The sequence below is a fragment of the Psychrosphaera sp. HA2-10 genome, from assembly GCF_055693745.1.
Map to the genome: position 1 here is coordinate 1,782,408 of NZ_CM146341.1, position 57,671 is coordinate 1,840,078.

The 57,671-nt window shown below is 40.1% G+C and carries 49 protein-coding genes, 6 tRNA genes and 1 riboswitch (2 of these 56 cut by a window edge); of the genes, 14 read left to right on the forward strand and 41 right to left on the reverse strand.

Translation table 11 applies throughout. The features are described 5' to 3' along the window. The 5 genes in view from ACZ1GV_RS08240 to ACZ1GV_RS08260 are tightly spaced (at most 6 nt apart) and all read left to right on the forward strand, a layout consistent with a single transcriptional unit that may run on beyond the window. Positions 1 to 741, forward strand: partial view of an ABC transporter substrate-binding protein gene (locus ACZ1GV_RS08240; RefSeq protein WP_472673757.1) — the end only. 888 nt of this gene lie to the left of the window's left edge; 741 of the gene's 1,629 nt are visible here — the last part of the coding sequence; its start codon lies beyond the left edge, outside the window; its stop codon occupies positions 739 to 741. Next, positions 738 to 1,772: an ABC transporter permease gene (locus tag ACZ1GV_RS08245; protein WP_472675878.1), complete on the forward strand. Its 1,035-nt coding sequence runs from the start codon at positions 738 to 740 to the stop codon at positions 1,770 to 1,772. The genes ACZ1GV_RS08240 and ACZ1GV_RS08245 overlap by 4 nt, the downstream gene beginning before the upstream one ends. Further along, a complete protein-coding gene (locus ACZ1GV_RS08250) occupies positions 1,759 to 2,652 on the forward strand; it encodes an ABC transporter permease subunit (protein WP_472673758.1) in 894 nt (297 codons plus the stop codon). The genes ACZ1GV_RS08245 and ACZ1GV_RS08250 overlap by 14 nt, the downstream gene beginning before the upstream one ends. A 6-nt stretch (positions 2,653 to 2,658) precedes the next feature. Further along, a complete protein-coding gene (locus ACZ1GV_RS08255) occupies positions 2,659 to 3,654 on the forward strand; it encodes an oligopeptide/dipeptide ABC transporter ATP-binding protein (RefSeq protein WP_472673759.1) in 996 nt (331 codons plus the stop codon). Then, entirely contained in the window at positions 3,654 to 4,427 is a 774-nt protein-coding gene (locus ACZ1GV_RS08260; RefSeq protein WP_472673760.1) for an ATP-binding cassette domain-containing protein, read from the forward strand. Before ACZ1GV_RS08255 ends, ACZ1GV_RS08260 begins: the two co-directional genes overlap by 1 nt. 56 nt (positions 4,428 to 4,483) lie before the next feature. Here the strand turns inward: ACZ1GV_RS08260 and ACZ1GV_RS08265 are convergent, their stop codons facing one another. The 12 genes from ACZ1GV_RS08265 to ACZ1GV_RS08320 all read right to left on the reverse strand — a co-directional run bounded on the left by ACZ1GV_RS08265 (position 4,484) and on the right by ACZ1GV_RS08320 (position 13,539). Then, positions 4,484 to 6,349, reverse strand: coding sequence for a SurA N-terminal domain-containing protein (locus ACZ1GV_RS08265; protein ID WP_472673761.1), 1,866 nt, complete (start codon positions 6,347 to 6,349; stop codon positions 4,484 to 4,486). An 86-nt stretch (positions 6,350 to 6,435) separates the two neighbouring features. Further along, positions 6,436 to 6,512: transfer RNA gene (locus ACZ1GV_RS08270), tRNA-Asp, on the reverse strand. A 17-nt stretch (positions 6,513 to 6,529) separates the two neighbouring features. Then, on the reverse strand, positions 6,530 to 6,802 hold the full coding sequence (gene hupB, locus ACZ1GV_RS08275; RefSeq protein WP_210562206.1) for a nucleoid-associated protein HU-beta: 273 nt from the start codon (positions 6,800 to 6,802) through the stop codon (positions 6,530 to 6,532). A 200-nt stretch (positions 6,803 to 7,002) separates the two neighbouring features. Then, a complete protein-coding gene (gene lon / locus ACZ1GV_RS08280; RefSeq protein WP_472673762.1) occupies positions 7,003 to 9,354 on the reverse strand; it encodes an endopeptidase La in 2,352 nt (783 codons plus the stop codon). 123 nt (positions 9,355 to 9,477) lie between these two features. After that, complete coding sequence (gene clpX, locus ACZ1GV_RS08285) at positions 9,478 to 10,746, reverse strand: ATP-dependent protease ATP-binding subunit ClpX (RefSeq protein WP_210562204.1); 1,269 nt, start codon at positions 10,744 to 10,746, stop codon at positions 9,478 to 9,480. Between the two features lie 82 nt (positions 10,747 to 10,828). Then, complete coding sequence (gene clpP, locus ACZ1GV_RS08290) at positions 10,829 to 11,467, reverse strand: ATP-dependent Clp endopeptidase proteolytic subunit ClpP (protein ID WP_210562203.1); 639 nt, start codon at positions 11,465 to 11,467, stop codon at positions 10,829 to 10,831. Between the two features lie 92 nt (positions 11,468 to 11,559). Then, on the reverse strand, positions 11,560 to 12,867 hold the full coding sequence (gene tig, locus ACZ1GV_RS08295; RefSeq protein ID WP_472673763.1) for a trigger factor: 1,308 nt from the start codon (positions 12,865 to 12,867) through the stop codon (positions 11,560 to 11,562). 190 nt (positions 12,868 to 13,057) lie between these two features. Next, a tRNA-Pro gene (locus tag ACZ1GV_RS08300) sits at positions 13,058 to 13,134 on the reverse strand. A 22-nt stretch (positions 13,135 to 13,156) separates the two neighbouring features. Then, a tRNA-Leu gene (locus ACZ1GV_RS08305) sits at positions 13,157 to 13,241 on the reverse strand. A gap of 7 nt (positions 13,242 to 13,248) precedes the next feature. After that, positions 13,249 to 13,324, reverse strand: a tRNA-His gene (locus tag ACZ1GV_RS08310). A 28-nt stretch (positions 13,325 to 13,352) separates the two neighbouring features. Continuing rightward, positions 13,353 to 13,429 (reverse strand) — tRNA-Arg (locus ACZ1GV_RS08315). A 33-nt stretch (positions 13,430 to 13,462) separates the two neighbouring features. Further along, a tRNA-Pro gene (locus ACZ1GV_RS08320) sits at positions 13,463 to 13,539 on the reverse strand. A 280-nt stretch (positions 13,540 to 13,819) separates the two neighbouring features. On the opposite strand from ACZ1GV_RS08320, the gene folD reads away from it, so the two are divergent. Next, positions 13,820 to 14,674, forward strand: a complete 855-nt coding sequence (gene folD / locus ACZ1GV_RS08325) for a bifunctional methylenetetrahydrofolate dehydrogenase/methenyltetrahydrofolate cyclohydrolase FolD (protein WP_210562201.1) — start codon at positions 13,820 to 13,822, stop codon at positions 14,672 to 14,674. A 94-nt stretch (positions 14,675 to 14,768) separates the two neighbouring features. Here folD and purF read toward each other — a convergent pair whose 3' ends face one another. The 10 genes from purF to fabB all read right to left on the reverse strand — a co-directional run bounded on the left by purF (position 14,769) and on the right by fabB (position 28,269). Further along, positions 14,769 to 16,283, reverse strand: a complete 1,515-nt coding sequence (purF, locus tag ACZ1GV_RS08330) for an amidophosphoribosyltransferase (protein WP_472673764.1) — start codon at positions 16,281 to 16,283, stop codon at positions 14,769 to 14,771. 13 nt (positions 16,284 to 16,296) lie between these two features. Next, complete coding sequence (locus tag ACZ1GV_RS08335; protein ID WP_472675879.1) at positions 16,297 to 16,788, reverse strand: CvpA family protein; 492 nt, start codon at positions 16,786 to 16,788, stop codon at positions 16,297 to 16,299. A gap of 65 nt (positions 16,789 to 16,853) precedes the next feature. Next, positions 16,854 to 17,513 (reverse strand): SPOR domain-containing protein, encoded by a 660-nt coding sequence (locus tag ACZ1GV_RS08340; RefSeq protein ID WP_472673765.1) that lies wholly within the window; start codon positions 17,511 to 17,513, stop codon positions 16,854 to 16,856. A gap of 17 nt (positions 17,514 to 17,530) precedes the next feature. After that, entirely contained in the window at positions 17,531 to 18,832 is a 1,302-nt protein-coding gene (gene folC / locus ACZ1GV_RS08345; protein WP_472673766.1) for a bifunctional tetrahydrofolate synthase/dihydrofolate synthase, read from the reverse strand. Then, a complete protein-coding gene (accD, locus tag ACZ1GV_RS08350) occupies positions 18,832 to 19,704 on the reverse strand; it encodes an acetyl-CoA carboxylase, carboxyltransferase subunit beta (RefSeq protein WP_210562194.1) in 873 nt (290 codons plus the stop codon). The genes folC and accD overlap by 1 nt, the downstream gene beginning before the upstream one ends. A 149-nt stretch (positions 19,705 to 19,853) precedes the next feature. Then, complete coding sequence (gene truA / locus ACZ1GV_RS08355; RefSeq protein ID WP_472673767.1) at positions 19,854 to 20,633, reverse strand: tRNA pseudouridine(38-40) synthase TruA; 780 nt, start codon at positions 20,631 to 20,633, stop codon at positions 19,854 to 19,856. Between the two features lie 77 nt (positions 20,634 to 20,710). Continuing rightward, positions 20,711 to 24,535, reverse strand: coding sequence for a FimV/HubP family polar landmark protein (locus tag ACZ1GV_RS08360; protein WP_472673768.1), 3,825 nt, complete (start codon positions 24,533 to 24,535; stop codon positions 20,711 to 20,713). A 248-nt stretch (positions 24,536 to 24,783) separates the two neighbouring features. Beyond that, complete coding sequence (locus ACZ1GV_RS08365) at positions 24,784 to 25,803, reverse strand: aspartate-semialdehyde dehydrogenase (protein WP_210562191.1); 1,020 nt, start codon at positions 25,801 to 25,803, stop codon at positions 24,784 to 24,786. Positions 25,804 to 25,810: 7 nt separating this feature from the next. Then, the gene (locus ACZ1GV_RS08370) at positions 25,811 to 26,986 is read right to left on the reverse strand and encodes a 4-phosphoerythronate dehydrogenase (RefSeq protein WP_472673769.1); all 1,176 of its coding nucleotides are present in this window, start codon (positions 26,984 to 26,986) and stop codon (positions 25,811 to 25,813) included. A 74-nt stretch (positions 26,987 to 27,060) separates the two neighbouring features. Further along, the gene (gene fabB / locus ACZ1GV_RS08375; RefSeq protein ID WP_210562189.1) at positions 27,061 to 28,269 is read right to left on the reverse strand and encodes a beta-ketoacyl-ACP synthase I; all 1,209 of its coding nucleotides are present in this window, start codon (positions 28,267 to 28,269) and stop codon (positions 27,061 to 27,063) included. 186 nt (positions 28,270 to 28,455) lie between these two features. On the opposite strand from fabB, the gene mnmC2 reads away from it, so the two are divergent. Beyond that, positions 28,456 to 29,181: a tRNA (5-methylaminomethyl-2-thiouridine)(34)-methyltransferase MnmC2 gene (gene mnmC2, locus ACZ1GV_RS08380; protein ID WP_472673770.1), complete on the forward strand. Its 726-nt coding sequence runs from the start codon at positions 28,456 to 28,458 to the stop codon at positions 29,179 to 29,181. Continuing rightward, positions 29,174 to 30,481: an FAD-dependent 5-carboxymethylaminomethyl-2-thiouridine(34) oxidoreductase MnmC1 gene (gene mnmC1, locus ACZ1GV_RS08385; RefSeq protein ID WP_472673771.1), complete on the forward strand. Its 1,308-nt coding sequence runs from the start codon at positions 29,174 to 29,176 to the stop codon at positions 30,479 to 30,481. The genes mnmC2 and mnmC1 overlap by 8 nt, the downstream gene beginning before the upstream one ends. 39 nt (positions 30,482 to 30,520) lie before the next feature. On the opposite strand, the gene ACZ1GV_RS08390 is transcribed toward mnmC1, so the two are convergent. Beyond that, on the reverse strand, positions 30,521 to 31,429 hold the full coding sequence (locus ACZ1GV_RS08390; RefSeq protein ID WP_472673772.1) for a flagellar protein MotY: 909 nt from the start codon (positions 31,427 to 31,429) through the stop codon (positions 30,521 to 30,523). 164 nt (positions 31,430 to 31,593) lie between these two features. Between ACZ1GV_RS08390 and rnt the strand changes: the two genes are divergently transcribed. Further along, the gene (gene rnt, locus ACZ1GV_RS08395) at positions 31,594 to 32,292 is read left to right on the forward strand and encodes a ribonuclease T (protein ID WP_472673773.1); all 699 of its coding nucleotides are present in this window, start codon (positions 31,594 to 31,596) and stop codon (positions 32,290 to 32,292) included. 94 nt (positions 32,293 to 32,386) lie between these two features. On the opposite strand, the gene ACZ1GV_RS08400 is transcribed toward rnt, so the two are convergent. Next, a complete protein-coding gene (locus tag ACZ1GV_RS08400; RefSeq protein ID WP_472673774.1) occupies positions 32,387 to 32,809 on the reverse strand; it encodes a DUF4124 domain-containing protein in 423 nt (140 codons plus the stop codon). Positions 32,810 to 32,891: 82 nt separating this feature from the next. Between ACZ1GV_RS08400 and pssA the strand changes: the two genes are divergently transcribed. Together pssA and ACZ1GV_RS08410 are read left to right on the forward strand one after the other, a co-directional pair. Then, positions 32,892 to 33,710, forward strand: coding sequence for a CDP-diacylglycerol--serine O-phosphatidyltransferase (gene pssA / locus ACZ1GV_RS08405; protein ID WP_472673775.1), 819 nt, complete (start codon positions 32,892 to 32,894; stop codon positions 33,708 to 33,710). A gap of 68 nt (positions 33,711 to 33,778) precedes the next feature. Then, on the forward strand, positions 33,779 to 34,567 hold the full coding sequence (locus ACZ1GV_RS08410) for a chemotaxis protein CheW (RefSeq protein ID WP_472673776.1): 789 nt from the start codon (positions 33,779 to 33,781) through the stop codon (positions 34,565 to 34,567). On the opposite strand, the gene ACZ1GV_RS08415 is transcribed toward ACZ1GV_RS08410, so the two are convergent. From ACZ1GV_RS08415 to ACZ1GV_RS08460, 10 genes are all read right to left on the reverse strand, one after another. Further along, complete coding sequence (locus tag ACZ1GV_RS08415) at positions 34,568 to 35,047, reverse strand: phosphatidylglycerophosphatase A family protein (protein WP_472673777.1); 480 nt, start codon at positions 35,045 to 35,047, stop codon at positions 34,568 to 34,570. A 6-nt stretch (positions 35,048 to 35,053) separates the two neighbouring features. Next, positions 35,054 to 36,031, reverse strand: coding sequence for a thiamine-phosphate kinase (gene thiL, locus ACZ1GV_RS08420; protein WP_472673778.1), 978 nt, complete (start codon positions 36,029 to 36,031; stop codon positions 35,054 to 35,056). A 28-nt stretch (positions 36,032 to 36,059) separates the two neighbouring features. After that, the gene (nusB, locus tag ACZ1GV_RS08425) at positions 36,060 to 36,479 is read right to left on the reverse strand and encodes a transcription antitermination factor NusB (RefSeq protein WP_210562180.1); all 420 of its coding nucleotides are present in this window, start codon (positions 36,477 to 36,479) and stop codon (positions 36,060 to 36,062) included. A gap of 9 nt (positions 36,480 to 36,488) precedes the next feature. Continuing rightward, complete coding sequence (ribH, locus tag ACZ1GV_RS08430; protein ID WP_210562179.1) at positions 36,489 to 36,953, reverse strand: 6,7-dimethyl-8-ribityllumazine synthase; 465 nt, start codon at positions 36,951 to 36,953, stop codon at positions 36,489 to 36,491. Between the two features lie 90 nt (positions 36,954 to 37,043). Next, complete coding sequence (ribBA, locus tag ACZ1GV_RS08435; RefSeq protein WP_472673779.1) at positions 37,044 to 38,153, reverse strand: bifunctional 3,4-dihydroxy-2-butanone-4-phosphate synthase/GTP cyclohydrolase II; 1,110 nt, start codon at positions 38,151 to 38,153, stop codon at positions 37,044 to 37,046. A gap of 25 nt (positions 38,154 to 38,178) precedes the next feature. Then, positions 38,179 to 38,838, reverse strand: coding sequence for a riboflavin synthase (locus tag ACZ1GV_RS08440; protein WP_210562177.1), 660 nt, complete (start codon positions 38,836 to 38,838; stop codon positions 38,179 to 38,181). Between the two features lie 26 nt (positions 38,839 to 38,864). Further along, positions 38,865 to 40,064: a bifunctional diaminohydroxyphosphoribosylaminopyrimidine deaminase/5-amino-6-(5-phosphoribosylamino)uracil reductase RibD gene (gene ribD / locus ACZ1GV_RS08445; RefSeq protein WP_472673780.1), complete on the reverse strand. Its 1,200-nt coding sequence runs from the start codon at positions 40,062 to 40,064 to the stop codon at positions 38,865 to 38,867. 8 nt (positions 40,065 to 40,072) lie between these two features. After that, complete coding sequence (gene nrdR / locus ACZ1GV_RS08450; RefSeq protein WP_210562175.1) at positions 40,073 to 40,573, reverse strand: transcriptional regulator NrdR; 501 nt, start codon at positions 40,571 to 40,573, stop codon at positions 40,073 to 40,075. An 80-nt stretch (positions 40,574 to 40,653) separates the two neighbouring features. Then, positions 40,654 to 41,910, reverse strand: coding sequence for a serine hydroxymethyltransferase (gene glyA / locus ACZ1GV_RS08455; protein ID WP_472673781.1), 1,257 nt, complete (start codon positions 41,908 to 41,910; stop codon positions 40,654 to 40,656). A 147-nt stretch (positions 41,911 to 42,057) separates the two neighbouring features. After that, a complete protein-coding gene (locus ACZ1GV_RS08460) occupies positions 42,058 to 43,164 on the reverse strand; it encodes a response regulator transcription factor (protein ID WP_472673782.1) in 1,107 nt (368 codons plus the stop codon). Positions 43,165 to 43,386: 222 nt separating this feature from the next. Between ACZ1GV_RS08460 and ettA the strand changes: the two genes are divergently transcribed. After that, a complete protein-coding gene (gene ettA, locus ACZ1GV_RS08465) occupies positions 43,387 to 45,060 on the forward strand; it encodes an energy-dependent translational throttle protein EttA (protein WP_472673783.1) in 1,674 nt (557 codons plus the stop codon). 128 nt (positions 45,061 to 45,188) lie between these two features. After that, positions 45,189 to 45,551 carry a PilZ domain-containing protein gene (locus ACZ1GV_RS08470; protein WP_210562171.1) on the forward strand — a complete coding sequence of 121 codons (363 nt, stop codon included), beginning with the start codon at positions 45,189 to 45,191 and terminating at the stop codon, positions 45,549 to 45,551. A 17-nt stretch (positions 45,552 to 45,568) separates the two neighbouring features. Here ACZ1GV_RS08470 and radA read toward each other — a convergent pair whose 3' ends face one another. Next, positions 45,569 to 46,933, reverse strand: coding sequence for a DNA repair protein RadA (gene radA, locus ACZ1GV_RS08475; RefSeq protein ID WP_472673784.1), 1,365 nt, complete (start codon positions 46,931 to 46,933; stop codon positions 45,569 to 45,571). Between the two features lie 123 nt (positions 46,934 to 47,056). Between radA and ACZ1GV_RS08480 the strand changes: the two genes are divergently transcribed. Beyond that, positions 47,057 to 49,594: a PilZ domain-containing protein gene (locus ACZ1GV_RS08480; RefSeq protein WP_472673785.1), complete on the forward strand. Its 2,538-nt coding sequence runs from the start codon at positions 47,057 to 47,059 to the stop codon at positions 49,592 to 49,594. 13 nt (positions 49,595 to 49,607) lie between these two features. On the opposite strand, the gene ACZ1GV_RS08485 is transcribed toward ACZ1GV_RS08480, so the two are convergent. The 6 genes from ACZ1GV_RS08485 to pgeF form a co-directional block, all read right to left on the reverse strand. Further along, positions 49,608 to 51,425, reverse strand: a complete 1,818-nt coding sequence (locus ACZ1GV_RS08485) for a TonB-dependent receptor plug domain-containing protein (RefSeq protein ID WP_472673786.1) — start codon at positions 51,423 to 51,425, stop codon at positions 49,608 to 49,610. A 50-nt stretch (positions 51,426 to 51,475) separates the two neighbouring features. Continuing rightward, positions 51,476 to 51,599: riboswitch (cobalamin riboswitch) on the reverse strand. A 25-nt stretch (positions 51,600 to 51,624) separates the two neighbouring features. After that, a complete protein-coding gene (locus ACZ1GV_RS08490; RefSeq protein WP_472673787.1) occupies positions 51,625 to 52,503 on the reverse strand; it encodes a helical backbone metal receptor in 879 nt (292 codons plus the stop codon). A 9-nt stretch (positions 52,504 to 52,512) separates the two neighbouring features. Then, positions 52,513 to 53,547 (reverse strand): FecCD family ABC transporter permease, encoded by a 1,035-nt coding sequence (locus ACZ1GV_RS08495; RefSeq protein ID WP_472673788.1) that lies wholly within the window; start codon positions 53,545 to 53,547, stop codon positions 52,513 to 52,515. After that, entirely contained in the window at positions 53,540 to 54,379 is an 840-nt protein-coding gene (locus ACZ1GV_RS08500; protein WP_472673789.1) for an ABC transporter ATP-binding protein, read from the reverse strand. Before ACZ1GV_RS08500 ends, ACZ1GV_RS08495 begins: the two co-directional genes overlap by 8 nt. Before the next feature lie 93 nt (positions 54,380 to 54,472). After that, positions 54,473 to 57,058 (reverse strand): ATP-dependent chaperone ClpB, encoded by a 2,586-nt coding sequence (gene clpB / locus ACZ1GV_RS08505; RefSeq protein WP_472673790.1) that lies wholly within the window; start codon positions 57,056 to 57,058, stop codon positions 54,473 to 54,475. 123 nt (positions 57,059 to 57,181) lie between these two features. After that, positions 57,182 to 57,671, reverse strand: the 3' portion of a protein-coding gene (pgeF, locus tag ACZ1GV_RS08510) for a peptidoglycan editing factor PgeF (protein WP_472673791.1). Its footprint extends 272 nt past the window's final position; only the last 490 of its 762 coding nucleotides appear in the window; its start codon lies beyond the right edge, outside the window; it ends in the stop codon at positions 57,182 to 57,184.

A 57,671-nucleotide genomic window follows, 5' to 3' on the forward strand; every position in this document is an offset into this window, starting at 1 on the left:
GTGAGTTACTGGGCGTTTAATACTGAAGTTGAGCCTTTTGACAATCCCCTAGTTCGCAGGGCGTTGTCTTATGCTGTGGATCAAAACGCGATTATTGATGCCGTGTACTTTGGATTAGCCGAGCCAGCCACTAGCTTGTTACCACCGACCTCATGGGCCTACAATGGCGACTCTTACGTTAGCCGCTACAATTTACAAAAAGCCCAAACGTTACTTAACGAAGCGGGGTATTCTGACGGATTTGAAATGGACATTTGGGCAATGCCTGTTCAGCGAGTTTATAACCCAAATGCTGGAAAAATGGCGGAGATCCTGCAGCAGAGTTTAAAAGAGCTCAATATAAAGGTTAATATTGTGACTTATGACTGGGGTACGTTTAGAAAAAAACTAGCCAACGGTGAGCATGACTCAGTTCTTATTGGCTGGTTAGCCGACAATTCAGACCCTGATAACTTTTATCGCCCTCTTTTGAGTTGTGCAGCCGCATTGTCAGGTTCAAATAGAAGCCTTTGGTGTAACGACGACTTCGATAATAACGTAAAAAAAGCTCTTTCTACTGCAAATCAGGCCAAACGTAAGACCTTTTACACTAATGCAGAAAATATCATTACAAGCGAAGTTCCTTTAGTTCCAATCGCTCATGCCACAAGACACAAGGTGCATCACAACTATATTAAGAAAGTGAACATAAACCCTTATGGTGGGATTGATTTCTCAGCAACGCAAAAGGGCAAACAATAATGTTAAATTATGTGTTGCGGAAATGTTACTTACTAATCTTCGTTACCTTGGGTGTTACGATTTTTGCATTTTCATTAAATTATTTATTTCCTGGCGATGTATTGTCAAATATGACTGGAAATCTAAATATTTCTCCAGAATTACGACAGATATTGAGTGAAGAGTATCGCCTAGACCAAAATGTTATTTTCCAGTACTTCGCTTATATCCACAGGCTCACAAATGGTGATTGGGGTGTGTCTTTTATCAACGACACGAGTATATTTAATCAGGTTTTTCATGCTCTTCCAGCAACAATTGAACTCGCGGTTTATGCATTACTTTACAGCTTTATCGTTGCGCTACCGCTTGGTATTTTGGCTTCTGACTCTAACCGAGCTTGGTTAGATAAACCTATCTTGGCATTGTCATTGATTGGCTTTTCTATGCCAATATTCTGGCTTGCGCTGATTATGATTTTGATTTTCTCAATTAACTTAGGTTGGTTCCCAGTTTCTGGCAGGCTGAGCCTTATATATGATATTCCAGTGGTAACGGGATTCATGCTCGTTGATATCTGGATTTCAGAGTTGCCATATAAAATGGAGGCTATGTTAGATGCTTTAAAACATTTAATAATGCCGACCTTTGTATTAGCCGCTTATCCAACGACTGTACTTATACGAACAACACGCCAGTCAATGCAAAATGTTCTTGATACAAGTTATGTGAAAGCCGCCAAAGCTAAAGGGCTGTCAAACTTCCAGGTTTTAAAGCGACATGCGCTTCGAAACGGTTTGTTACCTGTAATACAAATGCTGGGAATTCATTTTGGTACTCTTATTACTCTTGCCATGGTTACTGAAGTTATTTTCTCCTGGCCAGGTATTGGCCTTTGGTTAGTCGACGCAATACATCAGCGAGATTACCCTGCGATTCAAGGTGGTTTGATGGTAATGTCTGGAATGGTGTTTGTCGCCACGATTATTTTCGATGTTATTTATATGGTTTTTGATCCACTGGCAAGAAGGCATGGTCATGGCAAAATTTAGATTATTTTCTTCGCCGAGCAATTATTCCCCATTAAAGCAGCTTTGGAGTTTATTCGAGCGTAACCATTTTGCTCTAGTAGCATTTTGGATATTCCTTATCATGCTGGTAATTTCAGTGTTTGGCCCATTTATCGCGCCCTACTCTCCTTATCAACAACATCCAGAAGCCCTGTTAGTGCCCCCAGCTTGGGAGCCTGAAGGACAAATTAATTATTTATTTGGAACGGATGGCCTTGGGCGCGACATTTTATCTCGAGTATTGATAGGTATTAGCTATTCATTTGGCCTGGCAATCGTCGCGGTTATTTTAGCTCTAACTGTGGGCGTGCTTATTGGCACGCTGGCAGGGTTCAGTAAAGGTATTCGTGCAAGTGTATTAAACCATGTTCTAGACATAGCATTGATTATGCCTTCGTTATTGATAGCGATTGTTATTGTGGCAATTCTTGGCCCTGGTATTTCGAATACCTTTTGGGCTGTTGTGTTAGCCATGCTTCCGCAGTTTATTCATCATGTTCGCACTGAGGTGGCTGATTTACTGAATAAAGACTTTGTTATTGCATACAAGTTAGATGGCGCGAATAAATTACAGTTATTCCAATATGCTTTGTTACCGAACCTAGTTGAAGGCATCGTTATTTTTTCTGCTATGGCTACCTCTTCGGCCATCTTAGATATTGTTGTTCTTGGTTTTATAGGTATAGGCGCACAAACCCCTGAGCCTGAGCTTGGCACTATGATTGCTGATAGTTTAGATGTATTTTATTTGAGCCCATGGACGGTAATGTTACCGGGTTTGATACTATTCATTTGTATTTTGTCTGTAAATATTGTTGGTGACGGTTTGCGCCGTGCCCTTAAAGACCGTCGCTTACAGTAGGTTATTATGCGTTTATTAGATATTAGAAACCTGAACATAGAATTACAAACGAATGACGAAGTTATTCGTGCAGTTGAGTCAGTTAATTTTGCTATGAAAATGGGGGATGTAAGTGGCTTAATCGGTGAGTCAGGATCTGGTAAAAGCTTAATAGCTAAAGCATTGGTTGGTGTTTTAAATAACCGTTGGAATGTTACCGCTGATCGCCTTCATTTTATGGGTGAAGATTTAAATAAGCTCTCTGAAACAAATAGACGTAAAATCATTAGCTCTAATATTTCGATGATTTACCAGGAGCCACGACGTTGTCTTGATCCAACTGCTGATATATTTTCTCAAATCGAAGAGTCCTTACCCGACGGTGATTACTCAGGTTGGTTTGGAGCGAAAAAAGAATTAAGAGTTAAAAAGTGCAGCAACTTACTGCACAAAGTCGGTATTAAAGATCATGTCGCTATCTTCAATAGCTACCCACACATGTTATCAGAAGGTGTATGCCAAAAAATAATGATCGCGATGGCTATTGCAAAAGAGCCTAAACTGCTCATCGCTGACGAGCCAACAACGGCGCTAGAAAGCACAACATCATTACAAGTAATAAAGCTACTAAAAAGTTTAAATCAGCTTAAAGACATGGCCGTAATCTTTATTACTCATAACCTAAACACTATTACGAGTTGGGCAGATACGATAAATGTTATGTACTGCGGCCAGCTTATTGAGAGTGGTCCAACAAAAAAATTACTTTCAGCACCTAAACACCCTTACACCAAAGCGTTATTTGATAGCGAACCCGACTTCAGTAAAGTCGATATGCATAGTAAGCAACGTTTATATACGCTAAAGGGAACCATTCCGACATTGCAACATTTGCCGGCAGGTTGTCGCTTAGGACCTCGTTGCCCAAATGCGCAAAAAGCATGTGTCATTATGCCTGAACAACAAAAAATAAAGCGACAATCGTTTAGATGTCATTATCCATTAATTGAGGAACTCAAATAGTGGAATCTATCCCGTTATTCTCAGTGAGAGAAATTAAAAAAACATATAAAGATAAATCGAACTGGTTTAAAAAAGGGCGTAATGTTGAAATCGGCCCCATTTCATTTGATTTACATCGCGGTGAAACACTAGCTATCGTCGGTGAAGCCGGCTCTGGTAAAAGTACTATTGCAAGAATTTTGGCGGGGGCAGAACTGCCTGACTCTGGTGAGTTATATCTAGGTGACGACAGAGTTAATTGGCATGATGCCAAGTTTTTTTGTCAAAACATAAGAATGATATTCCAAGATGCTCAGAAGTCACTGAATCCAACGGTGCGAATTGGTGAGCAATTAGAGCAGCCACTTCTATTCAACACACGCTTAAATAAACAACAACGCCAGGAGCGAATTAATAAGTCATTACGTAAAGTTGGCTTGCTGCCTGAACACGCGGAATATTATCCGCACATGTTTTCTGGAGGTCAGGCACAGCGAATTGGTATTGCCCGAGCTTTAATATTGGATCCACAAGTGGTTATTATTGATGAGGCTCTAGCGCCATTAGACCCTTCTTTAAGGGCTCAAGTCATTAATTTACTTTTAGAGCTACAAGAGACGCTCCAGCTCACTTATTTGCTCATATCACATCAAATGTCTTTAGTTCGCTATTTGAGTGACCGCATTATGATAATGGACCAAGGGAAAATTATAGAGGCGGGAACCATTGATGATATTTTTGAATCCCCTCAGCACCCTAAAACACAAAAACTATTAAAATCTATGGATATGTAGATACAAAAAAAGGCTCACTAAGAGCCTTTTTACCTTTTATAAAGTAACCTTGATGTTTACTCTATGTCGGCGTTCGCTTTACTCGCATCAATTAATGCTTTTACTGCTTGTTGTCCAATCACGTTAAGTACTTGGTTTGAAACAGGGGCATCTACTAATGCAGGCTTAGTCGTTACTGACGTTAATGATACAACGGCTGCATCACCATTAGGCAGCTCAACTAGGTCATACTCTGGTTGACCGTTTTCTGGCTTTGGCAACTCAAAAACAGCGTCTCTTACATTTGCATTAACTTTTGTATCAAAGCGACCAACATCAATCTGATTTGACGTCGTCACGGCCGGATCAGCATTCAATTCAGCTAACTCTGCACCCGCTTTAACTTTCTCTTCAACTTCTAATGCTTTTTTAGATGCTAATTCTGACGCTTTTTCTCGAGTAAGGGCCACTGTAATTGGCGTTCTAATTTCTTCTAGCTGCTGAACACGAGCTGGTTGGTTTTCTGTTACTCTGAACACTATTGATTTCGTATCGTTTATCTCAATCAGTTCGCTGTTTAAGCCTTCACTAATGAAGTTTTCATCAAATGCCTTTGATACTACTGAAGGGTTGCTTACGATACCTTGTAGTTGATTAGCTGTTACTAAACCTGTTGTCTTTAATTCAAGACCAGCAACCTCAGCCGCATCTTCCAGTGTATCTGGGATCTCAAAAGATATTTCAGATACTTTTGTCTGCGCTTCGATATAAAGCTCGTCTATTTTTAACTGTTGAAGTTGTGAAGCGATTTGTGCTTTAACATCTTCGAACGATGCACTTTCCGCTTTTTCGTATTCAGTCATTGTTACAATGTGGAAGCCTGACTCTGATTCAAATACAGGTGTTACATCGCCAACCTTTTCCAGGGCTAATACTGCCTGGTCAAATGTTTCGCCGAATACGCCTGCTTCAAACCACTCTAAATCGCCGCCATTTTCGGCACTGAATGTATCTTCAGAAAACTCTGCTGCTACTGAAGCAAAAGACTCACCAGAGGCTAGCTTTTCTTTAGCTTGATTAATTTTTTCTTCTGCACCTTCTTTAGCTTCCACTAAAATGTGAGCGATACGGCGTTGTTCTTGTTTTGTAAACTCTACGATATTTTGCTCGTAATATTCTTCAAGTTGCTCTGCTGATACCGCAACTGACTCTGCAAGTTTTTGCGCGTCGATCAAGATATACTCAACTGCAACTTTATCTGCGGTTTTGTACGAAAACTTATTGTTATCGTAATATGCTTGAATTTCTTCTTCTGTTAACTCTACGTTCGACTCAAGCGCTTTACTTGACACAAGGACTTGTAGGAAGGTTCTTGTTTGGTTATTCAAAGCAGCATATTGCTCTTTTTCGTGCTCTAAAACGAACTCCGAGCCCATCAAAGAAGCGGTATACTGTGAGCGAACCATTTGTTGGCGCAAATAATCTCTAAACTGCGTTGGTGTGAAACCAGCTTGACGTAACAACGCTAAATAAACTTCGTTATCAAACTGACCGTTTCGTTGAAACTCAGGCATAGCAACAATTGCTTTTTTAATTTGCTCATCGCTTACACGAATACCTAAGTCTTTTGCTTGTTGGCGCTGTAACTCTTCAACAACAAGTTTATCTACGATACCTTGTCTAAAGTTTGCAACATAACTTTCATCTGCCATTAACTGCTCAACAACATCACCAAACTGCTGTTTCATACGATTACGCTCGTTTTGAAACGCTTCTTCTACTGCAGTTTGTGTTATTTCGACACCATTTACTGTTTTTACAGCAGTATCAGCTTTGCTGTTGATGTAACTACCTATACCACTAATGGCAAATGTAAGTATCACCAAGCCAAGGATAACTTTGGCTGCGATTCCTTGAGAACCTTCTCTAATTCTTTCTAGCATTATTACTTCTCTTTGCTGAGTTTGAAATTGTTTAGTAAAAAAAAACGCATCTTAACAGATGCGCTTTAATGCTTGAACTTTTTTATTGGCGGAACGGACGAGACTCGAACTCGCGACCCCCGGCGTGACAGGCCGGTATTCTAACCAACTGAACTACCGCTCCCCATCAAAAAGTTTTAATTAGTTACACGCGTCTTTAAGCGCTTTACCCGCTTTAAATGCTGGAACTTTTGCAGCTGCAATTTCAATAGTCGCACCAGTCTGTGGATTACGACCTGTACGCGCTGCACGGTCACGTACTGAGAAAGTACCAAAACCAACTAGTGCAACTGAATCACCATCTTTAAGAGCACCAGTTACTGACTCAATAAATGAGTCTAATGCACGACCTGCAGAAGCTTTTGAAATGTCAGCACCTTCAGCGATTTTTTCGATTAATTGAGACTTGTTCACAATTTCATCCCCTATATTGTTTTTTTATTTATCTGAGCCCTTATTATTTTTGTTAGGCTCACATTCATTCCGTTTTAATAAACGATAGAAATCAATTTTAATAGTGAAGGTAGGCGCACCAACCCTCCTAGCCCCAATAAACTAGCACAGTCGGCGCTTTTGAAAAGCCTTTTTTTTAAAATTTATAAAAAAAACTTCACTTATGCACAATTTTCAGTCGAAATTCGCTCAATTGGCTGACTTAAAGCGACATCTAAAACTTCATCAATCCACTTTACAGGCTTAATAATCAAGTCTTTCTTCACGTTATCTGGAATTTCTTCCAAATCACGTTCATTTTCATGAGGGATTAAAACAGTCTTAATTCCACCTCTATGTGCTGCTAATAGTTTTTCTTTCAGTCCACCTATCGCAAGAACCTCGCCACGAAGTGTTATTTCACCTGTCATTGCAACGTCGGCCTTAACTGGATTACCAGTTAAGCTTGAGACCAATGCTGTTACCATCCCGATGCCAGCACTTGGCCCATCTTTAGGTGTCGCGCCTTCCGGAACATGAACGTGAATATCTCGCTTCTCAGAAAAATCCGAGTTAATTCGAAGACCTTCTGCACGGCTTTTAACTACGGTCATGGCAGCCTGAATAGACTCTTTCATAACGTCACCTAGAGAGCCGGTATAAACTAGTTTGCCTTTTCCTGGAACCGTCGCACATTCGATAGTAAGTAAATCACCGCCTACTTGAGTCCAAGCTAAGCCAGTAACTTGACCAATACGATCATCTTCATCCGCTTTACCATAATCATAGCGGCGTACACCTAGATACTCTGCTAAGTTTTCGCCATTAACCACAACACTTTTGGTGTCTTTATTCGTTAATATTTGCGTTACTACTTTACGACAAATTTTGGATATTTCACGCTCTAAACTACGTACGCCAGCTTCACGGGTGTAATAACGAACAATATCTATAATTGCACTGTCTTTTAGCGTTAACTCATTGGCTTTTAGACCGTTACGTTTGATTTGTTTACTAATTAGGTGCTGATTTGCAATGTTTAACTTTTCGTCTTCTGTGTATCCAGCTAGACGAATAACTTCCATTCTATCTAACAACGGACCCGGGATATCCATGCTATTTGACGTTGCAACAAACATAATGTCAGACAAGTCATAATCCACTTCTAGGTAGTGATCGTTAAATGCCGCATTTTGCTCAGGGTCTAATACTTCTAGTAACGCAGACGATGGATCGCCACGCATATCCGAGCTCATCTTGTCTATTTCATCTAACAAGAACAGTGGATTTTTCACACCTACCTTGCTCATCTTTTGAATGATTTTGCCTGGCATAGAACCAATATAAGTGCGGCGATGTCCTCTGATCTCAGCTTCATCACGAACGCCACCTAAAGCCATGCGCACATACTTACGACCTGTTGCCTTAGCAATGGATTGCCCTAATGATGTTTTACCAACACCTGGAGGCCCTACAAGACAAAGAATAGGCCCTTTTAGTTTGCTGGTTCGTTGTTGAACTGCTAAGTATTCTAAAATTCGTTCTTTAACCTTATCCAAACCATAGTGGTCTGAATCTAGGATATCTTGCGCTTTATTTAAGTCTTTTTTAACTTTGCTGCGTTTTTTCCATGGAACGCCTGTCATCCAGTCGATATAACCACGGACTACCGTTGCTTCTGCAGACATGGCTGACATCATTTTGAGTTTTTTAAGTTCAGCTTTGGTTTTTTGCTCAGCTTCTTCAGGCATTTCTGCTTCTGCAATTTTTGCTTCAAGCGCGTCAAACTCATCTACGCCGTCTTCCGTTTCGCCTAGCTCTTTTTGAATTGCTTTCATCTGCTCATTCAAATAATACTCGCGCTGGCTTTTCTCCATTTGTTTTTTTACACGGCTACGGATTTTCTTTTCAACTTGAAGAAGATCTATCTCACCTTCCATCAGCGCCATTAAGTATTCTAGACGCTCATGAACATCTTCTATTTCTAACGCTTTTTGTTTTTCTTCGACTTTAAGTGGCATGTGAGACGCCATGGTATCTGCTAGTCGATCCGCATCTTCAATGCCAGTTACGGAAGTAAGCACTTCTGGAGGAATTTTTTTATTAAGCTTGATGTAGCCTTCAAATTGATTAATTGCAGAACGAATCAATACTTCTTCTTCACGCTCGTCTGCCATTGCGATTGCAATTGGTTCAACTTCAGCTTCGAAGTAATCATCTGTTTCAGTAAATTTAATAATTTTTCCGCGAACATTACCTTCTACCAGCACTTTAACAGTACCGTCAGGTAGTTTAAGTAATTGTAGAATGGTGGCCACTGTACCAACTTTATACATGTCATCCGGTTTAGGATCATCGTTCGCTGGATCAACCTGGGCTACTAAAAAGATTTTTTTATCTTTTTCCATTGCTTGTTCTAAACATGCGATAGATTTTTCCCGACCAACAAAAAGGGGAATAACCATATGGGGATAAACGACAACATCCCTAAGTGCTAAAACTGGAATGTTTGAATGTTCTGCTTCATGCGTCATATTGATGAGTTCTCTGCATTCTAATAGTAATAATTAAGTATATGGGGTGACTCATAAAAAGTTCAATTGCTGAAAGCAAAAAAGGAGCCAAATGACTCCTTTTTATCGATACTTGCGCAAATATTACTCAGGCAAAGCCTTACTTTTTTGATTGTCATAAATCAAAATAGGATCAGACTGACCGTCAATAACAGATTCATCGATTACAACTTTTGAAACATCTTCCATAGAAGGTAGTTCATACATTGTATCTAGCAAGGTTGCTTCAATAATTGAACGCAATCCTCGAGCACCTGTTTTACGTGCCATTGCTTTTGCAGCTATCGCTTTAAGTGCGTCTTCACGAAACTCTAGCTCAGTACCTTCTAAATCGAACAAAGCGCCATACTGTTTAGTTAACGCATTTTTAGGTTCACTTAGTATTTGTACGAGCGCATCAAGATCTAGTTCACCTAATGTTGCAACCACCGGAAGACGACCGATAAATTCTGGAATTAATCCATATTTAACTAAGTCTTCAGGCTCTACATTTTGGAAGTGTTCTGTTAGCGTTGTTTCGTCTTTGCTTGACTTAACTTCAGCACCAAAGCCAATCGCCGTACCCGTTTCAGAACGTGCACTAACTACTTTATCTAATCCAGCAAAAGCACCGCCACAAATAAACAGTATTTTAGAGGTATCAACCTGTAAAAACTCTTGTTGAGGGTGTTTACGTCCGCCTTGAGGCGGTATAGAAGCAACAGTACCTTCAATAAGCTTAAGTAAGGCTTGTTGTACACCCTCACCAGATACGTCTCTAGTAATTGACGGGTTATCTGATTTGCGTGAAATCTTATCAATTTCATCAATGTAAACGATACCGCGCTGCGCTTTCTCTACGTCGTAGTCACATTTTTGTAATAGCTTTTGAATAATGTTTTCAACATCTTCACCAACATAACCGGCTTCAGTTAATGTTGTTGCATCGGCCATTGTAAATGGAACATCTAGGAAGCGAGCCAAAGTTTCCGCTAATAACGTTTTACCGCTACCGGTAGGCCCGATCAATAAGATATTACTTTTGCCTAACTCAACACCGTTATTTGTGTCAGCATTACGTAAGCGTTTGTAGTGATTATAAACCGCTACACTTAGCACTTTTTTAGCATGTTGCTGACCGATGACGTAATCGTCCAAATGCTCACGAATATCTCGTGGCGTTGGCAGCGATTCAGCATCACGCTTTGGCGAAATTTCTTTAATTTCTTCTCTGATAATGTCGTTGCACAAATCAACGCATTCATCACAGATATATACAGAAGGACCGGCAATTAGTTTTCGAACTTCATGCTGGCTCTTGCCGCAAAATGAACAATACAGTAGCTTACTGTCATTTTCTGTAGGTTCTGACATAGAGTCACCTCACTTTGCTAGCTTGACTAATATTAATGTTAGTCAAATATTTCGTATTAACCCAGCGGGTTAACTAATAAACTTACTTTAAATCGCGACGAGTAAGAATAGAATCGATTAAACCATACTCCAGCGCATCTTCTGGCGTTAAGAAATTATCGCGGTCTGTATCTTTTGCGACTTTCTCATATGGTTGACCTGAGTGATCCGCCATTAAACGGTTTAATTTTTCTTTAATATACAAAATTTCTTTTGCATGAATTTCAAAATCCGATGCTTGACCTTGGAATCCACCTAACGGCTGGTGAATCATTACACGAGAGTTCGGTAAACAGTGACGCTTACCTTTAGCACCGCCTGATAATAAAAATGCACCCATACTAGCCGCTTGGCCCATACATACAGTAGCAATATCTGGCTTAATGAAATTCATTGTGTCATAAATTGACATACCTGCAGTTACAGAACCACCAGGTGAATTTATATAAAGATAAATGTCTTTATCTGGGTTTTCAGATTCTAAAAAAAGAAGCTGAGCACAGATCAAGTTCGCCATTTGATCTTCAACTTGACCGGTTAAAAAAATGACACGTTCTTTTAAAAGGCGAGAATAGATATCATAAGAACGTTCACCTTTTGCCGTTTGCTCAACGACCATAGGGACTAATGCGTTGCTTGGATCATCAAATCCAGCTACCACATTACTATTGTGGTTAATCATAAAACTTCCTTAAACAAAAATGGCTCGACATACGTTTTGTATATCGAGCCATTAAATCCTTTATTCAACCCTTAAGTCAATGCGATTTTTAATTATGCTTGCTTAGGGTTCATAATTTCGTCAAAGCTGAATGATTTATCTTCAACTTTGGCTTTCTCAAGTAACATTTCAATCGCTTGATCTTCAGTCGCTAAGTTACGGATATTTTCCATTAACTTTTCGTCGCCATAATAGTGATTAACTACTTCTGAAGGATCTTCATAAGCTGAAGCTTGAGTTTCAATGATTTCTTTTACTTTAGCGTCATCTGCTTTGATTTCGTTTGTGCGAATGAACTCACCAAGTAACAAACCAGTGCGAACACGGTCTTTCGCTTGTTGTTCAAATAATTCAGCAGGAAGCTCAGGCATGTTGCTCGCGTCCATTTGACCACCAAAACGTTGCATAGCTTGTTGACGTAAAGCATTTACTTCTTGGTCAATTAACGCTTTAGGAACTTCTAGTTCGTGAGCTTCTAATAAACCTTTAATAGCTTGCTCTTTAACTTTAGCTTTAAGCGCTTGGCCTAATTCACGAGTCATGTTGTTTTTAACTTCAGCTTTAAGTGCGTCAACGCCGCCCTCTTCAATGCCAAACTTAGTAACAAACTCGTCATTTAATTCTGGTAACTGCTGTGCTTCAACTTTGTTTACTGTAACAGCGAACTCTGCTTTTTTGCCTTTAAGATTTTCAGCGTGATATTCTTCAGGGAATGTAACGTTTACAGTAACTTCTTCACCTGCTTTTTTACCTAGGATTCCGTCTTCAAAACCAGGGATCATACGACCTTGTCCTAGCTCTAAATCAAAACCTTCAGCTTTGCCGCCTTCAAACTCTTCACCATCGATTTTACCAACAAAGTTGATATTAACACGGTGACCTTCAGCAGCGGCTTCGTCTGACTCAACCCATGACGCTTGTTGCTTTTGAAGTGTAACCATCATGTTATCTAAGTCAGCGTCTGTTACTTCAGCTACTGGACGTTCAACAGAGATTTTATCAACGTTATCTAGAGCAATTTCTGGGTATACTTCAAACGTCGCTGAAAACTCTAGGTCTTCACCACGTTTCATATTCTTTGGCTCAAAGAAAGGCGCGCCCGCAGGGTTTACTTTTTCTTGGATAATGCCTTGAATGTAGTTTTGTTGCATTTGTTCTTGAGCAACTTCTACAAATACTGACTGTCCGTAGCGCTTCTCTAGAACTGAAACTGGTACTTTGCCTTTACGGAAACCATCGATACGAGTTGTTTTACCAACTTCACGTAAACGTGCTTTAACTTGAGTTTCAACTGTTTCAGCTGGAACAGTGATAGTAATTTTACGCTCTAAACCTTGAGTCGTTTCTAAAGAAACCTGCATGTTCTACCTCAATTAATTAACTTTGTGGCCAATATAAAAATCTCGGGCCCAATATTTTTGTTCTTAAAATGACGGCGCATTATAGCTGTGTCTTTTTGAATCGTCCACGCAAAAGGGACCAAAATGGGATAAATAATGTGCACTTAGGAGAGAAAGTTTGATTTTTGTGTGTTTGTAACGGAAATAATAATGGTCGGTGTTGCAGGATTCGAACCTGCGACCCCTTCGACCCAAACGAAGTGCGCTACCAAGCTGCGCTAAACACCGACAATATTATATAAGTAGATAATGGTGCGGAAGGAGAGACTTGAACTCTCACACCTTGCGATACTGGAACCTAAATCCAGCGCGTCTACCAATTCCGCCACTCCCGCAAAAAGATGGGGTGACTGATGGGACTTGAACCCACGACAACCGGAATCACAATCCGGGGCTCTACCAACTGAGCTACAATCACCGCAATATAGACTTGTCAACGAAACAAATGGCGCACCCGGTAGGATTCGAACCTACGACCGACGCCTTAGAAGGGCGTTGCTCTATCCAGCTGAGCTACGGGCGCATAACCTACGGGCTATATCCTTAAAGCAAAAGATGGTCGGTGTTGCAGGATTCGAACCTGCGACCCCTTCGACCCAAACGAAGTGCGCTACCAAGCTGCGCTAAACACCGACTTTTGCTTTGAGAACTTGTTGCCTCGCGACAGAGCGGCATATTACGGACAACCCCCATTTCAGTCAAACACTTTTTTAAAGAATTTATACCGTTTGGTGATTTTTAGTCCAACTTGCTAATGTTTCGTTCAATAAATGCCATTTTAGTATAAAAAACACGCCATTTCATTGCTGGAGTTGTAATTTTTTTGATTATCTTAGTTTTTATCGATGAGTTTTTAATGCCAAAGGTTTACAATCTAATCGCAAAATTAACTTCTACTACATAAGAGTGTTCAATGACTGCCAGACTTATAGATGGTAAAGCCATCGCCCAAACCGTTCGAGATAAAGTAAAAACAGGTGTAAGTGCCAGAATAAAAGCTAATAGAAGAGCGCCTGGGCTCGCTGTTGTACTTGTAGGTCAAGACCCTGCATCACAAGTATATGTTGGCAATAAAAAGAAAGCGTGTGAAGAAGTTGGTTTAACGTCAAAATCCTATGACCTCCCAGCCACCACTACAGAAAAAGAATTACTTGCACTAATAGATGAGCTAAATAACGATGCTGAAATTGATGGCATCTTAGTTCAACTTCCTTTACCTCACGGTTTAAACCCTGAGCGTGTACTAGAACGTATACACCCACACAAGGACGTTGATGGCTTCCATCCATATAATATAGGACGACTCGCACAACGAGTCCCTGCCCTTCGACCATGCACACCTAAAGGTATAATGACATTGCTAGATAATACTCATGTCTTTTATAAAGGTAAGCATGCCGTTATCGTCGGTGCCTCCAATATTGTTGGTCGCCCAATGTCACTTGAGTTATTACTTGCCGGATGTACTACAACAGTTTGTCATAAGTTTACACAAGATTTAGAAGCGCAAGTTCGCCAAGCTGACATTTTGGTCGTTGCAGTAGGCAAGCCAGAGTTCATTCCTGGAGACTGGGTTAAACCTGGTGCTATCGTTATTGATGTAGGTATTAACCGCTTAGCGGACGGAAGCTTAGTTGGTGATATTCAATTTGACGAAGCTTTCCAGCGTGCATCCTGGATTACCCCGGTTCCTGGTGGTGTTGGCCCAATGACAGTTGCTTCATTAGTAGAAAACACGCTAGAAGCTTGTGAAAAATTTCATAGCTAATCACTGGAAACATATCGCAGTACATTGAGAGTGAAAAAAAAGCCAGCTTCATTAGAGACTGGCTTTTTTCATTTACTTTGACTAGGTAGAGGATCTAACCTTCTTCGTTATGCATTTCCAAACCATTTTCAAGTGGCTCAGTAACTTTTCCTTTGGCATTATCACTACGAGTACTTTCAAGTGATTCAAGGTAGGTTTGATCAATATCTTTCGTAACATAGTTACCATCAAATACTGAGGTTTCAAACGTTTCAATACCTAAGTTTTGCTCTCGAACAGCTGACTCTAAGTCTGCTAATGATTGATAAATTAATTTATCAGCACCTATCAACGACGCGACTTCATCCGCTTCACGTCCATAAGCAATAAGTTCATTTGGTGAAGGCATATCAATGCCATAAACATTCGGAAAACGAATTTCCGGGGCTGCTGAAGCGAAAAATACCTTTTTTGCACCTGCATCTCTTGCCATTTCAATTATTTGCTCAGAGGTGGTGCCTCGAACAATTGAGTCGTCCACTAAAAGTACGTTCTTTCCTTTAAACTCTTCACCAATAGCGTTTAACTTACGTCGAACTGACTTTTTACGTTGCGCTTGACCTGGCATGATGAACGTTCGGCCTACATAACGGTTTTTAACAAAGCCTTGGCGGTACGGCAGGTCTAATTCATGGGCAATTTGTAGTGCGATATCACAGCTCGTTTCAGGTATCGGAATAACAACATCGATATCGAGCTCTGACCATTCCTTTTTAATTTTTTGACCTAAATACGTGCCCATTTTTACGCGAGAAGCGTAAACGGATATGTCATTTAGTTTAGAGTCTGGACGAGCAAAATATACATATTCAAAGATACATGGCACGCATTTAGGGTCTGGATGGCACTGCTTTGTAAATAGCTCCCCTTGTTCGGTAATATAAATTGCTTCACCTGGCGCCACATCACGGATTAGTTTAAAACCATCAATATCAAGTGCAACGCTCTCTGATGCAACCATGTATTCGGTGCCCTTATCAGTCTCACGCTCACCTAGTACAAGAGGGCGAATACCATTAGGGTCTCTAAAGGCTAATAAGCCATGACCTATAATCACAGCTACAACTGCGTATGCACCACGAACATTCTGATGTAGACGACGTACAGCAGAAAACATGTTATCAGCTGATAATTCCATGAGCTTAGATTCACACAGCTCATGGGCTAAAATATTAAGCAGGAGCTCAGAGTCTGATGTCGTGTTTATATGACGACGAGCTTCTTTAAATAGATGGTTTCTGAGTTCAGTCGCGTTAGTTAAATTGCCATTGTGGGCGAGGGAGATACCGAAAGGAGAGTTGACGTAGAATGGCTGGGCTTCCGCTGAACTAGAGCTTCCAGCTGTTGGGTACCGAACGTGCCCTATTCCCATGTTACCTTGCAATCTTTGCATATGGCGTTCTTGAAACACATCTCGTACTAAACCATTTGCTTTTCGTAGACGAAACTTTCCTTCATCAATGGTAACGATACCAGCGGCATCTTGACCTCTATGTTGAAGGACCGTTAGGCCATCATAAATTATTTGATTAACCGGGTCTTTGCCAACTATTCCAACAATACCACACATGATACGTTCTCCATCAAGGTTGTGTAGACAATAAACTTGAGTTTTCTTGTAACAATTCAAAAAACCATTCAACGATAAATGCGAATTCAGGGATTAGAATTGAGGACTGCCACCATAGCGCATCGCTAGCTGGCGTTAGAGTATCTAAAAAGAGTAAAGTTGCTGCAACGATTAGAGCGCCTCTGAGGCCACCAAATATCATTCCAAGCATTTTGTCTGTGCCTGTAAGTCCAGTAAACTGCACTATTTCAGAAAGAATATGATTAACCATTGCACCAAGAATAAGCGTAATTATGAATAGAATTGCAATGGCTGAGCCGTTTCGAACAAGCTCTTTTTCGATACCAGTTAGGTAAGTTGCTAAATAGGGGTAAAATTGACTGGCCACGAAAAAGGCGGCAATCCAAACGGCAAGTGATACAGATTCTTTTACAAAACCTCGAACCAAGCTAACCAACGATGAAATAGCGATAATTGCTATTATTGCGTAATCAATCCATACCATAAAAAACAACTTTTCCACTGGTAATTTTCGGCGCGAAGTCTAGCAGATGCGTAAAGCGCCTGCTACTAATTTCTCGTTTCAAAACGTGTAATTTTGCCTACAAGACCATTAATTTCTTTAATTTTAATTTGCGTTTTTTCTAACACTTCTTTGTCTTGCTCTGGCCCTACGTACACTTTGGAAAGTATCCCAGCTTTGGTTTGTACTGGCTTGGTGTAGGTTTCAATGCCGGCTTCGCGCAATTTTTCTCTTAGTGTGACGACATTTTCTTTATGTTTAAAACTGCCAAGCTGTAAAATCCACATCGGTTTTTTAAAGTCAGACTTAGTTACAGAATTCTGCGCTTCTTGAGTCTGTGAACTGGTCTTCTCACTTTTTGCAATCGTAGCTGTAACACTATTTTCCAACACCACTTCTGGTTGTGATTCATCAAGGTTATTTTGCTCTGCTAACGACTGAACTTCGACATTTTTAACTTCTGTAACTTCATCATCAATCGCCTTTTCATCAGCTTCTTGAGAAACTTTGGATATAGTTTCTTCAACCAGTGCTACCGGAAATTCTTCGTTGTTTGCCTCTTGGTCGAACATAGGCTTGTCAGGAATTTTTTTGAAGTCGGCTTTTGTCGTTTCTTTCTTACCATCCAATAGATCAGGAATAAATACGACTCCTACAATAACAACTATTAACATCCCTAATAATCGCTGTTTAATTAAATCTGTCACTTTTGCCTCTTTATCTTTTATTGGAGTTTAAGAATTTCACAGACAGTGTAAAACGAACCGAAGCCAAGTAAAAGCTCTTCTGTCTGCTGATGCTTTTCAGCCTCAAGCCAAGCCTTAGGTAGTGACTCATATACAGAAACTTGCTTCGCACCTAAATCTAATAAAATTGCTTGTATATAAGTAGCACTGGCCGCCCTTTTATTATTCTGAAGATCACCTAAATGCCAGTAGTCTACTCTATCAATTAGCAGTTCTAAGGTCTCTTTAATATCTTTATCTTTCATCATCGCAACAACGGCATGAGTACCTTTACGTTGACTAAATAACGGATTCGCTTTTAGTGTTTCATTTAAGTAATTAACTGCATGTGGGTTGTGCGCGACATCAACAAATTGCAAGGGTTGAGTATTAAGTATTTGCATTCTTCCTGGTAGTGAAAAATCTGCAATAACTTGGTTTAGTAATGCTTCATTTAGATTTACTTCCAATGCAATTAGCATTGTGATGGCGGTGGCTATATTTTGTTTGGGAACGAAGTTAGCTTGTAAGTTTTGGAATTCTAAATTGCCATAATTATAGTGCCATCTAGGTGCAGCAAACTCTTGAGTATTCTCACCGTTCTCTGCATCGCAAAATGTAAACTCTTTGCCACTCCACAAGGTCTGACTAACCTGCAACGCATCTGCCTGTTGCTTTATCGTTTTAGGAGGGTTAGTTTCGCCTATGATCGCTAAATTGTCTTTTTTAAAGATACCCGCTTTTTCAAAGGCTATCGCTTCAAGCGTATTTCCTAACCAGTCAGTGTGATCTAAACCAATACTAGTAATTACAGATATATCTTGCTGGATAATGTTTGTTGAGTCTAAACGCCCACCTAAACCAACTTCCACTAGAACAACATCAAGTTTTGAATCTTGAAAAATTTTAAATGCAGCTAGCGTTGAGAATTCAAAATAAGTAAGCGACGTATCTTCTTTGTGTTGCTCAATAAACTCAAAAGCCTCTATGTGAGTTTCATCATCGAGTAATTCACCATTAATACGAACTCTTTCATTGTATTTAAACAAATGTGGCGAGCTAAACACACCAACCCTATAACCCAACTTAAGTAGGGTCATTTCGATAAATCGTATTGTTGTCCCTTTACCATTGGTACCGGCAACAAGTACTGTTTTTTTAGCACCTAGATTTTTAATATCTGCTTTTACTGCAACAGCGTCGACTCTTGATAAACCAAGTTCAATCTCAGTAGGGTGTTGTTGCTCTAAATAAAAAAGCCAGTCGTTTAGTGACTGGCTTTGAAATGTTGAATTGCTCATTACGCGGTTCTATGTTCTTTTTCCAGTGACGGTAGTTTACACATTTTTGCAAACAATCTCGCTACTGTATTGCGCATTTCTCGTCGATCCACAATCATGTCAATGGCGCCATGCTCAAGAAGGAACTCGCTTCGTTGGAATCCTTCAGGTAACTTTTCTCGTACCGTTTGTTCAATAACGCGAGGGCCAGCAAAGCCTATAAGAGCTTTAGGCTCACCGATATTAATATCACCTAGCATTGCCAAGCTTGCCGAAACCCCACCCATTGTTGGATCAGTGAGGACTGATATAAATGGAATCCCCTTATCACTAAGCTTCGCTAGTGCAGCACTCGTTTTTGCCATTTGCATCAAAGAAAATAGAGCCTCTTGCATTCGAGCTCCACCTGATGCAGAAAAACAAATTAACGGAATATTTTCGTTAATACAAACATTCACTGCTTGCACAAATTTTTCACCCACGACAGTGGCCATGGAGCCGCCCATGTATGAAAACTCAAATGATGCAGCAACGCATGGAACACCTTTGACGCGACCTTTTAGTACGATCATCGCATCTTTTTCTTTGCTCTGTTTTTGTGCCGCTGAAATACGATCTTTGTATTTTTTAGTATCTCTGAAAGACAGCACATCTTGCGGCTCTAAGTCTGCTGCTATTTCCGTTTTTTCACCCGCATCTAAAAACAACTCTAGTCGTTTGCGACCCGTTAAACGCATGTGATGATCACATTTAGGACATACGCCTTGTTCTTTTTCTAGATCGTTTTTATATAAAATCGCATCACAGCTTGTGCACTTTGTCCAAACACCTTCTGGAATATTTCGTTTAGTCGAGGTATTTGTCTTTGGTAGAATCTTTTCTATCCAGCTCATTTGTTACTGCCTTATAAAAGTTGTCCACTTTATTCATTCAAGATGAAAAATCTGCGCCTATTAAAACACAACCTTTATATAAAAACTTGCTTAAACTGGTCTTATTTGTCGGTAAAAAGGTTAAAAAAGAAGCAGAACTGGTCACTACATTAGATAAAAAGAGGACCAAGTTTTGAATTTGGTAAATTAAACTCTTCAGGATAATCTACATCGATTAAATAAAGGCCATTCGGTTTCGCTGTTTCAGCGGCTTGAGTTCGATCTTTTTTTGCAAGCAAGTCAGCCATCCAACTCACTTCCTGCTCTCCTTTACCCACTGCAATAAGACTACCCGCTATATTTCTTACCATATGATGAACAAAGGCATTTGCCTTAATATCTATTATTACGAATGCGCCCTTACGTGTCACTGAAACAAAATGAACATTGCGATTTGGAGAGTTTGATTGACATTGCGCAGCTCGAAACGAAGAAAAGTCATTTTCGCCAAGTAGGCACTGTGCAGCTTCATGCATTTTGTCAGCATTTAACGGCATATGATAATGACTTAACCCCTTGTTTAGGATTCCTGGTCGTAACTTTTCATTATAAATAATGTAGCGATAGCGTCGCGCTGTAGCTGAAAAACGTGCATGGAAGTCATCTGGGACTTCTTTCATCCATGTGACGGCAATTGCATCTGGAAGATTGGCATTTATACCCATTGTCCAGCCTCGTTCACCGCGGATGGATTCCGTATCAAAGTGAACAACTTGACCTGTTCCGTGAACGCCAGCATCAGTGCGCCCAGCACAAAACACATCGACTTTGTGATTTGCAACTTTTGACAGCGCAGCTTCTAAGCACTCTTGAACAGTGGTGACATCTCGTTGTCTCTGCCAACCAAAAAACTGTGCTCCGTCGTACTCTACACCTAACGCTATTCGCATATTATATTGTCCTAAAAATAAAAAACGCAGAATTATAAAAAATCTGCGTTGATTATACTATGAATTACTATTTGGTTTTAACCATTTAACTCATCTAATAATGAGAGTGCTTGCTCTTTAGCTTCTTTATTATCACTTAATGCAATTTTGTCTAAAATTAGCTTCGCATTTTCAACATCGTCCATTTCAATGTAGGTTTTTGCTAGATCTAATTCCGAAGCCATTCCACCAGCTTCTGTATCAACGTCGACCGTTCCTCTACTTGACGCTAACTCATCAAAATCGTCTAGTCCCACATCAATGTCTAAATCCTCAGGAATTTCTGAATCATCATCATCATCATCTAAGTCATCCATTAGATTATCGACGCTTAAAAAGTCCTCATCTAGGTCATCAAGTAGGTCGTCATCGATATTATCACTGCTTATCTCCGACTGCTCATTTGCCTCGTTTAAATTTGGGGCTTCTGGTTCAGCTTCATTCGCTTCATTTACCTGATGGTTCTCATCAGATAGTTCAGCTAATAACTGGTCAAAGTCAGCTTGCTCTAATTCATCAATCTCAAACGAGACATCATCAGGCTTACTCGGCGTTTCAATTTCATCTTCTACGGACTCGCCTATGAGTGATTCATCATCAGCTAGAAGGCTGTGGATATCACTTTCATCGAAGCTCGCATTTATTAAATCGTCATCTAAGAAACCGTCATCAATATCATTACCTTCAGATAGCAGGTTTGATATGTTCTCCTCGCCAAAGCCCTCTACGCCCATATCAACGCCTTCGGCAAGATCGTCACCTAACTCATCAATATCGACATTTTCAGCTTCAGACTCGACTTGTTCATCGGTATCTTCCGAAAGCGCACTTGTTTCTGCTTCATCAAATAATTCTATATTGTCATCGTCAATTATTTCATTAGAAACAGGTGGCAACTCGCTATCAATTTCTTCCGATAGCTCTGCGTCATCGTCCATTTCTAACTCAGGATATTCGTCTAACTCTGCACTCGGCTCCACATCTGAAACCGGGTGGTCGTCTTCTTGTTCATCTGACGAGAGATCAACTTCTTCATGAGATAGGTCTTCAATTATCTCGTCAGCTTCATTTGTTTCTAGTTCTGGCTCAGCTTCTGATTCTGGTTCAGCTTCTAGTTCTGGTTCAGCTTCTAGTTCTGGTTCAGCCTCTAGTTCTGGTTCAGCTTCTGGTTCAGCTTCTGGTTCAGCTTCTGGTTCAGGTTCAGCTTCTAGTTCTGGCTCAGCCTCGACTTCTGGCTCAGCTTCTAGTTCAGGTTCAGCCTCTAGTTCTGGTTCAGCCTCTAGTTCTGGTTCAGCTTCTGGTTCAGGTTCAGCTTCTAGTTCAGGTTCAGCTTCTAGTTCTGGCTCAGCTTCTACTTCAGGCTCAGCGTCTGGTTCTGGTTCAGCTTCTAATTCTGGCTCAGCTTCTAGTTCTGGTTCAGCTTCTGGTTCAGGTTCAGCTTCTAGTTCAGCTTCTAGTTCAGGTTCAGCTTCTAGTTCTGGTTCAGCCTCTAGTTCTGGTTCAGCCTCTAATTCTGGCTCAGCCTCGACTTCTGGCTCAGCCTCTGGTTCAGGCTCAGCGTCTGGTTCTGGTTCAGCTTCTAATTCTGGTTCAGCCTCTAATTCTGGCTCAGCCTCTGGTTCAGCCTCGACTTCTGGCTCAGCCTCGAGCTCTGGCTCAGCGTCAATTTCTGACTCAGTTGACGTGGCGGCATCATCAATTAGCGAGTCAATATCAAAATCGTCATCTTCTAATGTAATATCGTCAGCTTCGAGCTCTGGCTCAGCGTCTAATTCTGGTTCTGATTCAGTTGACGCGGCGGCATCATCAATTAGGGAGTCAATATCAAAATCGTCATCTTCTAATGTAATATCGTCAGCTTCGAGCTCTGGCTCAGCGTCTAATTCTGGTTCTGATTCAGTTGACGTGGCGGCATCATCAATTAGCGAGTCAATATCAAAGTCGTCATCTTCTAATGTAATATCGTCAGCTTCGAGCTCTGGCTCAGCGTCTAGTTCTGGTTCTGATTCTGATTCAGTTGACGCGGCGGCATCATCAATTAGCGAGTCAATATCAAAGTCGTCATCTTCTAATGTAATATCGTCAGCTTCGAGCTCTGGCTCAGCGTCTAGTTCTGGTTCTGATTCAGTTGACGTGGCGGCATCATCAATTAGCGAGTCAATATCAAAGTCGTCATCCTCTAGCGCTACTTCTTCAATGTCATCTTCAGTTAATTCTGGCTGTCCGCTAGTTCCCTTTTCAGAACCAGCTTCCGTCGCGCCGGCTTCGTCTTCAATCAAAGAGTCAATATCAAAGTCATCACCAGTCAATACTTCTGGTTCTTCGTCTAGTGCCTCTGTATCACCGGCCTCTTCAATCAACGAATCGATGTCGAAGTCATCTTCATCTAAGCCAAGCTCATCGTCTAAATCATTTACACCGGTGTCCATATCATCATCCGGTGCCGCACCTTGGTCGATATCGGCTGCAACAGATTCATCTGTCACAATATCAGTTTCATCTATATCTTCGCTAAGCTGGTCGGTAAGATCATCACCTAATGCGTCAAGTGAGTCGTCGTCATCCATATCCAACAGAGCATCAATATCACCGGCTTGTACGATTGACTCTTCTTCATCATCGGCAAGATCTATTTCTTGCAACTCAGAGCCATCGTCGAGTAACTGATCGTCATCAATAGAATCATCGAAAGCAGAGTCATCAAATGCAGACTCATCAGATAACAGCTCATCGTCATCCAATGAAACATCGTCTAAAGAGTCATCATCTAATAGATCATCGTCCATATCTAAGGCATCAAGATCATCCTCTAAGGCGTCATCTAAACCAGACAGGTCATCACTAAATGGATCTAACGAGTCTAGACTGTCATCTACGTCTAAGTCAGAGGCAATATCTAAATCTGGCGCTTCACTAAAACTTCCTGCCATCGGCGAGTCAAGAGGTGCAGATAATGGGTCTATTAAAGGGTTAGACTCTGTATTTGATTTCTTTTTGAGGAATAACGCTAAACCAACTAAAACAGATAACGAAAGTAAGGTAGTCAGAACAATGATTCCGGTCGTTGACGATAAAAATTCATTTATTTCATCGAAAACACTTTTATCTTCTGCTTGAGCCTTTGCAAGTGCCAACTCTTCTTGCTGTTGCAATAACAACTCTTCAAGCTTAGTTAGGATTTGTTGAGTTTCTTGTCTTAACTGACTTTCATTGCCAATAGCTTGTTCTACATTTGTTAGCTTATCCGACAATGCTGATAGTTTATCTTGAAGCGCCAAGTTTTCTTGCTGAAGGGACTGATTTTGATTTTTAGCGCTGTCGAGTTGAGTTTGAATTGTTTCAAACGCTTTAACTTGCTTTTCTTCAACTTGCTCTATTTTTTTTGAAATTTCTTTTTTTGCATTAGTAACATCAACTTGTTTCGCTGCTTCTATCGGCGCTAACGCTGTATCAATTTTACTTTGGTCAACTTTGCCACTGATAATATCCTGCCATAACTTATCGTCAGCATCCGCTCGCTCTTTTGCATATAGAGGCTCAACTGCCATTACTTCTTTATGGCTTGGGATCTTTAATATCGCGCCATTTTTTAAACCGTTTAAATTATTGTAATCAAACGCGTTTGGATTCTTTTTTAAAACAGCAACCATAACTTGATAAACAGAAACATTATTTCTGTGCCTAAACTTATTCCCAAGTTTCCACATGGTGTCATGGCTGGTGATAGGCCCGTATGTTTCGCCCATTTCGCCATAGTCGACCCCTTTAGGGCCTTTTAGTTTGTTATCTGCATAAACGGAATTTGCCGTTGAGAACGACAAGATGAACATAAACAGAGCAAATAATTTTAAGCTAGAGCGCATTGATAAATTCCAGATTCAATATAATTCCGCCAATTTGCGGTAATAGGTTGTTGTCTCAAGTTATTTTCAGTAAAAACCAAGATAAAAACACGTCAAAAATAACTCAAGTCATCATTAATTATTTAAACACTTTAAAAAAGTAAAGCAAAGCTTGTACCACTTAATTCTGTCAACTTTATGTCGGTTTATTAAATTTAGACCAAAAAAAAGCCTCGGTAGGTTCGAGGCTTATAAAATATCTTATATAATTATAGATATTCTTTAATGAGTAGTTCCGCAATTTGCAAACTATTCGTTGCCGCGCCCTTACGAACGTTATCGGCCACTACCCATAAATTTATACCATTTGGGTGAGAAATATCTTCGCGAATACGGCCAACAAAGGTTTGATCTTGCCCACTAGCGTGCGTTACTTGAGTTGGATAGTCTTTATCTTCCGTCATTAATGCAACGCCAGGCGCATTTGCTAGTACGTTCTTTACATCTTCTGCAGAGACGGGTTGGCGTAACTCAACATGAATAGACTCTGCATGACCGTAAAAGACTGGCACTCGAACGGCCGTTGGATTTACTCGAATTGATTCGTCACCCATTATTTTATGCGTTTCCCAAACCATCTTCATTTCTTCACGGGTGTATCCATTGTCTTCGAAGCTGTCTATTTGAGGGATGACGTTAAATGCCATTTGTACAGGAAAATGCTCTGTTTCTACTGGACGACCATTCATCAACTGGGCGGTTTGAGCCACTAATTCATCAATTGCCCCCTTGCCTGCACCGCTCACTGATTGGTACGTACAAACATTAATACGATCAATTCCGTAGGCGTCGTGTAACGGTTTTAATGCAACTAACATCTGAATAGTCGAACAGTTTGGATTCGCAATTATATTTCTGTTTCTAAAGTCAGCCAGCGCGTGAGGATTAACTTCAGGGATCACAAGAGGTACATCTGGCTCGTTACGAAAATAAGACGTGTTGTCGATAACAACCACGCCCATATCAGCTGCAATCGGCGCATAACGTCTAGATGCATCAGAGCCTGCACTAAAGATTGCTAATTGGACTTGTGCCCAATCAAAATCAGCGGCGTTTTGCACTTCAATATCTTTACCTTTAAATGAAATGCTGTCACCTGCTGAACGTTCACTCCCTAATGGAAACAGCTCTCCAACAGGAAAGTTTCTTTCCGCTAGCCCTTCTATGATGTTTTGGCCAACTAAACCTGTGGCCCCCAATACAGCAATATTATATTTTTGTTCTGACATTCTTTCTCTACTTAATGTTGAAGCCTAACAAACGTAAAAAGTCGGCTACTTCAGGATGGTTACAGTTTACAGAAATTGACGACCATTCGCGACGTATTGGATAGTTTTTTCTTATCCAATCAAAACTATTTTTATCTAAGTTATGTCGAAAGACACCATCATCGCGTCTAACGTCATACACGGTATGGATGAGCACTTTTAACAAGCTTGTGGATGATAACCTCAAACCCATACTTTTCTCTTTGTTGGAGTCAACTTTATAATCTAAATGAATATCGGTGATTAGACCTTTTGGCAAAGTATTCGCCAAGGATACCGAAGTTTTTAACTTGAATAACTCACACACTTTTTTATAAAGCATTGCCGTGCCCTTGGCTTTTCCCTCTAGACTATATCCTGCAATATGCGCAGTCGCTAAATCGCAAAATGGAATTAATTCTTTAAGCGGATTTGGCTCACCTTCCCATACATCCAGCACTAACCTTATGGCTGGTATACCTTGTTTTTGACGAAACTGTATATGAGTCAACAAGGCTTGGTTATCTATCACCTCACCTCGACTCGCATTCACAATGCATACATCTTCTTTTAACAACGGCAAATTTTTTCCGTTTAATAAATGATAGGTCGGATAAGGCCCTGTTCGAGTTAATGGTGTATGAAAGCTTATAACGTCGGCTTTAGTAAGTGCTTCTTCTAACGTAACGTATTCGTTTAGGTCATCATGGTTGGCTCGGTAAGGGTCACATAATAAAAGGTCTATACCTAACACAGATAATTTTTTCTGTAAGTTTTGTCCTATATTACCAACACCTATTACTGCGACCGTTTTATCACTAAAATCAATTTGATACTTTTCAGCCAACACTAGGAGTGCACTAATTACAAATTCAGCCACAGAATTAGCGTTACACCCTGGCGCAGAGCTGAACCCTATGCCTCTTTCGCTAAGTAACTTTTTATCAATATGGTCTTCGCCAATTGTTGCCGTTCCCACAAACTTTAATGCATTGGCTTGAGCGATTAGCTTTTTGTCTACTTTAGTGATTGAACGTACTAATAATACGTCGACATCAATTAGCTGTTCTGGCGCTAAATCGCGACCAGGGAACCGTGTAACTTCTCCAAGACCTGAGAAAAACTCATCAGCAAATGGAATGTTCTCGTCTATTAAAAATTTCATTAGCACCCCAGTAATAAAAAACCCGAATAAGTTTAGCGCCTATTCGGGTTTGAAAGAATTGTTTTATAAACTATTTATATTTTTTTGAAGACCAGTGTGGCATTCGTACCACCAAAACCAAAACTATTAGACATAGCAGTGGTAACTTCAGCTGGCGTTGTTTCTGTTACTATATTCAAACCTTGCGCTTTTTCATCAAGATTTGAAATGTTAATTGATGGCGCAATAAATTTGTTTTCCATCATTAATAAACTGTAAATAGCTTCGTGAACGCCAGCTGCACCTAATGCATGGCCTGTCATAGCCTTGGTTGCTGAAATCATTGGAGATTTACCGGCAAATACATTTTGAATTGCACCTAGCTCTTTAACATCACCCACTGGCGTACTCGTTCCATGGGTATTTAAGTAATCAATTGGTGAATCAACCGTACTTAATGCCATTTGCATACAACGCTCTGCACCTTCGCCTGACGGAGCAACCATGTCAAAACCATCGGAGGTAGCACCGTAACCCACTATTTCTGCATAGATTTTTGCGCCACGCGCTTTTGCATGCTCATATTCTTCAACCACAACCATTCCGCCACCGCCTGATATAACAAAACCGTCGCGGTCCGCATCGTATGTTCTTGACGCAACTTCTGGCGTGTCATTGTATTTTGTAGATAACGCACCCATTGCATCGAACATACCTGCTAACGTCCAATCTACTTCTTCACCGCCACCTGCAAATACAATATCTTGCTTGCCTAATTGTATTTGTTCTAATGCGTGTCCAATACAATGCGCTGATGTAGCACAAGCTGAACTTATTGAGTAGTTAACGCCTTTTATCTTAAATGGTGTTGCTAGAGTAGCTGAGCAAGTACTGCTCATTGTACGAGGAACTTGGTATGGACCAACGCGTTTCACACCTTTTTCACGAAGAGTGTCACAGGCAATGATCTGGTTTTTTGAAGATGCACCTCCCGAGCCAGCCAATAGTCCAGTTCGAGGGTTTGAAACCATTTCGTCCGTTAGTCCTGCATCAGCAATCGCCTCTTTCATAGCTATGTAAGCATACGCAGACGCTTCACCCATAAATCGGATTGCTTTACGGTCGATGTGCTCGGTAATATCAATGTCAATGTTGCCCCAAACCTGAGAGCGCAAATTATATTCTTTAAATTGCTCCGAAGCGGAAATACCAGATTTACCTGCTTTTAAACTTGCTAACACTTCATCCTTATTGTTGCCGATACTCGACACAATACCCATACCAGTAATCACTGCTCTTTTCATAACTATCCTAATTATTGATTGTATGACTTAAATTTTTTTCAGTATTCTACGCACTTTTGTAATCTAACTGGTCTAATTTCAGCGCACAAGTGTTAGCCGAATTAAATTTTTATTAAACTTACATTACCTTTTTAAACACAAACACGTAAAATTTACATAATTAACATATACGATCGAGATGAAATTTTGATTAATAACGCAAAGTTACAATTTGACGAAAACGGCACGCCTTATTCATCAGAGTTTGACGACATATACTTTTCAAGGCGTGACGGCGTTGCCGAGACGGAATATGTTTTTTTGAAACATAATAAAATCATTCCTCGTTTTAGCTCTCAAATAAAAACATTTCATATTGCCGAAACCGGCTTTGGTACCGGCTTAAATTTATTAGTAACTTGGTCACATTTGCTTGAAATAAACAATTCCAGGGCAACGCCTTTAAAACTAACATTTACCACGTTTGAGAAATTCCCTTTAAGTAAATCTGACTTAGCAGCCGCGCTAAAACTTTGGCCACAATTTGAATCAATATCATTACAACTAATTGAAGCATATCCCGATTCACTTCAAACAGACAACACACTTGTTCTTGAGGATGGATTAATAACATTAAGGCTGTTAATTGGTGATGTTACCGATTGCATACGTACGTTAGATTTGAAAAATGACCACAAAGTTGATGCTTGGTATCTAGATGGATTTGCACCAAGTAAAAACCCTGAAATGTGGAATCCTGTTTTATTTGAAAACATGTATAAATTATCTAAACCGGACTGCACCCTTGCTACCTTCACGGCAGCAGGCTTAGTTCGCAGAGGATTACGCGAAGCCGGTTTTGACGTTATAAAATACAAAGGTTTTGCTTTTAAAAGAGAAATGGTTGCGACTCGAGGGGTTGACGATGAATAGCGACCTGAGTTCATCTCCAGAAAGTTTCACGAGCAAACTTGATACACCCAAGACCGTGGCTATTGTTGGTGGTGGTATTTCGAGCTTAGTGTTAGCAGACTACTTATTTAAAAAGTTGCCAAACCTAAAAGTAACACTTTTTTGCAAAGACAATGACCTAGCACAACAAGGCTCCAGTAATAAGCAAGGTGCTGTTTATCCCTTGTTACAAGCTGGTGACTCTCTTATTTCCAACTTTTATGGTCGGGCGTTTAAACATGCTACTAGTTATTATAAACACCGACTTCCTGGCTACGAGACAGTTCCGCATCAATGGACTGGGGTTTTGCAGCAAGCATTCAATTCAAGCATGCCAACAAAATATGAGGAAATAGCAACTAAGTGGCCTAGCATTGTTGAATTTATAGATGCTAAAGCCAGTTCTAAAATTGCCAATATAGATACTCCCTACAGTAGCCTTTATTTTGCCAGTGGCGGTTGGCTAAATCCACTGCGGTTTTGTCAGTGGTTGGGAGCAGAGTTACAAAGTAGTCACGACTTTACCATCCAATACAATTCTGAAGTACAAAAAGTACAACGAAACGAAAACGATAATGTTTGGTCATTACATTTCGATAAAAAACAACGTGACTTCGACCGGGTAGTGTTATGTACAGGGGTAGACTCGCCAAATATAGATTACAGTGATGGTAATACAATCCCAATTGCCGGCGTGTTAGGCCAAGTATCGAGTTTTAATCCTAATACCACGATTAACAAACTTCGCACTGTGCTTTGCCATAAAGGCTACATAACCCCTAGCGATGGGGAACATCAAGCATTTGGTGCGACCTTTGAAAAAACATGGCAAAACAATGAGCCTACTGAATTAGCTAGGCAACAAAACATAAACCAGATAAAAAAAGTGTTCCCGAATACAAATTGGGCGCAATCAATAAGCATAAACGATATAAACCACGACAATACCGCTATTAGAGCGACAACACCGGATCATTTGCCAATTGCGGGCGAAATAATTGATTGGGCTTGGGTCGAACATTACATAGACAATAACAATGGGAAATATAAACGGGCAGATAAAATACGCGGATCCCACGATAATCCGCTACAAGGGCTTTTTTGTTTAACTGGGCTAGGCGCCAGAGGAATTACCTCTGCCCCTATTCTTGCGGATATGCTTAGTAGCGTTTTAGCAAACGAGCCATTTTCTAATAACGCAGTGGCATCGGTATTACCAACCGTAGCACCTGTGCGTTTTATGCTGAGGGAGTATAAACGTGCCAAAGGCAAACCAAACTAATAGATCAGCGATGTTAAGCTTACATCAAGTTTACTATTACTAGGGTTTTTCCATTTGAATAACAACTCTGCGGTTTTCTGCGCGCCCAAGAATTGTTTCGTTTGAAGCTATATGGCGCTTTTCACCAAAACCTTCAACGTCAATTTTAGTTTTATCGATTCCAAATTGAACGAATAAATCTTTAACTTCGTTTGCTCGCTTTTGCGACACTTTTAAGTTGGTATATCGACCGCCCCAAGAGCTACTATAGGCCTTAACTTTAATACGCTCTATATTAGTATCGTGTTTTAAGTACTCTTCAATTTGAGCAAGTTTCTTTTTCGAGGCTTTATCAAGAGTTGCACTATTTTTCTCAAAATTGAGTACTGTATATGAAATATCATCAAAGCTGTACGGTAATAAATTATCCATGCAAGTAAGGAAGTCGTAATAGACGCCTCTAAAATTCGTTGCAGCTAAAGCAACAGCAACACGGTCTGACTTATTGTGCCAATCTGCGTAATATAAAGTTGGGAAATACCCTTTTTCAAGCTCTGTCAACATAACCCAAGCGGATTCCTGATCTACATCGCCATTAAACTGCTTTCGCCACTGTAAATCAGTAATATGTGTTGCACCTTGACCCGGACGCCACTGAGGTGGCACTGACTCTATCTGTGCTAATGAGTAATCTGCAGGCAATCTTCTTAAGTCGAGCTCAAAATTTAAATTAGATAGTTTATTTGCCACACTGCTAAATATTGCCGTACCGTAGTTCGGGATTGTATGTTGTAACTGACACTGTAACTTATTACTGTCCGCCAGTTGCCATACTGAATTCTCTAATGTCGCCGAATAAGTCCTAAGGCTAGACTTAGCATAGCTTGGTAAGCTTTGAAAAAAACTAAGTAGCAAAATAGTCACGACTATTACGCATCTGTTTAATAACTGTGCTGGGCCTGAATTCATAGATTTTATCTTCACTTCTATCGTCAAAAGTTATGGCTAACTTACAATACACTCATAGAAATAAAGCAAGTCGTGTACCATGTATTAAGTATAATTAGTAAATGAAAAATAACCTAGTTCGTGTGATAATAACTGGGTAACTTAAACAGTCTTATGTGAGTCCCGTGACAGAATCTTCCAACGAAACAAATCAGAAAACCAAATCGGATCCAAATTTATTGAGCTCTCGTTTTAGAGGTTTTTATCCTGTTGTTATTGATGTCGAAACGGCCGGTTTTAATGCTAAAACAGATGCGTTACTAGAAATAGCCGCCACTACATTAAAAATGGATGAAAATGGTGTTTTGCTCAGAGATAAAACGATTCATTTTCATGTGGAGCCTTTTGAGGGCGCGAACATAGAGCAGGCTGCAATCGAGTTTAACGGTATTGACCCATTCAATCCGTTGCGTGGCGCTGTAAGTGAATCGGATGCTCTAAAGGAAATATGCAAGGAAATTCGAAAAGGACAAAAAGCTGCCGGTTGTAATCGTTCGGTAATCGTCGCGCACAATGCCGCTTTTGATCATGGCTTTGTGATGGCCGCCATTGAGAGGATCAATTACAAACGTATTCCATTTCACCCCTTTGTAACTTTTGACACGGCCTCTTTTGCCGCACTAAGCTTAGGTCATACCGTGCTAGCAGAAGCTTGTAAACGCGCAGGATTAGGTTTTGATAACCGAGAGGCTCATTCGGCAAAGTACGACACTGAAAAAACCGCTGACTTATTTTGCTACATGGTAAATCGCTGGAAAGACCTTGGCGGCTGGCCAATACCAGAAGTCGCTGATGTAGGTGAGTCTGAAAAAGAAAGCGAATAAATTAGTATAGGAAGTAATAAGCAGCGTTTTACATTTTATTTCGCTGCTCATTTGAAACAATTAAGCTTTTAAAACAATTTAATTACAAAACAATTTAATTACAAAACAATTCGATTTGGCGATTGGCTAGACGCTTTTGTTGTGCGACGTCTTTTTCAGATAACGTTTTTGGTTTGCCTTTTTCATCCAAAACACGAACAGAGTTAAAAGACTCTAAAACTTTCAAGTTATGTTTTGCTTTGTCGCAATATAGTTTAGCCTGGGTATTCAGTTCATTTATCATTGAATCATCATCTACACTTTTGCTTAATGGCAACTCAATAGCGTTTGACGCTTCTTTCCCTCGTAAAACCCGATCGCCTTCAATTTCTAACTCTTCATATTTACTATTTTGTGGGCGGTATTCGCTAAAAGTAACAACGCCTTTCTCGTCTATCCAGCGATATACCTTCACTTTTTGAGAACTAGCGTGCAGAACTCCCATATAGAACACGCAGAAAATTATTAAAAACTTCATCTAGTCCCCTTTTTGTCCTTTAATTTTTATATGCTATTGTGCTTTTATATCCTTATTTACCAAGAAAATAAAAGAATATTTCATGAATAGTAATAATTCGTCAAAGCCTCAGCATAAAGAAAAGTTTTACTTATTACCAAACTTACTGACTACAGCAGGTTTATTTTTTGGTTTTTTTGCAATTATATCTGGAATAAATAGTAATTTCGAACATGCTGCTATCGCTATTTTTATCGCTATGATTTTTGACGGATTAGACGGCAGAGTGGCGCGAATGACCAACACACAAAGTGAATTCGGTGCGCAGTATGACAGCATGGCTGATATCGTATCATTTGGCATTGCGCCAGCACTACTCGCGTTTAATTTTTGTTTAACATCATTTGGAAAGTTAGGTTGGCTATCAGCATTTATTTTTGTTGCGTGTGCAGCACTGCGCCTAGCGCGTTTCAATACCCAACTGTCGACGACGTCAAAAAACTATTTCCAAGGCTTACCTTCTCCGGCAGCAGCTGCTTTACTAGCTAGTGCAGTGTGGATTCAACAAAGTTTTGATATAAATAACCAATTAAGTTCAGTACTGACCGCGATTATAACAGTGAGTGCCGGCTTACTTATGGTAAGTAATTTTAGATATAGCGCATTTAAACAGATCAAATGGGCGAAGCAACATACATTTTTAAGTCTTTTAATTGTTGTTATGCTTTTTGTAGTTATTGCTGCGCGTCCTGCGGAAGTTCTATTTATTGTTTTTCTTCTGTATGCCTTTAGCGGCCCTGCATTTGGCTTTAGTTCAATTAAGCTGTCTTCTTTTTCCACTGCAGCGGATGCTGATTTTGAAAAAGATACTACTTGTGAAAACAGCGATGTGACCTCATCTGATACTAAATCAAAGGATTAGCATTAAATTCTTGTAGTCTATGACGTCTCAACTAGACTAAATAAAATACAAGAACATAGGAGTAGCTAATGGACTTTGTCAACTTTGAGGTTGGTTCTAAAACCATATCACTTGCCATTTTAAATATCTTACTGACCGAGCAGTATCGAAACAATTTGACGGAAGTACCAAACAATAATCCTAATTTTCTTGGTGCAAAAGAGTTTATGAATGTGCCAGTTCCAATATTTGACTTAGGCCGGATTTTAAATAATAGGTCAACAAAAGAGTTTAATTTAAAAACAATTGAGCAGTTACAGCTTCATAAACAATCATTAAACAATTGGTTTGACTCAACTTCTAATCAAAGCAGCTCATATGAGCCAGTTGTTTTCAAAAAGTGGCTTGAGTCCTTCAAAAGCCAAGATTCAGACTTATCGATTGCACTTACAAAAATTGCTGAAAGCATTGAACTCCTATTAGCAAAAACTTCTAAACGGGGCGCCGTGCAAAGTGATGAGAATGTAGAAATAAGTAAAGTATTAACGAAAATTAACCAACTTTTTGACTCTGCTATTGAGCATATTGAATATACATATAAACCTATTATTATTTTTACCACGATAGACGATAGAAACCCGCATGTTGGTTTACTCGTAGACAAAGTAAAAGATAACATTCACGTAAAAGAAAGTGACATTAAGGGGTTAGATAGTGTCACTTCGGTGGGTTTTGATTTAGAAAATGATACCAAGGCGATGTTAAAAGGCCTTATTCAACTCGAAGGTAAGCATAGCTTAATAATTGATCCTGCGGCTTTATTCAAGCTTCCCGATTCAGGCTCTATCAAGCTATCTGATTTATCTCAAACGGCGTGACTATGAAAGTAGAGGCATCAAAAAGTACAATGAAATACCGGCGGCAAAACCAGCGGCAATATCATCAATCATAATGCCAAGACCACCATGAACATGTTTGTCGAGGTAGCTAATTGGCCAAGGTTTTACGATGTCAAAAAAACGAAATAGAACAAAACCTACCGCAATCGCCGTCCAACTAAATGGTACAAAACAAAGTGTAATAAACATCCCTGCAAATTCGTCCCACACTATTGCTTTGTGGTCATGAACACCTATGTCAGACGCCGCTTTACCACAAATATATGGGCCTACTAAGCAGGTGAACACAGTAAATATGTAAAACAAATATGCTGGGCTATATACAAAAGCAAGGTAAAGAGGAATAGCAGCTAACGTACCAAATGTACCAGGTGCAAAAGGCGCTAATCCACTACCAAAACCAGTAGCAAGTAAATGAACTTTATTACACAAATTGAACTTTACTGCTGGATTTTCCATTTATTACTACTCGTCGTCATGTGAAAAGTGTTGAAAGCCCTTTTCACCTTTTAATTCAAATGGTTCATTGTTAAAGGTCAATTCAATACCTGTATTCCCGCCATATATTTGACCTATACAGGTATACTTAACGCCCATTGCTGTCGCGTTTTGCTCGAGATAACCTTTTTGTTGCTCAGGTACTGTGAATAAAATTTCATAATCCTCACCACCTGTTAATGCCAAATTGATTGCTTTTTCTTGACCAACCGCATCGTAAAGCGTGTGTGAGATAGGCAAACGTTCAACATCAATTCTAGCTGAAACATTTGATGCTTTAAGAATGTGCCCTAAGTCTTGAATCAGTCCATCCGAAATATCTAATGCCGAAGTTGCAGCATGCCTAATTACATGACCAGCCGCAATTCGAGCCACTGGAAAGTCGAAGCGTTGCTGAATATGCTCAGCGATATCACTAGGAAAAGTTAAATCTTTTAACTTTGACTCAACAGCTAACGCAGACTCGCCTAGTTCACCTGTGACATAAATCCAATCGCCTGCTTTTGCACCAGACCTTAAAAGCGCTTTACCTTCAGTAACAAACCCTTTCAAACTAACTGTTACAGCAAGAGGACCTTGAGTGGTATCGCCACCAACAATTTGGACATTATAGTATTCGGCAATTTCAAATAAACCGTCTGCGAACTCTTTTACCCACTGCTCGTCTGCAGTAGGCAATGTAATAGCAACAGACGCCCATGCTGGCTCTGCTCCCATTGCAGCAAAGTCACTCAAGTTAACTGCTAGACATCGATGTCCGATTGAGCGAGCGCTTGTATCTGTAAAAAAGTGAGTGTTTTCAACCATGGTATCTGTTGCAACAACGAGCAGCTTATCCTGCGGCATCTTTATTAAAGCGGCGTCATCACCGACGCCGACAGTAACATCTTTACGTTGCGGACCACGGCCTGAAAAGTAAGTTTGAATCATTTCAAACTCTTTCATAACCATTTCCCTTCTGGTATCAGTAGAATTATCTTAGAGGAATTCGAAGATCTTTTGCGGCTCTATCAAGTACACCGTTTACAAAACGGTGGCTATCGTCAGCACCAAACTTTTTAGCAAGCTCAATACCTTCGTTAATAGCTACTTTATATGGCACATCAACTCTAAACTTAAGTTCAAAGGCAGACAGACGCATTATTGCTTTTTCAATTTGATCCACTTCTTCATAAGGGCGTTCTGTATATGGCGTTAAAGCCGTATCTAGCTCTTTGTAATGAGCCGCCACACCGCGAATCGCTTCTTTGAAAAATTCGACATCAATTTTGTTTACATCATTGTCTAATAAAAACTGTTGCTCAATATCACTAACGTGATTTTGGCTAATCTGCCATGAGTAAATAGCTTGTACCGCTAACGCTCTCGCTTTTCTTCGTGCTGCTGGTTTCATTAGAGTGCCTTAGATTTGATCCATTACGTTGACCATTTCAAGCGCACCAAGGGCAGCTTCGCCACCTTTGTTACCGGCTTTAGTGCCAGAACGCTCTATCGCTTGTTCGATGCTATCAGTCGTAATTACACCAAACGCTACTGGAATATCAAACTCAAGAGAAACAGTAGCTAAGCCTTTGTTACACTCGCCTGCCACAAAATCAAAATGAGGCGTACCGCCGCGAATAACTGCGCCAATCGCAATAATAGCGTCTACATCGCCACGCTTTGCAATCTTTTTCGCCGCTAATGGTAATTCATAAGCTCCAGGAACATAAACAATTGTTATATCGTCTTGATTCACTTCGCCGTGACGCTCTAATGCATCAACTGCACCCTCTAACAAGCTATCAACCACAAAGTGGTTAAAGCGAGATACTACAATTGCGAATTTTTTACCTGTAGCACGAAAATTGCCTTCGATTACGTTCATTCGTAAACCTTATTTCTTATCTTTAAAAAATTTTGCGCGATAATACCACAACATATTAGTAGATGTTAGCAGATCGCGCGATCTTAGATCTTATTCACTTACATACTCGACAACTTCTAAGCCAAAGCCCGAAAGTGCATGGTATTTTTTAGGTGAGCTTAATAAGCGCATTTTGTTAACGCCAAGCTGTGCAAGTATTTGCGAGCCCACGCCAACATTTCGAGAGGTACCTTGCCATTTAGCTGGTGGTAAATTATCGCCATTGTCTTCAGCTTCAAAGCGTTTAACAATATTAATAAGTTCTTGATTGCTTTCTTGTTTACCTAATAAGACAAGAACCCCACCTTCGTCGGCGATTTTCTTTAATGCTGAGTCAATTGAAAAACTTCTGTTAACTGAACGGTCAGAGCTCAATAAGTCACTGAATGTATTTTGTAAATGAACACGCACGAGTGGCGCTTCCATTGTGTTTAAATCGCCTTTCACCATTGCAAAATGTAGCTGCTCATCGATGGTGTCTTTAAACGTAACTAAGTTAAATTCACCAAACTGCGTAGGTATTTTACAGCTTGCAATTCGCTCTACCGTCGTTTCATTTAGATTTCGATATTCAATTAAATCTGCAATCGTTCCAATTTTTAAATCATGCTTTTTAGCAAAAATTTCTAAATCAGGTCGACGCGCCATCGAGCCATCTTCATTTAAAATTTCAACAATAACACCAGAGTCTGTGCGGCCAGCTAATCGGGCTAAATCTACTGCAGCCTCAGTGTGTCCTGCGCGCGTTAGAACACCGCCTTTTTTAGCCACCAGTGGAAAAATATGCCCCGGCTGGACGATATCGGATGGTTTAGCGTCGGCTGCTACAGCTGCTTGAATTGTTCTTGCTCTATCTGCGGCACTTATACCTGTGGTAACGCCCTCAGCAGCCTCTATTGATACAGTAAAGTTCGTAGCGAACTGAGCATTATTATTATCAACCATTAACGTTAGGTTTAGCGCGCGAGCTCGCTCTTCTGTCATCGGCAAACAAACTAAACCTCGAGCGTGTGTCACCATGAAGTTTATATGCTCTGGCGTCAACATATCTGCCGCCATTATCAGATCACCCTCATTTTCTCGGTCTTCATCGTCCATCAAGATAACCATTTTACCGTGACGAATATCTTCAATTATTTCTTCTGGTGTATTTAATTTCATTTTTTCTACCAATTTAGGGTGAAGCTTATTTTTTCAGATAACCGGCTCGCGCCAATAAAGACATATCAACACCTGATGAAGACTCTCCACCAGCTGCCTGTCCGAGCAGTCGTTCTACGTATCTTGCTATTATATCTATTTCAATATTTACTGCATCACCTACCACTGCATTCGCTAACGTTGTTTCAGCAAAGGTATGGGGTACAATTGTCAACTTACATTGACCATCCGTAACATCATTTACAGTAAGGCTTATACCATCAACCGTAATAGAGCCTTTTTTTACGACATATTTTGAAAGTTGGCTCGGTATGCTAATCCAAATGTCTTTTGCTCTGCCATTGTCGTATATAGAAGCAATGTGGCATACCGCATCTACATGACCACTAACCATGTGCCCACCAAAACGAGTGGTAGGCAGCATCGCCTTCTCTAAATTCACAGTTTGTCCGGCTTGATAATGCTTAAAGCCCGTGTACTTTATAGTTTCATTCGATACATCGGCTTGGTAGGAGTTCGCACTTTTTGATACAACGGTCAAACAAACGCCGTTTGTAGCGATACTGTCGCCTAAATGCACATCAGAAAAATCAAAGGTTGATGACTCCACTTCTATTCGGAAGTCTTCGCCAAGACGATTGATGCTTTTGATTTTGCCAGTTGTTTCAATTATTCCTGTAAACACAGTATTCCCATATCTTATTAGCGTTGTTAAACTTTTGGTGAGTATGTTAAACGAATATCTTCGCCTACAACTCTACAGTCTAGTAAATTGAGTGATTTTGTTTGAGACATATTTTCAAGTGGACCAAAAGGAACTAAATCCATTCCGCCTAAACCCATCAGTTTTGGTGCGACATAGACAATAAGCTCATCAAATTGGTTACTAACGATAAAAGAACCAGCAAGCTTTCCTCCTGCTTCCACCCATAAGTTATTGATTTGCAAGCTACTACAAATAGCTAACACTTGGTCTATATCAAAACCGCTTTGTTGGTCATAGTTCGCACCTATAATGCGGATATCGCCTCTATCTTCAAACTCTTTTTGGAACTCTGACAAACCAGTATTTGATTTTATAATCACAATACCTGGCGTATCTAAGTTATTTGAGTCCAAGTCAATATTAAACAAATCAAGCGCATCTATTGTCGAGCGTTTAATTCTATTATGTCCGTCTAAAACAACCTTAATTGGCTGACGAATTTGAGTAACAACATCACTGTAAGGGTACATAAACTCGAGTTGTTCTTCACGAACGTTTAGCCTTGCATTATCGACTAAAACCGTTTGTGCAGTCGTTAGAATTGCGCAACTCGCTGCTCTATATTTTTGCACGTCTGCACGCGCAGAGGGACCTGTTATCCATTTACTTTCGCCGTTGCTAAGCGCTGTTTTTCCATCCAATGAACTTGCTAGTTTTACCCGGACAAAAGGCTTGTTTTTTTCCATACGACTAAAAAAACCATGGTTTAAAGCTCGAGCATCGGCCTCTAACAACCCGACATGCACTTCGATACCAGCTCTTTTTAGTATTGCGACACCATTACCGGCAACTTGTGGATTCGGATCAAGCATAGCGACAAACACAGTTGCCACTTTCGCTTCAATTAACCTCAGTGCACAGGGTGGTGTGCGACCATAGTGACTACAAGGTTCTAATGTAACATATGCCGTAGCACCAATAGAGTCTTCAACCGATACATCTGCCAGCGCATTAACTTCAGCATGACCGCTACCCGCTTTTTTATGCCATCCTTCGGAAATTATCTTGTTATTTTTAACAATAATACAACCGACGTTTGGATTCGGTGATGTTGTATATGTCCCATTTTTAGCAAGCTGAATGGCTCTGGCCATGAACTCATGATCTTGAAGAGTATAGTGCTTACTTGACTTGTTATTAGGCATTAGTAGTCTTATTCAAATAGTTTCGATTGGCGGCTTTTTAACTCTTTGGCTGAGTCTACTTGCTGACCAATTTTAGCAATTTCTTCGCCAAACTCTTTGATATCTTCAAAGGAGCGATAGACCGAGGCAAACCTTACGTACGCAACTTTATCTAACTGAACCAGTCCATCCATAATGAGACTACCGATGAACTCTGACGAAATCTCTCGCTCTCCCGTATTTCTGATTTCTTTTTTGATTGAAAGAATAAGTTGATCAACTTGTTCAGTACAAACGGGTCTTTTTTCAATAGCACGAAGAATTCCGGCGCTCATCTTTTCTTCATTAAATGGCTCTCGTTTACTGTCTCGTTTCACCACTTTAGGCATGACTAACTCGGCACCTTCAAAAGTAGTAAACCTTTCATTGCATTCATTACATGCACGACGCCTGCGAACTTGCGAGCCACCGCCAACGAGACGAGAGTCAATTACTTTGGTTTCCGTTGCCGTGCAAAATGGACAATGCATATGTATTTTCCTACGAATAATAAAAAAGCCGTGTTTCCACGGCTTTAAATATTAACACAGCTTTTGCTGTAAAAAATAGACTAGGCGTAAACAGGAAAGCGTGCACACAACGCAACAACTTTCTCTTTCACCGCAGCTAAGCTCGCTTCATTGTTAATATCATCTAACACATCACAAATTAGGTTAGAAAGTTCTACCATTTCCGCTTCTTTCATGCCACGGCGAGTAACCGCAGGTGTGCCCAAGCGAAGACCTGATGTTACAAACGGAGAACGAGGATCATTTGGTACAGAGTTTTTGTTTACTGTAATAAACGCTTTACTTAATGCAGCGTCAGCTTCTTTACCAGTAATATCTTTATTGATTAAATCAACTAAAAACAAGTGGTTTTGAGTGCCACCTGAAACAATGTTGTAACCGCGCTCTTGCATTACTGAACACATTTTTTGTGCATTTAATAACACTTGAGCTTGGTATTCCTTAAATTCAGGTTGTAGTGCCTCTTTAAAGGCTACTGCTTTAGCCGCGATAACGTGACATAAAGGTCCACCTTGTCCACCTGGGAAAACCGCACTATTTAATTTTTTATACAGATCTTCATCGTTCGCACCCGAGATGATTAAACCTCCACGCGGACCCGCTAAGGTCTTATGAGTAGTTGTAGAAACAACATGTGCATGAGGGACCGGATTTGGATAAACACCAGCAGCCACTAATCCAGCTACATGTGCCATATCGACAAATAAATAAGCACCTACTTTATCAGCAATCTCACGAAAACGTGCCCAATCTACGATGCCTGAGTATGCTGAAAATCCTGCGATTATCATTTTTGGCTGGTGTTCATCGGCAAGTTGCTCAACTTGTTTGTAATCTATTTCACCAGTTTCTTCATCAAGGCCGTATGGAATCGCGTTATACGTTTTACCAGAAAAGTTAACATGTGAACCGTGTGTTAAATGGCCACCATGCGCAAGACTCATACCTAAATAAGTATCGCCCGGATTTAATAAAGCTTGAAATACCGCCGAGTTTGCTTGAGAGCCTGAGTGCGGTTGAACATTTGCATATGTAGAACCAAAAAGCTCGTTAGCTCTGTCAATTGCTAGTTGTTCAGTTACATCTACATACTCACAACCGCCATAATAGCGCTTACCAGGGTAACCTTCGGCGTATTTGTTTGTTAATTGAGAGCCTTGAGCCTGCATAACGCGTGGACTTGTGTAGTTTTCTGAAGCAATCAACTCAATATGGTGTTCTTGACGTTGAGTTTCTTGTTGCATTGATTCCCATAGTTCTGGGTCGAAATCTGCGATGTTCATATCACGAGTTAACATTATTACACCTCGGTACTGGTTATATAACAAACAAATGAGGCGCTTATAATACGCACTTCTTTATCAAAAGCCCATATGTTAACAATGAGATTTTTTAACTTAAATCGATTACTTTTATGAACTCGTTATTTAAAATGCAAGACTATGCTAATTCAGTAGCGTTTTCATTTCGTTAACGAGCGTTTGCAGTCGGCCTTGGAGTGTCATCAAAACGTTATTATTTTCATCATGTGATAGTAATGTTTGCTCCATTAATTTTGTAAAATATTCTTCCTGTTCAATGGTCAAATCGAGCTTATGAAAACTCAAGCCTATCTGCATTATGATATCGTCCATTAATTGTTGCTTATCTTGCCTTACTTGTTCAACATCTGTGTTTATTTGACTTATTACTAACGATAATTCCTTGTTCAACGACTTTAGTTCCTGCTCTCTTAAAAAGCCGATAAACCTCGCTTCAACAGCCTCAATGACAACAGTAATGATATCAATAAAAATACCATATGCTTCTTCGTCAGGCTTAGGTGGATCTAAAACTAATATAGAGCAATGGGTATCTGAAACCATTAGGCGACTACCTAAGTTCTTAATTCGTTGTTTATTGTGAGTAAGCTCGAATACTTCTTTTACAATAGGCGAACACACCGTTGAGCTTTGATCAAAACAGCTCGTGTTTTTGTCATTTACTAAATAAATAGCGGCATGCAGACCTTGGGATGCTAGGAAACTAAATACCGTTTGTGCTATTTCACTCTCCGAGTTTGCATGATTAAGTTGTTTTACCATCTGTAACGACGAGCCATAACTAGAGGCTTGCGACATAGTCGTCGTAACTAAGCTGGTTAACTCCTGACTCTGAGACTGCAGACTTTCAATCATTACGTCATATTTTAGTAACGCCTCAACTTTCGTTAACACCTGCAATGGCGAGAAAGGTTTAGCAATAAAGTCATCTGCGCCATTTTCAAAACAACTGATAATATTTTCTTGATCTTGATCGCCTGATATAAAAATGACTAGTGGCGGTTTCTCAGCTCCATTATTTTTTAATGTCTTACAAACTTCTTTACCGTTGATGTCGCCGAGGTTGACATCTAACAGCACTAAATCAAACTTGTGAATTGCACACTCAGACAAGGCGCCAGCACCTGAAAATGCCGAATGAACTTCAAACTTCTGAGCAAGTGAGTTAACCAATAACAGATTAATTCCTTGATCATCATCCGCAACCAATATCTTTTTCTTGTCTGTCATTTTTAAAGGAGCCCCATCAAGTTAGACCAGATATAAAAAGCCTAATTCATAAACTCAGATTGCGCAAAAAATCGCCTTAAATTTATCTGGTTAGCATGAAAATAGGTACATTTTGTTCGCCGTCGTTAATGTCACTTCCGTTAACCCCAAAAGTAATTTGCTATAACCGTTAGCTATGTCCTAAAATATCTCACCAATTAGTTCAAAAAAGAAAGAAATCAAATGGCTTTACCTGATAAATTCATTTTCTCAATGAACCGCGTAAGTAAAGTGGTTCCACCAAAAAGAACAATATTAAAAGACATCTCATTAAGCTTTTTTCCAGGCGCTAAAATTGGCGTTCTAGGTTTAAATGGTGCAGGTAAGTCCACCCTGCTAAGAATAATGGCAGGACTCGATACTGAAATTGAAGGTGAAGCTAGACCTATGCCTGGCATCAATATCGGTTACCTTCCTCAAGAGCCGGTTTTAGACGAATCTAAAACAGTACGAGAAATAGTTGAAGAAGCTGTAGCTGACGTAAAGCACGCGCTAGCGCGTCTTGATGAAGTATATGCGGAATACGCCCAAGAAGATGCAGACTTTGACGCATTAGCAAAAGAACAAGGTGAATTAGAAGCCGTTATTCAAGCTAAAGACGGTCATAACTTAGAGCACCAACTTGAAGTCGCAGCTGACGCTCTTAGATTACCGCCTTGGGACGCTACAATTGAACACCTTTCAGGCGGTGAACGTCGCCGAGTTGCAATCTGTAGACTCCTGCTAGATAAGCCTGACATGTTACTTTTAGATGAGCCAACTAACCACTTAGATGCTGAGTCGGTTGCGTGGTTAGAGCGCTTTTTACATGAATATGAAGGGACCGTTGTTGCTATTACTCACGATAGGTATTTCCTTGATAACGTAGCTGGCTGGATATTAGAACTAGACCGTGGTGAAGGTATTCCTTGGGAAGGTAATTATTCAAGCTGGCTTGAGCAAAAGGATCAGCGTTTAGCGCAAGAACAACGCACTGAAAAGTCACGTCAAAAGTCGATACAGCAAGAGTTGGAATGGGTTCGCTCTAATCCTAAAGCCCGCCAATCGAAATCAAAAGCTCGTTTAGCTCGTTTTGAGGAGATGCAACAAAACGATTATCAAAAACGAAATGAAACTAATGAGCTATTTATCCCGCCAGGTCCAAGATTAGGCGACAAAGTTATTGAAGTTGAGCACCTTCGTAAGAGCTTTTCAGATCGTGTACTCATTGATGATTTAAGTTTCACAATTCCAAAAGGTGGTATTGTTGGCATTATCGGTCCAAACGGCGCAGGTAAATCAACATTATTTAAGCTACTAAGTGGTGCTGAGCAAGCTGATTCGGGTAATGTTGTAGTTGGTGACACAGTTAAACTATCGTCTGTTGACCAGTTCCGTGACAGTATGGATGATTCTAAGACTGTTTATGAAGAGATATCCGAAGGGAGCGATATTATTCAGGTTGGCAACTTCGAAGTGCCTTCACGAGCTTACGTTAGTCGTTTCAACTTTAAAGGTTCTGATCAACAAAAACGTATTGGCGATTTATCTGGTGGTGAGCGAAACAGAGTTCACTTAGCCAAACTTGTTAAAGCGGGTGGTAATGTTTTACTTCTCGATGAGCCAACCAATGACCTTGATGTCGAAACGTTACGAGCACTAGAAAACGCAATATTGGAGTTTCCGGGCAGCGCAATGGTTATTTCCCATGACCGTTGGTTCCTAGACCGCATCGCTACGCATATTCTGGATTACCGCGATGAAGGCCATATTGAGTTTTTTGAAGGTAACTACACTGAGTATGAGGAATGGTTGAAAAAAACCTATGGTGCAGCAGCCGCTGAACCGCATCGTATTAAATACAAAAGATTAAAGTAACTATCTAATATCTATGAAAAACGTCATCTTAGTGTGGCGTTTTTTTTGTATTTTTTTTACCCTCGTTACTTTTTAATCATCCACTTACATGCTATTACTATTACAATAGATATACGTAAGGATGGTCAATGGAAAACAAACGTCATTATACTCGTGTCCTCTTCTCGACACCTGCAGTACTTAAGGTTGATCACAAAGTATTTGATACCAGTATTATCGACCTGTCTTTAAAAGGAGCGTTAATATCGACTCCTGATTCTTTAGGGGATAACCGCGGCAAAGAGGCAACCTTGTCGTTTTTGCTCGAAGGGTCTGAAATACATATTGATATGGAAGGTTTTATTGCTCATTGCGAACCACAAAGCGTTGGCTTGTCTTGGACAAAAATTGATATAGAAAGTATGACTCACCTACGCAGGTTACTAGAGTTAAATGTAGGTGACTCAGACTTGTTAGAGCGTCAATTAGAGCACCTCACCGACGCTGACTAATGACACTCAGTAGGTTATTACAGATGCTCGAGCGCCTCGCTTAAACGAGTGATCCCAATGACCTTCATACCTTCAATTGGCTCTTTTGGCATATTGGCCTTAGGGACGATTGCCTTTTTAAAGCCATGCTTCGCAGCTTCTTTTAACCTTTCTTGGCCGCTTGGCACAGGACGTATCTCTCCCGCTAAACCAACTTCACCAAATACCACTAAATCTCTTTCTAATGGTTGGTCTCGGAAACTTGATACCATCGCCAGAAGTAAGGCTAAATCTGCTCCGGTCTCTGTGACTTTTACGCCGCCAACCACATTCACAAAAACGTCCTGATCTCCCAGCATTAAGCCACCATGACGGTGCAACACTGCTAGCAACATGGCAAGACGGTTCTGCTCTAGACCAACGGCAATTCTTCGTGGGTTACCTAGTTGAGAACTATCAACTAAAGCCTGGATCTCCACCAATAATGGTCTAGTACCTTCCCAAAGAACCATAACCGAACTACCCGAGGAGTCACCATCCGCTCTATTGAGAAAAATCGCAGATGGGTTACTCACTTCTTTAAGACCTTTATCTGTCATGGCAAAAACACCGAGCTCATTAACCGCCCCAAAACGGTTTTTATGGCCTCGCATCGTTCGATACCGACCATCAGCATCACCGTCGACCATAACGCTTGCATCAATACAATGCTCTAATACTTTAGGCCCGGCCAAAGTGCCATCTTTTGTAACATGTCCAACCATAAAAACAGCAATGTTATTTTGTTTGGCAAACCGAGTTAAAAACGCTGCCCCTTCTCTTACTTGAGACACGCTTCCAGGCGCTGAGCTGATATCTTGAACATGCATAACTTGAATGGAGTCGACAACGATAATTTGTGGTTTAAGATTTTCTGCATGAGTACAAATAGACTCAACACTCGTTTCTGCCAGCACATTTAATTTGTCGGTCGGTAAACCTAAACGATGAGCTCGCATTGCGACCTGTTGTAAACTTTCTTCACCAGTAACATAAAGCGCAGACATTTGCTCAGACAAATGACACATAGTTTGCAATAACAAGGTACTTTTACCAGCTCCTGGGCTACCACCGATTAAGATTGCAGAGCCTGGCACTACACCGCCACCAAGCACACGATCAAACTCTTTGTAACCAGTACTGAACCGAGGCAATTCTTGAAGGTTAATCTTATCTAATGTCTGTACTTTTGTTTCGACTTTTCCTGCGTAACCCTCATATCTTGAAGCACTTTTTGTCGACTTAGGGGCCAACTTTATTTCAGATATGGTATTCCATTCGCGGCATTCGCCACATTGCCCTTGCCAACGAGCAAACTCGGCACCACAATCGCTACAAACATATGCTGTTTTACTTTTCGCCATGTCACCTTCCTACTATAATTGCGTGGCACGTAAGTTGCTTATTACTGTTAAAAATGACAAATTATAGTCTAGCTGTCTAGTGCTGATAAGTACTAATTCAATAAAAAGGAATAATGCCCGTCAATGACCACTGAACTTCAAGAATTCAATGACTTAATTGAAGATCTAAAATCAGTTATCAACCAACCCAACTTTGACAAAGAGTTTAAGTCAAAGACTATTGACGTTCCTAAAGCAAAACAATTTCTTATTAAAATGGAATTAAAGCGCTTAGCTCAACCGACAAGTCGACTAATTGATTTACGTGGCCATGTAGTTGGTGAACCAAGCAAGTTTGAATATCAAGATAAGACTCATTATCTTGATGAGGTCGCGAAGCAAATTTTTGAGCAACAGGTTGAAAAGTTCGGTCAATACACCGTAGGCTGTTATGAAGCCGTTATGAATGCGGAAAATAACCACAGGGTACTTCATAAAAAAGAACAAGCAGAACGTATAGAGCAAGTTAATGACAGCGCTAAATCAGGCTCTTCATCTGCTAAAATCACCAAATCGCCTAAGTCACCTGTCGAGTACATTGGTAAAACACTAGAGTTTACAAACTATGGGATTCGTAGTGAAGAACGCATGAACTTTAGTATTTCAGTGGAGCTTCAATTTGGGCTTGGTGACACTCTAAAGGCACAAAGTAGCGACTTATCAGTTGGTGGTATAAAAATAAAAATTCCAAAAATAAAGGACACTTCTGTTGGGCAGAAAATTGCCATTTATTTGACGGGTTTAGAAGAAGAGTTTGAGTTAGGTTTAAAAGATGGCATTCAATACGAAATTGTTGGTATCGACGCAATCAATGAGACTTACAAATATATTCGTTTAAAACGAACTTTCACTGAAGATATTGATGCCTTTGATGAGTTCTTAGGTAACTTCATTAACGGTAACAAACGCAGATATAAAGTTAATTTTGATAACACCCTTGAAGCTGCAACGACAAAAGGCTTTGAGCAATATTATTTGCCTCGTGTGACATCACTGCCTCTGTACCTTAGGCATGTTCAAGAGCGATACATCCCGACATTGGCGCTTGCGACAGAAAATAATAAACATGTGCTAGGTTATTTTAGCGACGAGAATAAAAACTTGGTATTCCAACAGATTCTTTCTCAAAAACGCATTATGCGCTTGATTACTCAAGACGTTGATATAAAACAAACTGTTTTATTTTGCTTCACACATGCTAAAGCTGGTCGACTTTATTTTTATTCTGCAACTCTTGAAGAATTAAATGCTGATGAAACGTTAAAGCAGCAGTTTATTGGTTTTGGTAGTCGCAAAGAAAGCTGGCAAGTATTTAAAGTTCAAATTACAAAAACAGACATAAACGATGCGCACCTGCCACTGTCTATTCCCGATACAGCAAGTAGTGAAATTAAAAAGTTAAATCGTCCACCGCCACCTCGAGTTCAAGGGCTATTAAAGGATGTGTCGTACATAACTACGCTAACGTCATTAACAAATAGTGACGATACCCAAAATTACCAAGACAGTTTTCAGTACGAACAGTCGAAATTACATCTGCTAAAAGCATTTAGTCATCCAAAATTGCAAAAGTACGTCAATGTAGAAGTTGATACTATTGATTATGTTAACTTGCGTTCAGAAGAAAGATACCTGTATAAAACGCAGGTTCAAATTGAGATTTCCGAACAAGATGAGCAATTTGCATCAGGCACTAGTCGCGACATATCGAGTTATGGTCTGCAAGTTGTTGTAGACGAACCGACTACCTTTAATAAGGGCGATATCTTGCTGTTGTCGTTACCGGACTTGCAGAGAGTTACAAGTAAATACAAGTTAACCAAGTTACCTTATGAAGTGATGGCAATTTCGCGAGACAAGCTTGTAATGAATTTGCGAATATACGATCCACGGGGCGGTCACCAAGGTCGACAGTTTTTTTATAAGCTTATTCGTCAAAATGTCAGCAAGTTAACTCCAGCGCAAATAGAGAGTAAGTATCCAGGCTTATCAAAAGCACTTCGAAATCTTTTTGCAAAAAACACGATGAATATGGCACTTTACTTTAGTAAAGAACAAAAAAAGTTAGCCATTGATATGGTCGGTAAAAGCCCTAACCAAAACTTACTTCATCACTTAATGAAGCAATTTCCCGTAAAAAAAGGTGCAATCAATTTATATCCGCTCGTCAAAGACAACACAGTACAGAATATATTTACTCCTATTCTTAACGCTTTAGAGCGCACAGATAAGCCAAAAACATTAGACTTCTATATTCGCTACCGCCCAAATCAAGCAACAGTAGAACGCAGTTTTGTTTGTTATTTTGGAGACCAATTTTTAGCCCAAGATATGTTAGAAAGTTTTGTTATGGCCGCCGTCAGAAAAGATGTTTTTTTAGCATTTCGAATATATGTATCTAAAACAGGTCGCCCTGACATGGATTATGTAGGTAATGAAATCAAATATATAAACCACTATGCGATGCACAAAGCGAAAGAAATTGAGGGCAAACTATGGAATGTAGTTGGGATAGCCGACGTAATTGATATTTCTGACGAAGTCATGATGAGAACCGGTATTGACTCCGACACCATAACTAAACAGCAGGCCATAAAAAATGACCTGCTAAATAACTGGTAAGTTTAATTTAACACTACAGCGAGAGTTGCACTCCAACATAAGCTTGTCGACCGGCGACGTTATAACCGACCGCAGTAGGTTGTGCTTTATCAAATACATCTTTTAGCGACATAGTTAGTTTAACCAACGAGTTTAATTGATAACCGATGTTAAAGTTTATAACCGTATGACTATCAAGTTTGGTTACACCACCATCCCACGCTAGTTGTTGTCGCTCACCAATATGCCTAAGCTCGATTGAGCCCGAAATATTATCAGAATCACCATACGTTGCTATGTAACCTGCTTTGCGTTTTGCTCGTAATGCCAATTGCTGATTATTAGATTCGTCTATAGCATCTGTCCAACTCGCAGAAAGGTTATGTTCCAATCCCCAAGCCGACATATTTAAGCCTAACTCAATACCAGTAATTGATGCATTAGCCACATTTTCAGGCTGATATACAAAATTACTATCCGGCATCCATTGAATTAAGTTACTAATATCGTTTACAAAATAACTAATATTAAGTTCTGCATTTTTGAAACTTTGGACATATCGGAGTTCAATATTGTCGGAACGTTCTGATACCAGATCCTCATTGCCTTTAGAATAAGCATCTGCTGGCCAATACAAATCATTAAATGTTGGTACTTTAAAACCCGTCCCATGTAATGCTGATAGTTTGATCGACGGTGTCAACTGATAACCAATCGCTACGTTATGAGTGGTTTCTGCGTCAACTTGTTCAATATAATCATAACGTGCTGATGTTTCTAAAAACCATTTATTTTCAGCATATAATAACTGTGCAAACAAGGCTGATAAGTCTCGCTCATCTATCAATAGTGATAAATCTCCGCCTATTGATTCGGTTTGCAAATCGGTACCTATAGTAAAAGAAGCTTGTTCTGATAACGAAGTCGTATTTGATGCGCTAAGTTGCCTTCTTTGGGAAATAACTCGCTCACCACTTCTTATGGCACTACCTTGAACAAATGTTCTGGAGTCATCTTTTTGGTCTGACACACTAAACTGACTAAAATTATCCTCCCATTTATACGTGCCACCTAATTGAATTAACTTATTTGAGTGTTCTGACGCGTTGGACCCACCAACCCATTGTGAGTCGTATTCATTATCACCTTCATCAATATTGACTAACCAATTGAATGTCAACTTTGGGTCAATATTTTGATAACCATTTAAAGCGAAAGAGCGATATGAATATCCGTCATTGTCAGGCTCAACATTCGTTAATACATCAAAGCCATCACTTTCTTGGTGATCGATTAAAAACGACGTCTGGCCATCACCATGCTTTATTGATGCTTCAAATGCTAAAGACTTAAATTTGTCTGTTCCAAAGGTAAGTGAAAGCTTTGGTGTTGATGTTTGCTTGGTAAAAATTTGAATGACTCCGCCAATAGCTTCCGAACCCCAAAGCGATGCACGTGCCCCTTTGACAATTTCTATCCGTTGAATATTACTTACTGATAACTTTTGAATATCTGTTAACCCTAATGTCGCCGAACTTACTCGCACACCATCAATTAATACTAGTGTGTGACCGGCATTACCTCCCCTTAAGAAAAGTGATGCATTTTGACCTCTTCCTCCAGTTGCGGAGACATCGATTGCTGCATAACTGAGAAGCAAATCTGAAATTGAGATTGGATTGAGTTGTTCAATATCGTCTTGCGTTATTACAATTTGTGATGACAACGATGTTTTTAATGGAACTGTCGTTCTATTCGCTGTTGTTGTAATGACTTCTATATCGTTATTGGCAAGTGTATAAGATGAGCAGATGGTGGCCGCTAACACGACCGAAATAGTTGTTTTTTTCATTAACCTCTTCCTTAGGCGCCCTCCGCACCTAGTTTTGATCATAAGATCACAAATAAAGAGTTTGTATTAGTTCCGGACTGGCGATTTACGCATACCGTTGCGGGGGCAGTGTTGGCTTTCCAACTTCCTAATTGCAAACTCAAGTTTCAGGTTGGCTTATACAGTAAATATAACTGGTTTAACAGTAATAAGGTAATAACTAGGGATTTTGCGTCAGACGTATTTCATCAATATCTTGGCAAAGTTCTGCTAAAGCTCCAACCCATCTGGGCGTCCACCTCAATAAAACATCACTATCTGGGGATATGATTGAATTAAACTTTACCGCGTTTAGGTGTTTAAACGAGCGCCAGTCTTTTATCGCAGCTGGCTGAGTTTTTGAAACAGGTTGAACAATGATATCAACAGGTTTAGTAATCACCATTTCCAAGGAAACTTGCGGATAGGTATTACTGTTGGCATGCCTAGAGTTAAAAATATTATTTACTCCGCAAAGCTGAATAGCCTGATCAACTATAGTCCCATTAGTTGCTGTCGTTAGCGGTTCTGGCCAAACTTCTATAAAACCATTAAGTTGACGTTTGGATGAATAATTCTGTTCTACCTCTTTATATTTGACCATTAGCTCGCTTGTCATTGCCAATGCTTGTTGCATTCTACCGAGTCTGGCTGCCAGTCTAGTGATTTCAGAAATCATAGTCTTAAAGTCTGTGGCGTTAAAAGTCAGTACTTCAAAACCTAACGCCTGTAACTTTTCTATCCCTTTGGCCGGCGTTCCTCCTTGCCATACAATTATTAAATCCGGATTCAATTTAACTATTGCTTCGGCATTCACCGTCAAATAATTTGAAACTCTCGGTATTGCTTTCGCTGCTTCAGGAAAGTCTGAATGCTCACTAACACCAACTAATTGGTCGCCGGCTCCCAACGCAAAAACAATTTCAACTAGATTAGGAGCTAGTGCAATAAGTTTATGTGTTGTTGTATCGACCTTTTCTGACTTTTGACTAGCTAATGCACTGATAGTGAAAAATACGAGAACTAATGAAATAAATATTTTTTTTGTATTTTTTTGCATCTTGCCTACTCAAACTCTAGTTTTTTTCTTCAATATTAATAGGAAAAACAAACTACCACATGCTGAAGTTATAACGCCCAGCGGGATCTCTTGATTTTCAATACTCGTTCGAGCAATGACATCAACCCACAACAACAATAATCCACCAGCTATTAGTACAGCTGGAATAAGGGTGCTCATCCTTGTGAATCCAAACCACCTTACTATGTGCGGTATCATTAATCCTACAAATCCAATACCGCCACAAAAAGCGACTATAACGGCTGTAATCGCGGCAGAAAAAAGTAATAAAATAATGCGAATCGCGTCTACATTTACACCAATGCTTTTTGCCTGTTCATCACCTAGTAATAAAGCGTCGATACTACCTCTCATTAACCATAAGATAACGCTCGATAATGTGACGACAGTAGCAACTAAATAAACTGAATTAAAACTAGCAAAAGACACACTACCCATTAACCAAAATATAATTCGATTTGCTGCGAGTGGCTCTGATACATAGAGTAAAAACTGTGAAAGCGCGGCCATCATGAATGAAACCGCAACGCCCGTTAAAACAATTATCTCCGGTCTCTTAAAGGCTTTATTAATAACAACCGACATTACCAATAAAACAGAAATAAGTGCTCCTGCAAAAGCAAAAAACGTCATTCCAACTGAGCCAAGTTCTATTCCTAGCAGGTTATATACAATAGCGCCTAAACCGGCACCAGAAACAATACCAAATAAATAAGGATCGGCGAGCGCATTGTTTGTGGCATTTTGTAACATGGCACCAGATAACGCGAGTCCCGCTCCTGCAAATAAAGCGAGTAGCACCCTTGGTAACCGTAGCTCTTGCACAATCATGGTATTAATTGACGAGTCACAGTCTTGAAACAAACACGAGACTACTTGATCTACAGGCACCTCTACGGCACCAAAACTTAATGCAAACATTACGCTAAACAATAAAATGGTGATGGCAACAAAAACCTTGAAAAAAGTACTCGTCGAGTATTTTTTGGATACCAGTAGAATGCCGTTTTTTTTACTATTCATGACGACCCTTTTCATCGACTGCTTGTACTGCCTTTAACTTTTCGACATTGCTACCATGATTGGCTAAGCAAAAATACAAATGCGGAGCGCCTGAATCACTGGAACGCACTTCTGTTTCAACTTGATATGTTTTTGATATTAATGCTTTTGTTAAAACTTCTTTTGGCGTACCGAACTTGACTACTTCGCCTTTGTCTAGCAACACCAGATAATCACAGTAATAACTCGCCATATTTAAGTCATGGATAGTAAGTACCACAGAACCATCAAACTCTTGTAACTTTTGCATTAGCTCCAGCTGATACCTAATATCCAAATGATTTGTCGGCTCATCTAACAACAATGTTGTCGCCTCTTGCACTATTGCCCGTGCTAAATAAGCACGCTGTTGTTCGCCCCCCGATAATGTATTGAAGGCCTGTTTAGCTTTGCCTTGCAAATTCATTTTTTTTAAAGCATCAAAAACTAAGGTGTGCTCTCGCTTATTCGAAAAAGAAAATAAATTTTGGTAAGGCAAGCGGCCTGCTAAAACAACATCAAATAAACTGATATCAAAGGCGAAGTCCGGATGTTGGGCGGTATAGGCAATATGTTTAGCGCGTTCTTTTAAGCTAAAAGATTGAATGAGTGAGTTGTTAAAACGCACAGACCCGCTACTTGTATCGATTTGGCCATGCATGGCTTTTAACAAGCTGGTTTTACCGGCTCCATTTGGCCCTATGATGCCAATAATCTTATTACGAGGAATGGTTAACGTAACCTTGTCGAGAATTGTTTTTGTGGATATGTTCCAACAGAGGTTCGTAATTTGAAATAAGGGAGTCGTAGGCACAGTCTCTATCTAACATAAACAGTTTATCATTAGATAATGATAGTAACCTACGACCTTAGGTCTACGCCAATTTAATTAATGCGCGTATTCCTTTTAATGATGTCTAATCACAAAGTTATCATTAACAACATCAATTGTGACTTTATCTTTTGGTTTTATTTCACCTGACAATAAAGCTTGAGCTAACGTATTTTCAACATGTTGTTGAATCGCTCTTTTAAGCGGCCTTGCGCCAAAGACAGGATCAAAACCAGCCTTTCCTAACAGAGTCAATGCTGCTGCTGAAACCTCTAATTCAACATCTTGTTCTGTTAATCGTTTACGTAAACCAATTAACTGTATCTCTGCAATTTGCTTAATTTCATCATTGTTTAACGGATGAAACACTACAGTATCGTCAATTCGGTTTATAAATTCAGGTCTAAAATGTTGCCCAACCACTTCCATTACTAATGATTTCATCGTGTCATAACTTTGGTCAACATCTGCGGCATAACTTGACTGAATTACATCAGAGCCCAAATTAGATGTCATAATAATAACGGTATTACGAAAATCTACTGTACGTCCTTGACCATCGGTTAAACGACCTTCGTCCAGAACTTGTAATAATATATTGAAGACATCTGGGTGTGCCTTTTCTACTTCATCTAACAATATCACTGAGTATGGCTTACGGCGAACCGCCTCTGTTAAATAGCCGCCCTCTTCATAACCTACATAGCCTGGAGGCGCACCAATTAGACGCGCAACCGAGTGTTTTTCCATAAACTCAGACATGTCAATTCGTACCATGTTTTCTTCTGAATCAAACAGGAAATGCGCCAAAGCTTTTGTTAGCTCTGTTTTACCCACACCTGTAGGACCTAAGAATAAAAACGAGCCATTTGGACGGTTAGGATCGGCTAACCCGGCTCTAGAGCGACGAATTGCATTGGCAACTGCCTCAACAGCCTCTGATTGTCCAACAACTCTAGTGTGTAGCTGTTTTTCCATTTGCAGTAACTTATCACGTTCCGACTCCAGCATTTTGTTTACTGGAATGCCGGTCCAACGTGACAGTACCTCAGCAATTTCAGACTCTGTCACTTTATTTCGAAGTAAAGTCATATCGCCCATTTCCGCTTGAGAAGCTAAGTCTAGTTGTTTCTCTAACTCTGGGATACGGCCATATTGTAATTCAGACATACGTTGCAAGTCGCTGGCTCGGCTTGCGACTTCCAAGTCCAAACGAGCTTGCTCAAGCTGCTCTTTTATATTTTGGGTGCCCGACAGCGCTGCTTTCTCTGAATACCAAATTTCTTCTAACTCTTGGTACTTTTTCTCTAAATCATTAATTTGATCTCGGATTAGCATTAGTCGGTTTTTGCTTGCCTCGTCAGTTTCTTTTAACAGCGCATTATCCTCTAATTTTAATTGGATAATTTTGCGCTCAAGTTGCTCGAGCTCTTCAGGCTTAGAGTCTATTTGCATACGAATACTAGAGGCAGCTTCATCAATCAAATCAATTGCTTTATCTGGTAATTGACGGTCACTGATATATCTATTCGATAAACTAGCCGCAGCAACAATCGCCGGATCAGTAATATCAACAGAATGATGAATTTCGTATCGCTCTTTTAACCCACGTAAAATCGCAATGGTGTCTTCAACATTTGGTTCATCTACTTGTACTTTTTGGAATCGACGCTCAAGGGCCGCATCTTTTTCAATATACTTACGATATTCGTCTAAGGTTGTAGCTCCAACGCAATGTAACTCACCACGGGCCAACGCAGGTTTTAACATGTTGCCGGCATCCATCGCACCGTCTGACTTACCAGCGCCCACCATAGTATGGATTTCATCAATGAATAGAATGACTCGCCCTTCTTCTTTACCAAGCTCATTCAGTACAGATTTAAGCCGTTCTTCAAATTCTCCTCGATATTTAGCGCCAGCGACTAAAGAACCAAAATCTAATGAGAGTACGCGCTTATTTTTAAGCCCCTCAGGTACTTCACCGTTAATGATTCGTTGCGCTAAACCTTCGACAATTGCTGTTTTACCAACACCAGGCTCACCAATTAACACTGGATTGTTTTTGGTCCGTCTTTGCAATACTTGAATAGTGCGTCGAATCTCTTGATCTCGACCGATAACAGGATCTAATTTACCTTGCTCTGCTCGCTCTGTGAGATCTACCGTGTATTTTTCTAATGCTTGGCGGGTATCTTCGGCATTTTGGTCTTCTACTTTTTGGCCGCCACGAACGGAGTCTATGGCTTTTTCAACTTTATCTTTTGTTAAGCCTATTAGTTTAAAGATCTGATTAATGCTGCCATTTTCATCAAATAGCGCCAGCAAAAACACCTCACTACTAATAAATTTATCTTTACGTTTTTGGGTGATTTTATCGGAAACATTGAGCACAGCAGCCGTAGCTCGAGATAGCTGAACGTCGCCTGCTATTCCAGTTACAGTTGGAACCTTCTCAAGTTCTCGGGAAAGCTTTGTTCTTAGCTCTGATACGTTAACATTCGCATGATTAAGAATTGCGATAACTGAGCTGTTTTCTTGATTAATTAGCGAGTGCAATATATGAATTGGCTCTATATATTGATGGTCCCTTCCTACCGCTAACGACTGCGCATCAGCAATGGCTTGCTGAAATTTATTTGTTAATCTATCTAAACGCATCGTCTACCTCGACTTTAATATTTGCTTATATATACAAAATTAGGCCGAGAGGTCGCTTTTTCAATGTTTAATTTTCGAACTTTGCGTAATTTTTGATTTAAATCACAGTTTTATTAGTTAATGTTACGACGAGAGCCAAGCAAACGTCGCCATACGACCCGTTTGGCCATCACGACGATAAGAGTAAAAAAGTTTCGGATCTGAATAAGTGCATAAATTAGATTGAACAACGTAGCTTATGCCCTCAGCTTTAAGCGCTAATTCTACAAGACCAGCCAAATCAGCCAGGTACTTTTGATTACCATGCGGTGTAAAATACGACTCTGATGATACGAACTTTTGTCGAAAAATATTTTTAACTTCTTCTCCGACCTCAAAGGCACTTGCACCTATTGCGGGTCCAATCCAAGCTGTGTATTCACATATATCACTATCCGTTTGATTAAGTAATGCTGCAACACTATTTGCCACAATTCCATTTGCTAATCCACGCCATCCGGCATGAATCGTTGCAACAAAACGAGCATGGATGTCAGTAATAACAACAGGCACGCAGTCGGCTGTCATAACAGCACAAACTAACTGGTTTTGTGTAGTGAAGCTGGCGTCAAAT

Coding starts and splice junctions, on each gene's coding strand:
- ACZ1GV_RS08480 (WP_472673785.1), top strand. CDS start 47,057: ATGACCACTGAACTTCAAGAATTCAATGACTTAATTGAAGATCTAAAA.
- mnmC1 (WP_472673771.1), top strand. CDS start 29,174: ATGAATAGCGACCTGAGTTCATCTCCAGAAAGTTTCACGAGCAAACTT.
- ACZ1GV_RS08390 (WP_472673772.1), bottom strand. CDS start 31,429: ATGAATTCAGGCCCAGCACAGTTATTAAACAGATGCGTAATAGTCGTG.
- ACZ1GV_RS08370 (WP_472673769.1), bottom strand. CDS start 26,986: ATGAAATTTTTAATAGACGAGAACATTCCATTTGCTGATGAGTTTTTC.
- ACZ1GV_RS08255 (WP_472673759.1), top strand. CDS start 2,659: ATGCGTTTATTAGATATTAGAAACCTGAACATAGAATTACAAACGAAT.
- ettA (WP_472673783.1), top strand. CDS start 43,387: ATGGCTTTACCTGATAAATTCATTTTCTCAATGAACCGCGTAAGTAAA.
- fabB (WP_210562189.1), bottom strand. CDS start 28,269: ATGAAAAGAGCAGTGATTACTGGTATGGGTATTGTGTCGAGTATCGGC.
- ACZ1GV_RS08460 (WP_472673782.1), bottom strand. CDS start 43,164: ATGACAGACAAGAAAAAGATATTGGTTGCGGATGATGATCAAGGAATT.
- ACZ1GV_RS08365 (WP_210562191.1), bottom strand. CDS start 25,803: ATGTCAGAACAAAAATATAATATTGCTGTATTGGGGGCCACAGGTTTA.
- nrdR (WP_210562175.1), bottom strand. CDS start 40,573: ATGCATTGTCCATTTTGCACGGCAACGGAAACCAAAGTAATTGACTCT.
- ACZ1GV_RS08265 (WP_472673761.1), bottom strand. CDS start 6,349: ATGCTAGAAAGAATTAGAGAAGGTTCTCAAGGAATCGCAGCCAAAGTT.
- purF (WP_472673764.1), bottom strand. CDS start 16,283: ATGTGTGGTATTGTTGGAATAGTTGGCAAAGACCCGGTTAATCAAATA.
- ribH (WP_210562179.1), bottom strand. CDS start 36,953: ATGAACGTAATCGAAGGCAATTTTCGTGCTACAGGTAAAAAATTCGCA.
- ACZ1GV_RS08495 (WP_472673788.1), bottom strand. CDS start 53,547: ATGAATAGTAAAAAAAACGGCATTCTACTGGTATCCAAAAAATACTCG.
- ACZ1GV_RS08410 (WP_472673776.1), top strand. CDS start 33,779: ATGGACTTTGTCAACTTTGAGGTTGGTTCTAAAACCATATCACTTGCC.
- clpB (WP_472673790.1), bottom strand. CDS start 57,058: ATGCGTTTAGATAGATTAACAAATAAATTTCAGCAAGCCATTGCTGAT.
- truA (WP_472673767.1), bottom strand. CDS start 20,633: ATGCGAATAGCGTTAGGTGTAGAGTACGACGGAGCACAGTTTTTTGGT.
- ACZ1GV_RS08470 (WP_210562171.1), top strand. CDS start 45,189: ATGGAAAACAAACGTCATTATACTCGTGTCCTCTTCTCGACACCTGCA.
- accD (WP_210562194.1), bottom strand. CDS start 19,704: ATGAGCTGGATAGAAAAGATTCTACCAAAGACAAATACCTCGACTAAA.
- nusB (WP_210562180.1), bottom strand. CDS start 36,479: ATGAAACCAGCAGCACGAAGAAAAGCGAGAGCGTTAGCGGTACAAGCT.
- ACZ1GV_RS08250 (WP_472673758.1), top strand. CDS start 1,759: ATGGCAAAATTTAGATTATTTTCTTCGCCGAGCAATTATTCCCCATTA.
- glyA (WP_472673781.1), bottom strand. CDS start 41,910: ATGTTAACTCGTGATATGAACATCGCAGATTTCGACCCAGAACTATGG.
- tig (WP_472673763.1), bottom strand. CDS start 12,867: ATGCAGGTTTCTTTAGAAACGACTCAAGGTTTAGAGCGTAAAATTACT.
- folC (WP_472673766.1), bottom strand. CDS start 18,832: ATGAGCAATTCAACATTTCAAAGCCAGTCACTAAACGACTGGCTTTTT.
- ribD (WP_472673780.1), bottom strand. CDS start 40,064: ATGCCTAATAACAAGTCAAGTAAGCACTATACTCTTCAAGATCATGAG.
- radA (WP_472673784.1), bottom strand. CDS start 46,933: ATGGCGAAAAGTAAAACAGCATATGTTTGTAGCGATTGTGGTGCCGAG.
- ACZ1GV_RS08485 (WP_472673786.1), bottom strand. CDS start 51,425: ATGAAAAAAACAACTATTTCGGTCGTGTTAGCGGCCACCATCTGCTCA.
- clpX (WP_210562204.1), bottom strand. CDS start 10,746: ATGTCAGAACCTACAGAAAATGACAGTAAGCTACTGTATTGTTCATTT.
- ACZ1GV_RS08490 (WP_472673787.1), bottom strand. CDS start 52,503: ATGCAAAAAAATACAAAAAAAATATTTATTTCATTAGTTCTCGTATTT.
- ACZ1GV_RS08415 (WP_472673777.1), bottom strand. CDS start 35,047: ATGGAAAATCCAGCAGTAAAGTTCAATTTGTGTAATAAAGTTCATTTA.
- ACZ1GV_RS08400 (WP_472673774.1), bottom strand. CDS start 32,809: ATGAAGTTTTTAATAATTTTCTGCGTGTTCTATATGGGAGTTCTGCAC.
- thiL (WP_472673778.1), bottom strand. CDS start 36,031: ATGAAAGAGTTTGAAATGATTCAAACTTACTTTTCAGGCCGTGGTCCG.
- ACZ1GV_RS08360 (WP_472673768.1), bottom strand. CDS start 24,535: ATGCGCTCTAGCTTAAAATTATTTGCTCTGTTTATGTTCATCTTGTCG.
- folD (WP_210562201.1), top strand. CDS start 13,820: ATGACTGCCAGACTTATAGATGGTAAAGCCATCGCCCAAACCGTTCGA.
- lon (WP_472673762.1), bottom strand. CDS start 9,354: ATGACGCATGAAGCAGAACATTCAAACATTCCAGTTTTAGCACTTAGG.
- ACZ1GV_RS08335 (WP_472675879.1), bottom strand. CDS start 16,788: ATGGTATGGATTGATTACGCAATAATAGCAATTATCGCTATTTCATCG.
- pssA (WP_472673775.1), top strand. CDS start 32,892: ATGAATAGTAATAATTCGTCAAAGCCTCAGCATAAAGAAAAGTTTTAC.
- ribBA (WP_472673779.1), bottom strand. CDS start 38,153: ATGAAATTAAATACACCAGAAGAAATAATTGAAGATATTCGTCACGGT.
- clpP (WP_210562203.1), bottom strand. CDS start 11,467: ATGATTAACCACAATAGTAATGTGGTAGCTGGATTTGATGATCCAAGC.